The organism is Serinicoccus profundi, assembly GCF_008001015.1.
GTDB lineage: Bacteria > Actinomycetota > Actinomycetes > Actinomycetales > Dermatophilaceae > Ornithinicoccus > Ornithinicoccus profundi.
Genome location: NZ_CP042862.1, coordinates 2,556,414 through 2,612,733, shown reverse-complemented (window position 1 = coordinate 2,612,733; position 56,320 = coordinate 2,556,414). Strand labels below are relative to the sequence as shown.

Sequence of the window (56,320 nt, the reverse complement as noted above, 5' to 3'; positions counted from 1 at the left end):
GCCGACGGCATCAAGCTCTTCCTCAAGGAGGACGTCACGCCCAAGGGCGCGGACAGGCTGATGTTCTACGCCGCGCCGCTCATCGTCGCCTCGCTGGCCTTCGTGTCCTTCGCCATCATCCCCATGGGTGGCGACGTGCAGATGTTCGGGCACACCACGCCGCTGCAACTCACCGACACCCCGGTGGCCGTGCTCCTCGTGCTCGCGGTCGCCGGTGTCTCCGCCTACGGCTTCGTGCTGGCCGGCTGGTCCTCGGGCTCGACCTACCCCCTGCTCGGCGGGCTGCGCTCGACCGCGCAGGTCATCTCCTACGAGATCGCCATGGGCCTCTCGCTCGTCGCGGTCTTCCTCTACGCCGGGTCCATGTCGACCAGCCAGATCGTCGAGGCCCAGCAGCAGAGCACCGTCCTCGGCATCCCGCTGTGGTACATCGTGCCGCTGTTCTTCAGCTTCGTCGTCTACGTCATCACGATGATCGGCGAGACCAACCGGCTGCCCTTCGACCTCGCCGAGGGCGAGGGAGAGCTCGGCGGTGGCTTCCACACCGAGTACTCCTCGATGAAGTTCGGCATGTTCTTCCTCGGTGAGTACATCAACATGTTCACCGTCTCCGCGCTCGCGACCACGCTCTTCCTGGGCGGGTGGCACGCACCGTGGCCGCTCAACGTCGTCTTCGACGGGGCGCTGGACCAGGGCTGGTGGGGCCTGCTGTGGTTCACCCTCAAGATGTGGAGCTTCATCTTCTTCTACGTCTGGGTCCGCGGCTCCCTGCCCCGTGTCCGCTACGACCAGTTCATGGCGCTGGGGTGGAAGATCCTCATCCCGCTGTCGCTGGTGTGGGTCGTCGCGGTCATGCTCATCCGCTCGGCCCAGGAGGGCTACTTCGGTCAGGGCCGCTGGGTCACCGTCATCACCCTCGGCGGCATCGGCGTCTTCGTCCTCATCGGGATCCTCGTGTGGGACCGGTATGCCCAGCGCCGGGCCGCCGCACGCGAGGAGGCCCAGGAGGTCCCCGAGGAGATCGACCCGTTCGCCGACGGCTACCCCGTGCCCCCGATGCCGGGCCAGCGGCTCATCGAGCCCCGCCCGGCCGTCGAGCAGGCGCGACCGGTGACCGTCCCCGCCGGGGCCACCGCACCCACCGACAGCGACGCGTCCACCGCCAGCAGCACCGATGAGGAGAAGGAGCGCCGTGGCTGACCCGACAGAGCCTCACCCGAACGAGCCCGCCCGCACCCACACCGACCGTGCGCCCGCGCGGCGCGAGGAGGTCGACGCCACCGGGGGCAAGAAGGAGCCGGGGCTGCTCGGCCAGCTCTTCGCGCCGGTCGCCGGCTTCGGCGTGACCTTCGGCACCATGTTCCGCAAGGTCCCGACGCAGGAGTACCCCGAGGAGAAGCGGCCCACCGCCAAGCGCTTCCACGGTCGCCACCAGCTCAACCGCCACCCGGACGGGCTGGAGAAGTGCGTCGGCTGCGAGCTGTGCGCGTGGGCCTGCCCGGCGGACGCCATCTACGTCGAGGGCGCGGACAACACCGACGAGGCGCGGTTCAGCCCCGGCGAGCGCTACGGCCGCGTCTACCAGATCAACTACCTGCGCTGCATCTTCTGCGGCCTGTGCATCGAGGCCTGCCCGACCCGGGCGCTGACGATGACCAACGAGTACGAGATGGCCGACTCCGAGCGGGCGCCGCTCATCTACGAGAAGCACCAGCTGCTGGCGCCGCTGCGTCCCGACATGCTCACCCCGCCGTTCCCCATGGCCGAGGGCATGGAGGAGCGCGACTACTACCAGGGCAAGGTCACCGGTTCGACCCAGGGGCAGAGGTCCTACGTCGAGCAGCGCGACGCCGACACGGTCGACGCGGCCGCTGCCCGTGCCGAGGCGCGCCCGGAGGAGAGGTCATGACCCCCGACCGGATCGACGGCATGGAGCTCGGGCTCTTCTGGCTCCTCGCCGTGGTGGCCGTCGCGGGTGCGCTCGGCCTGCTCTTCGCGCGCAAGGCGGTGCACGCCGCCATGGCCATGGCGACGACGATGATCAGCCTCGGCGTCATCTACATCGTCCAGCGGGCCGAGTTCGTCGGCATCATCCAGGTCTTCGTCTACTCCGGCGCCGTGATGATGCTCTTCCTCTTCGTCGTCATGCTCGTCGGCGTGGACGCCTCGGACTCCACCGTGGAGACGCTGCGGGGCCAGCGGCTGTGGGCCTTCGGCCTCGGCGCGCTCTTCGTCGCCGTCTCCGTCTACGGCCTCAGCCGGGTGTCCTGGCCGCAGGCGGTCGGGCTGGAGACCGTGCAGGCCGAGGGCACCGTCACCGCCCTGGCCCGCGAGATCTTCGAGCGCCAGGTGCTCACCTTCGAGACCCTGGGGGCGCTGCTCGTCATTGCGGTCATGGGGGCCATGGTCCTCGCCCACCGCGAGCGGCTCACGCCGCGCAAGACCCAGCGCGACATCTCCCGGGAGAACCTCCGCTCGGGGAAGTGGCTCTCCGGCAAGCCGAACCCCGGCGTGTATGCCCGGCACAACGCCGCCGACACCCCTGCCCTGGCGCCGGACGGCAGCCCGGTCGAGGAGTCCGTGCCGCGGGTCCTGGTCGCGCGCGGCCAGGTCACCAACCCGGCGGAGTACCGTCTCGCCGGGGGCAGCGGCCGCACCGACGGTCAGCCGCCGGCCGACCAGTCGCCCGAGGACCTGCCCCGCGGGGTCAACGCCGCCGTCGACAACCGCGGCCACGACCTGGAGCCCGAGGACGACCTGGGCGACACCGACGGGCACGACGGCTCCGGGAGGGGTGAGCGCTGATGGGGCTCGAGGCATACATCTATCTGTCGGTGGTGCTGTTCACGCTCGGGGCGATCACGGTCCTCACCCGACGCAACACCCTCATCGTCTTCATGGGCATCGAGCTCATGCTCAACGCCTGCAACCTGGCGCTGGTCACCTTCTCCCGCCTGCACGGCTCCCTCGACGGCCAGGTCTACGCCCTGTTCGTCATGGTGGTCGCCGCGGCCGAGGTGGTCGTCGGGCTGGCGATCATCATGTCCATCTTCCGTGCACGTCGTTCGGCCTCGGTCGACGACGCCAACCTGCTGAAGCTGTAAAGGAGCGCTCGTGTCTGTGCACGACCTGAGTCACGGGCTGGCCACGGCCAGTCTCGCGCTCGCCGACCCGAGCGGGGGCAACAGCGCCGTCCGGGCGACCGAGGCAGGCGGCTTCGCGGCGCTCGGTTGGCTGCTGGTGGCGCTGCCCCTCGCGGGCGCCGCGCTGCTGCTGCTCGGCGGCCGGATGACCGACAAGTGGGGCCCCGCCCTCGCGACCGCCCTGTCGTGGGGCAGCTTCGCCGTCGGCGTCGCGATCATCGTCCAGCTGAGCGGTCTGCCCGCCGAGGAGCGGGCGTTGTCCGTCCCGCTGTGGGACTGGGTCAGCGTGGGGGAGCTGTCGCTGTCCGCGGGGCTGCTACTGGACCCGCTGTCGCTGGCCTTCGTCATGCTCATCACCTTCGTCGGCAGCCTCATCCACGTCTACTCCCTGGGCTACATGGAGCACGACCCGGACAAGCGCCGGTTCTTCGCCTACCTCAACCTCTTCGTGGCGGCGATGCTCATCCTCGTGCTCGCCGACTCCTACCTCCTGCTCTTCGTCGGCTGGGAGGGTGTCGGTCTCGCGTCATACCTGCTCATCGGCTTCTGGAACTGGAACCCCGACTACGCCGAGGCCGCCAACAAGGCCTTCGTCGTCAACCGGGTCGGTGACGTCGGGCTCATCACCGCGATGGCGATCATGCTCGCGACCTTCGGGGCGCTCGACTTCGCCACGGTGCACGGCTCGGCCGGGGGCGCGAGCGACCTGACGCTGACCCTCATCGGGCTGGCGCTGCTGCTCGGTGCCTGCGGCAAGTCGGCGCAGTTCCCGCTGCAGAGCTGGCTGGGGGACGCGATGGCCGGCCCGACGCCGGTCTCGGCGCTCATCCACGCCGCGACGATGGTCACCGCGGGTGTCTACCTCATCGCCCGCAGCCAGGCGATCTACGACCTCACCCCGGACGCCCGCTTGGTGGTGGCGGTCGTCGGAGCGGTGACCCTGCTCTACGGCGCGATCGTCGGTTGCGCCAAGGACGACATCAAGAAGGCCCTCGCGGCCTCGACGATGAGCCAGATCGGCTACATGATGCTCGCCGTCGGGCTCGGCCCGGCCGGTTACCTCTACGCCATCTTCCACCTGGTGACGCATGGCTTCTTCAAGGCCAACATGTTCCTCGGCGCCGGCTCGGTCATGCACGCCATGGACAACAAGGTCGACATGCGCCGCTTCGGTGCGCTCAGCCGCGAGGTGAAGATCACCTGGCTGACCTTCGCCGCCGGCTGGCTGGCCATCATCGGCTTCCCCTTCACCGCCGGGTGGTACTCCAAGGACTACATCATCGAGACCGCCCTGGCTGCTCCGGGCTGGCAGGGCTGGGTCTTCGGTGGCGTGGCCATGCTCGGCGCCGGGATCACCGCGTTCTACATGTCGCGGCTGTTCTTCATGACCTTCTACGGCAAGGCGCGCTGGCACGATGACGCGCACCCGCACGAGTCGCCGCTGGTGATGACCATCCCGATGATGGTGCTGGCGCTCGGCTCGCTGCTGCTGGGTGCGGTGCTCTACCCCACCGGCATCATCACCGGCTGGTTGGAGCCCGTCTTCGGCCACGCCGAGCACGGAGAGCCGCTCATCCCGGTCCTCGCCATCCAGATCACCGTCGGTGTTCTCATGGTGGTCGGCGTCGCTCTGGCCTGGCTGCGCTACGGTCGCGACGAGGTGCCGGTCACCGCTCCCGAGGGCAGCGCCCTGACCCGGGCGGCCCGTCGGGACCTCTACCAGGACGACCTCAACGACGCGCTGTTCACCGGGCCGACGATGGCGCTGTCGCGCACCGCCGTGGAGGCTGACACGACCCTCGTCGAGGGCGGCGTCACCGGCGGCACGACGAGCAGCCTGGGCAGCGTGTCCGGCCTGCTGCGCCGCGCGCAGAACGGCTTCGTCCGCTCCTATGCCCTGACGATGCTCCTGGGCGTCGTCGTGATCCTCGGTGCAGTCTGGGTGATGCAGTGATGACTTTTCCCTGGTTGACCACGCTGCTCGTGCTGCCGCTCGTCGGTGCGCTCGTGGTGTCCCTGCTGCCCAAGGGCAGCAGCCTGGTCCGTCCCGTGGCGCTCGGTGCCGCCCTCCTGACGCTGGCCGTCGGGGTCGGTTCCGCCACCCAGTTCCGCTTCTCCGGCGCCGCCGGGGGTGAGCAGTTCCAGCTCACCGAGGTCTACTCCTGGATCCCGCAGTTCGGGGTGTCCTACGCCCTCGGTGTCGACGGCATCTCGCTGTCGATGATCCTGCTGGGCCTCGTGCTCGTGCCGATCTGCATCGTCGCGGCCTGGGACGACGTGCCGGCCGTCGGTCGACGCCAGCACGGCTACTTCGCGCTCATGCTCGCCCTCACCTCGATGATGGTCGGCGTCTTCGCCGCGATCGACGTCTTCCTCTTCTACGTCTTCTTCGAGGCCATGCTCATCCCCGTCTACTTCCTCATCGGGATGTTCGGCGGGACCCGCCGGGCCAAGGCGGCCACGACCTTCCTGCTCTACTCCCTGGCCGGCGGGCTCATCATGCTCGTCGCCGTCATCGGGGTCTACCTCGCCGGTCCGCGCGGCACCGACGGCTTCCTGCTGTCCAACCTCACCGGGATGGACCTGTCGGTGGAGGCCGGTCGCTGGCTCTTCCTCGGCTTCTTCATCGCCTTCGCGATCAAGGCCCCGATGTGGCCGGTCCACACCTGGCTGCCGCTGGCCGCCGAGCAGGCCCGCCCGGCGACCTCGGTCCTGCTGGTCGGCGTGCTCGACAAGGTCGGCACCTACGGCATGATCCGCTTCTGCCTGGCGCTCTTCCCCGAGGCCAGCCAGTGGGCCACCCCGGTGATCCTCACCCTCGCGCTCATCTCGCTCTTCGTCGGGGCCTTCCTCGCGATCGGGCAGACCGACATGCTGCGGCTCATCAGCTACACCTCGATCAGCCACTTCGGGTTCATCGTGCTGGGCATCTTCGCCTTCACCACGGTGAGCCAGACCGGCGCGACGCTCTACATGGTCAACCACGGCTTCACCACCGCCGGGCTGTTCCTCGTCGCCGGGATGCTCATCGTCCGCCGCGGCTCGCGCGACCTGCGCGACTTCGGCGGCTGGCAGCGGGTCACCCCGCTGGTCGCCGGCGCTTTGCTCGTCTCGGGCCTCTCCGGACTGGCGCTGCCCGGGCTCAACTCCTTCGTCAGCGAGTTCCTCGTCATCGTCGGGACCTTCGGCCGCCACCCGTGGCTGGCGGTCATCTCGGCGCTGGGCGTCATCCTCGCGGCCGTCTACATCCTCGTGATGTACCAGAAGGTCGCCACCGGGCCCAAGCCCGTCGGGCCGGAGGTCGAGGGCATACCCGACATGACCCGGCGGGAGAAGTGGGTGGTCGCACCGATCATCGCCGCCTTCCTCGTCCTCGGCTTCTACCCCAAGCCGGTGCTCGACCTGCTCGAGCCGGCCGTGCAGCAGACGCTGCAGACGGTCGGGATCAGCGACCCGGCGCCCGCCGTCGACACCGGGCTCGCCACCACCACCTCCGACTCCGAGGGGAGTGACCACTGATGGGTGGCTCCATGTTCGTCGCGCCCGACATCAACTACGTCGCGCTGCTGCCGATGATCATCGTCTTCGTCGGTGGTCTGGTCGGTGTCATGGTGGAGGGCTTCGCCTCCCGCCGCACGCGGTATGCCGTGCAGGTGCCGCTGTCCATCGCCACCCTCGTGCTGGCGCTCGTCGCGCTCGTCCTGCTCGGTCGGGACAACGAGGGCATCACGGCGGCCGGGACGGTCGCCGTCGACGGGGTGGCCCTGGCGCTGCAGGGCCTGGTGCTCGTGCTGTCGGTCCTCGGTCTGCTCGTCATGAGCGAGCGCTTCGGCGGGGAGCAGCCGGACGCCTTCACCCAGTCCGGGGTGTCGACCCCGGGGTCGGCGGAGGAGACGCTGGCGACCAAGGTCGGGGCGACCACCACCGAGGTCTACCCGCTGACGCTGCTGTCGGTCGGCGGCATGATGCTCTTCGTCGCCGCCAACGACCTGCTGCTGCTCTTCGTGGCGCTGGAGATCCTCTCCCTGCCGCTCTACGTCCTGGCCGGGCTCGCCCGACGACGTCGGCTGCTCTCCCAGGAGGCCTCGCTCAAGTACTTCCTGCTCGGCAGCTTCTCCTCGGCGTTCTACCTCTTCGGCGCCGTGCTGCTCTACGGTTACGCCGGCTCCATGCGCTTCGCCGACATCGCGGCCGCGATCAGCACCAACGCGGGCATGGACGGACTGCTCGTGCCCGGTGTCCTGCTCGTCGCGGTCGGCCTGCTCTTCAAGGTCGGCGCGGTGCCCTTCCACGCCTGGACCCCCGACGTCTACCAGGGTGCGCCGACGCCGGTCACCGGCTTCATGGCGGCCTGCACCAAGGTGGCCGCCTTCGGCGCCATGCTGCGCGTGCTCTACGTCGCCGTCGAGGGCGCGCGGCTCGAGTGGCAGCCAGTCATCGCCGTCGTCGCGGCGCTGTCCATGGTCGTCGGGGCGCTGCTGTCGATCGTGCAGACCGACGTCAAGCGGATCCTGGCCTACTCCTCGATCGCGCACGCCGGCTTCATCCTCACCGGGGTCGTCGCCCTCGACGTCGCCGGTCTGTCGAGCACGATGTTCTACCTCGCGACCTACGGCTTCATGACGATCCCCGCCTTCGCCATCGTCGCGCTCGTGCGCAGCGCCGGCACCGAGGCGACGCTGGTCGACCAGTGGGCGGGCCTGGGCCGTCGCTCCCCGTGGATCGCGGCGAGCTTCACCTTCCTGCTCATGGCTTTCGCCGGGATCCCGCTGACCTCCGGCTTCACCGGCAAGTTCGCGGTCTTCTCGGCCGCGGTCAGCCAGGGCTGGGCCTGGCTCGCCGTCATCGGCGTCCTCGCCAGCGCCGTCACCGCCTACATCTACTTCACGCTCGTCGTGCAGATGTGGCTCGGTGAGCCCGGCGCCGCGACCGACACGGTCGTCGTCCGGCCCTCGTGGATGACCTCCCTGGCGATCCTCGTCGGGGTCGCGATCACGCTGGCGCTCGGGGTCATGCCCTCCCCGGTCCTGGACCTCGCACAGAGCACCGCGGCGTTCCTGCGGTGAGCGCCGCGAGCATCCCCGGGGCCGACGAGGAGCTGACCGCACGGGTCTCGGACGGGCTGGAGCGGGTCTCCGCGCGGCTCGAGGAGGTCGTCGACCACGACGACCCCTTCGTCGCCGAGGCCAACCTGCACCTGGCCCGGGCCGGCGGCAAGCGCTTCCGGCCCCTGCTGACGTTGCTGGCAAGCGAGGTCGGCGACGGGTGGGACGAGCGGGTCGTCGACGCCGCCGTCGGCGTCGAGCTCACCCACCTCGCCTCGCTCTACCACGACGACGTCATGGACGAGGCGGATCTGCGCCGCGGGGTGAGCAGCGCGAACGCCCGCTACGGCAACTCCACCGCCATCCTCGTCGGCGACCTGCTCTTCGGCACCGCCTCCTCGGTGGTGGCGGGCCTCGGAGCCGAGGCTGTGCGCATCCAGGCGGACACCTTCGTCCGGCTGTGCGCCGGCCAGATCCGGGACGACCGCCAGAGTGCCGCCGACCCGACCCTCGGGGCAGGGGAGGGCCACGACGCCGCGGTGGAGGCATACCTCTCGATCCTCGCGGACAAGACGGGCGCCCTCATCGCGACGGCGGCCCGCTACGGCGCGATGTTCGGCGGCTGCGACGAGCGGACCGTGCGGACCCTCACCGACTACGGCGAGACGCTCGGCGTCGTCTTCCAGCTGGCCGACGACCTGCTCGACGTCGCCTCGGAGGCCGACGCCTCGGGCAAGACCCCCGGGACCGACCTGCGGGAGGGCAAGGCGACCCTGCCGGTGCTCTACGCCCGCGGCAGCACCGACCCCGCCGACGCCCGGCTGCAGGAGCTCATCGCCGGCCCGATCCAGGACCCGGCCGAGCTCGCCGAGGCGCTGGACCTGCTGCGCGCCCACCCCGCCATGACGGAGGCCCGGGAGCGCACCCTGGCCATGGCCGGCCAGGCCCGTGCCCTGCTCGAGGAGCTGGACCCCTCACCGGCCGTCGAGGCCCTGCGGGCACTCGTCGACGGCGTCGCCGACCGCTCCAGCTGAGCCACCCCCGCCGCCCCACCCCCACCGGGAGTGCGGTCACCCTAGCCCGACCTTCATCGCTGTATACCCCGATGAAGGTCGGAGGAAGGTGACCGCAGTCCTGGTATGGCGTGGGTCAGATCAGCCCTTGCCGTTGCCCTTGGTGCGGTAGACATGGGCCACGCCGGGGCGGGGCACGCTGTCGCCGAGGTAGGGGTAGCGGCTGGGGATGTCGCCCTCACCCGGGTGCTGGACGGAGACGAGCACGGAGCGCTCGTCCCACGCCACCACGGGTCCACAACACTCCGCGCCGGTCGGGACCGAGAGGAACTGCTGCACCTTGCCCTTGTCCGGGCCGGCGGTGGGCATGAGGAACATCCCGTCGCAGGTGCCGATGGTGCCTGGCGCCCCGTCGGTGGAGATCCACAGGTGGTCGGCCTCGCTGTCGAAGGCGACGTTGTCCGGGCAGCTGATCGGGCTGACCTGGCTCTTGTCGTAGCCGTAGTAGTAGGTCTGCGGGTCCTCCGGGTTGCCGGCGAGCAGCACGATCCGCCAGGTGAACGTGGGTGAGGCGGCGTCGTTGCCCGCCTCCTCCCACTCGATGACGTGACCGAACTTGTTGTTGGCACGCGGGTTGGGCTCGTCGATCTGCCCGGGCGTCCGGCGGGTGTTGTTGGTCAGCGCGACGTAGACCCGACCGGTGTGGGGGTTGGGCTGGACGTCCTCGGGCCGGTCCATCTTGGTGGCGCCGGCGAGGTCGGCGGCCAGTCGCGTCCACGTGCAGACCTCGGCCGGTGACATCCCGGGCACCTGGGAGGCGCCGCCGACGAGGAGCGGCAACCACAGCCCGTCACCGTCCCACTCCCCGTCACCCAGGCCGTCGCCGGTGAAGCGAGCGACGTAGAGGTCGCCCTCGGAGAGCAGGCTCATGTTGTGCGCCTTGTCGCCCTCCCGATAACGGTCGCGGGAGACGAACTTGTAGATGTAGTCGAAGCGCTCGTCGTCGCCCATGTAGGCCACGGCGCGGCCGTCCGCGGCGAGCCGGATCGTCGCGCCCTCGTGCTTGAAGCGACCCAGGGCCGTGTGCTTGACCGGCGTCGAGGTCGGGTCGTCGGGGTCGATCTCGCAGATGTAGCCGAAGCGGTTGACCTCGTGGGGCTCCGTGGTGATCTGGAAGCGCTCGTCCGCCTGCTCCCAGCCGCGACCTCCGGAGGTGATGCCGTAGCGCTCCAGGCGCCCGTCGGGGTCGGGCGCCCCGTCGGCGTTGAAGTACTGGTTGAAGTTCTCCTCCCCGGAGAGCACCGTGCCCCAGGGCGTGTCGCCGCCGGCGCAGTTGTTGAGCATGCCCAGCACCTGGCGCCCCGACGGGTCGGCCGAGGTCCGCATCCAGGTGGCCCCCGCCGCCGGTCCGTCGAGCCGGAAGGGCGTGTGCGCGTGGATGCGGCGGTTGCGGTCGCCGTCGCGCTGGTAGGTCCACGGCCGGAACGGGCTCTGCCGTTGCACCTCCACGATGGTCATGCCGTGGGCGGCCATCTCGATGGCCGCCTGCTCGGCGGTGACACCGGCCTCTTCGTCGAAGTCGGGGAACATCAGCTCGGGGTTGGTGTACTCGTTGTTGAAGGCGATGAGGCCGCGGTTGGCACCCTTGCCCCGGGACCCCCCACGGCGCAACGTGAGGTAGTCCGCGTTGTAGCCGGCCTGGCGCTGCTGCGCGGCGGCGCTCTGGCTGTTGACGTCGAACTCGGGGGCACCGGCGTCGATGGGGTCCCCCCAGGAGATGACGGGTGCCCAGGCGTAGCCCTGCGGCACGACCAGGTCGTCCACGTCGGCAGGCGTCGGGGCGATGGGGGAGAAGCCGGCGAGGCCCGGCTTGCCCCGGCCCGCAGCGGTGGCGGGCTCGGCCGCGCCCCAGGCCAGCGTCAACGCCCCGGTCGCCGCGGCCCCCGCCTGCAGGACGCTGCGTCGGCGGACGGCGCCCGCGACGACGTCACCGAAGTAGGTGTTGTCCGAGGCGTTGGGCTCGGACCGGGCGCACTGGTCGCCGCAGCGGTATCGGCAGGTCGCCGGGCTGCGCCCGCCAGGGTGGGAGGTGAGCAGCGGCAGCAGGGAGCGGCGTGCGGTGAGGGGAGTCATGGTCGTGCCTTCCGTGAGGGACCGTACGGATCATCGCCAAGGACCCCCCGAACCTAGGCGACCGCATCCTCACCGTCGGCGTCATCGAGATGAACGCGCCGCATCGGTCAGGTGACTCCTTGCCGATGCTCGGGCAGCCTACGCTGGAACCCTGCGACAGGGAAGGGATGTGACCTCGTGCGACGCACGCTGACCGGCCTCTGGGCCATGCTGCCGCTGGCGGTGCTGCTGCTCGCCCTCGGCCTCCTGCCGCCGCCGGACCGCGTGCCGACGCACTGGTCGGGGCGGGTGCCCGATGGCTTCGCGAGCGGCCCGGGCTTCCTCGCCGGGGTGATCGCGACCACGGTGGTGTGCACGGTGCTGGCCGCCATCGCTTCGATCGCGCGACGCATGGTCCCGCCGAGCTGGGGGCGCTGGGTGCTCTCGGCCGTGGCCGGGGTGGCCTGGGGCGCGGCCCTGCTCTACCTCATCACCGCGTGGCGGGTGGCGGTGGACGGCGCCGACGGCGTCCGCGAGTGGTGGCCCCTGCTGGCACTGGTCGGCGCGCTGCTCGCCGGTGTCGTGGGGTATGCCGTGCACGGCCGGTGGGTGCCGACCGCGCAGCAGCTGGCCGACCTGGTGCCGGAGCGCTCCCGGGTGCAGGCGGTGCGTGGACGGGCCGTCGAGTCCGTCGAGCCGTGGACCTCCCCGGTCTCCTCGCGCACGATGCAGGTGCTGGGGTGGGGTCTGCTCGCCGTCTTCGCGGCCGTCGCCGTGGGGATCGTCGTCCTGGACCAGGGCGTGGTCCTGCTCGTCGTCGTCCTGCTGACCGGCGCCATCGCCGGTGGTCTCGCACTGCTGTGGTCGAGGGTCCTCGTCGAGGTGGACTCCGAGGGCCTGCGCATCCGGTCCCGCGTGCTCCCGGTGACGGTGGCGACGGTCCGGGCGGAGGACGTGGCGGGGGCCGACGTCCAGGACCTCGACCCCCTGCGGTGGGGCGGGATCGGGCTGCGCGCCCTCCCGGACCGCACCGCATACATCGCCGACGGCGGCGGCCCCGGCATCGTCGTCTACCAACGCGACGGGCGCCGGCTCGCGGTGCGGATCACCGAGGGTGACCACGCCGCGAGGGTCGGCGCCCGGACGCTGCTGCGCGCTGCCGGTCAGCGGCTCGGCGCGGGCTCCTCCTGAGGGGCGCCCTCGCGCTCGTCCTCGCGTCCTGCCGGAGGCGTGTCCGCCGACGCGCCGAGGCTGCGCTCCAGGCTGGAGCCCTCGACGTCGACGTCCGGCAGGATCCGGTCGAGCCAGCGGGGGAGCCACCAGGCGCGCTCGCCGAGCAGTGACATCACCGCCGGGGTGAGCGTCATACGCACGAGGAAGGCATCGACGAGGACGCCGACCGCCAGGCCCAGCCCGATCGGACGGACCATCGTCAGGTGGGCCCAGACGAAGCCTGCGAAGACCGAGACCATGATGATGGCCGCGGCCGTCACCACCCGCGCACTGTGGTTGAAACCGGTGACGACCGCCTCCCGGGCCGGACGCCCGTGGACGTGCTCCTCGCGCATCGCCGACACGAGGAAGACCTGGTAGTCCATCGCCAGGCCGAAGAGGATCCCGATGAGCAGGATCGGCAGGAACGACAGGATCGGACCGGCCTCGTTGACCCCGAAGAAGCTGGAGGCGAAGCCGAGCTGGTAGACCCCGACCACGGCGCCGAAGGCCGCCCCGATGCTCAGCAGGAAGCCGCCGGTCGCGAGGAGGGGCACGACGATGGACCGGAAGACCAGGAGTAGGAGGATGAGGGAGAGCCCGACGACCACGACGAGGTAGATCGGGAGCGCGTCGGCCAGCTGCTCGGACACGTCGATGTTGGCGACCGTCTGTCCGGTGAGGCCCAGGGTCGCGCCCTGGTCCTCACCGATCTGCTCGACGGCCGGCCCGAGCCGGTCGACCAGCTCCTCGGTGGAGGCCTCGGCCGGTCCACCCTCGGGCTGGACCCGGAAGGCCAGGACGTCCCGGTCGTCGTTCACGCCGGCGGGCAGGACCTGCACGACGCCCTCGACCGCCGCGAGATCCTCGGCCAGGTCGGCCTGGGTGGTGAAGAGCGCGGTGTCACCCTCGGCGATCGGCTCGTCGAGCTCGGCGACGACGAGGATCGGGCCGTTGGCGCCGGCGCCGAACTCCTCCCGGACGGTGTCGTAGGTGGTGTATGCCGTGGACCCGGCGGGCTCGCTGCCGCCGTCCGGCAGGCCCAGGCGCAGCTGGGCCGTGGGGACCGCGAGAGCCCCGACGACGGCGAGGACACCCACGAGAGCCAGCCACGGGTGCCGCTGGACCCGGGCGGCCCAGCCGCGACCGGTGTCGTCGTCCGGCTCCTCGTGCCCCTTCTCGTGACGGCCGTGCCGACTGCCCGCGCGCTCGCGACGGGGCAGGACGCGGTCACCCATGAGGGCGAGCATCGCGGGCGTCAACGTGATGGCCACGAGCACCGCGATGGCCACGGTCGCGGCCGCCACGAGGCCCATCACCCCGAGGAAGGGGATGCCGGTGAGGGTCAGCGCGACCAGGGCGATGATGACGGTGAGCCCGGCGAAGGTCACGGCGTTGCCGGAGGTGCCGACGGCCAGCGCGATCGAGGACGCGACCGGCATACCGTGGCGCAGTTGCTGGCGGTGGCGGTTGATGAGGAAGAGCGAGTAGTCGATGCCGACGGCCAGGCCCAGCATGAGGGCCAGGACGGGGGTGATCGACTGCATCTCGATGAAGGGGGTGAGGGCCAGTGCCCCGGTGAGCCCGACGCCGACCCCGATGAGGGCCATGAGGATCGGCAGACCCGCGGCGATGAGGCTGCCGAGCATGACGAGCAGCACGACCGCTGCGATGACCAGGCCGATGACCTCGCCCGGGCCGAGCAGGCTGGAGAGGTCGTCGGTGATCTCCTTGGAGAAGTCGACGCTCAGGCCCTCCTGCTCGAGGTCGTTGCCGATCCGCTGGATCGCCTCGGTGGTCTCCGGCGGGATGAATCCCTCGGCGTCGGCGACGGAGACCTGCGTGAGGGCGGTCGTGCCGTCGGCGTCGACGACGCGGAAGCCGTCGGTGAGCTCGGCGAGGCGCGCCGCCGCGGCGAGGTCCGTCTCGCCCTGGGCGATCTCGGCCTCGGCCTCCTCGAGCTCGGTGGCGCTCTGCTCCAGCTGCGCCTGCCCGGTGGCGATCTCCTCCTCACCGGCCTCGAGCTGCTCCACGCCCGCGTCGATCTCGGCCTGTGCTGCGTCCAGCTGCTGCCGGCCGGCGTCGATCTGCGCCTGACCGGCGGCGATCTCCGCGCGGGCCTGCTGCTCGGCGGCAGGGGGCACCTGGCCTGCGGCGACGCCCGCCTCGAGCTGCTGCAGCTGGGTGTCCAGCTCGGTCTGGGACTGCTCCAGGGTCGCGGCCTGCGCGTCGAGCTCCTCCTGACCCGCCTCGAGCTCGGCCCGCCCATCGGTCAGCTCCTGACGGGCCTGGTCGAGATCGGCGCGGCCCTGCTCGAGCTCGGCGCGGCCGTCCTCGACCTGCTGGGCTCCGTCCTCGAGCTCGGCGCGTCCGTCCGCGAGGTCCCCCTCGGTGGCGTCCAGCTGGTCCTGGGCCTCGAAGGGGTCGACGGCGGTGACGCCGTCCAGCTCCTCCCACTGCGCGACGGCGTCGGCGACGGCCCCCCGCTGGGCGTCGGTGAAGCCGTCCTCGCTGCGGAAGACCACCGTGCCGGTCGTGCCGGCCGCCTCGGGGATCTCCTCCTGCAGGGTCTCCAGGACGGCTTCGAAGCGGCTGCCGGGGATGGAGAACTCGTTGGACAGCGGCTTGGCGAAGGCGAGCATGCCGGTGATCGTCAGGGCCAGCAGCGCGGCCCACAGGCCGACGACGGTGAACCGGTGGTGGGCGCACCAGCGCCCCAGGCGGTGGAGAAGGGTAGCCACGGGAGGTCCTCTCAGGGGGTTCAGGCGGTGGTGGACCGCCAGCCCGTGGCCAGCAGGCCCAGGGCGCGGTCGAGGTGGTGGTGGAAGCTGGTGATGTCGTCGGGGGAGAGTGCTGCCGGGCGGTCCGGATCGTCGATCCACGCCTCTTCGGCGGCCTGGAAGCAGCTCATGACGGAGGAGGCGAGGGTGGCGACGAAGAGCGGGTCCGCGCCCGGCCGGAGGGTATGCAGCTGCTCGCGCAACCAGTCCGCCATGTCGGCCCACACGCTGCGCTCGAGCAGCACGCGCCCGTCGGTTGCCTGACCGTGGCAGTTGAGGGCCGCGAGCCAGCCGAGGAAGTCCGCGGGGATCCCCTCGGTCCGGACCAGCCGGCGCAGCGCGGCGACCGGGTCGTGGCTGAGCTCCTCGGCATCCAGCTGCGCGATCATCGCGGTGGCGTGACCGGCGAAGACGGCGCTGAGCACCGCGGAGATGCTGCCGAAGTAGTTGAAGAACGTGCGCCGGGAGATGCCGGCCCGCTCCGCCACCTGCTCGACCGTGATGTCCTCCGCCGGGGTCTCACCCACGAGCTCGCGCAGGGCACTGACGATCGACTCGGAGGTCCGCGCCTTGTTGAGCTCGCGGCGCCCGGGAGCGGTCGCGGCCGCAGTGGCGGCGTGGGATGCGGGGGCGACGGGAGGAACGGGGAACGCGGGAGAGTCAGGAGGAACACGGGACGTGGGCACGATCTGAGCATACAAATAGATGCACAGTGTGCAAAATTGCACGACGTGCACCCCATCACCGAGCGTCGCAGATGGTTGTGTTTCCCCTTACCGAGCGTCGCAGATGGTTGTCTCACCCGCCACCGAGCGTCGTGGATGGTTGTCATCGAGGGGCTTGGACAACCATGTGCGGCGCTCGGTGGGTCGTAGGGCGACCATCTGCGGCGCTCGGTGGGTCTTAGCAGGGGGCGGGATCCGCCAGGTCCGAGCGTTCGTCCTGCGCGTCCATCGCCCGGGCACGGCGGGCACGGCGGGAGCGGCGGACCTGCCGCACCATGTCGGCCGAGAGGACGACGAGCGCGAGCCAGACGAGGGCGAAACCCACCCAACGGGAGGCGGGGACGGTCTCGCCGAGCAGCAGCACCCCGGTCATGAGCTGCAGGAACGGCGTGAGGAACTGCAGCAGACCGATCGTCGACAGCGGGACCCGGCTCGCGGCTGCCGCGAAGAGCAGCAGCGGGACCGCGGTGGCGATGCCGGTCGACATCAGCAGCACGGTATGCAGCCCGCCGTGACCGACCCAGGTCGTCGCGTCCGACCGGTCCAGCCACCACAGGATGAGCAGCGCGAGGGGCAGCACGGTCGCGGTCTCGCCCATGAGGGAGCGCAGCGGGCTGAGCGAGACCCCCAGCCGGTTCTTGAGCAGGCTGTAGGTCGCGAACGAGCAGGCCAGGGCCAGGCTGATCCACGGCGGTGACCCGTAGTCCACGGTGAGGTAGACCGCAGCCACCGCTCCGATCGCGACGGCGATCCACTGCAGCCGCCGGAGGCGTTCACGCAGGATGACGACGCCGAGCGCGACCGTCACCAACGGGTTGAGGAAGTAGCCGAGCGCCGCCTCCGTCACGTGCCCCGTGAGCACGGCATACGTGTAGATGCCCCAGTTGGCGGCGATGAGCAGACCGGCGAGCATGACGCCGCCCAGCCGGCGGGGCGAGCGGGCCAGGTCGACCATCCAGCGCAGGTCGCGGGTGATGAGCAGGACCGCCAGGCACAGCACCAGCGTCCACACGATGCGGTGGGCCACGATCTCCCACGGCCCCGCCGGGCGGAGGGTGGCGAAGTAGAGCGGGAACGCGCCCCAGAGGAGGTAGGCGAGGAAGCCGTAGGTGGTGCCGTGCTGGCGCCTGCGCTCGGCCTCGTCCGTCACCGCCTCATCCTACGGCGTGCCCTCACCCTCGTAGACCTCCTCGCCCTCCTCGGCGAGCACCTCACCGGCGGCCGCCGTCGGTCCCGCGGTGGTCTCGCCCTCGAGCAGCTGCTCGACCTGGCCGGGTCGGGTGCCGTCGACGGTCCAGGTGTCGCGACCGCGCAGCAAACCGTCGAGGGAGGTCTCGTCGCGGGTGGTGCCGGCCGAGGCCTGATCGACCTGCGCCCGCACCCCGTCGTCGTAGGTCGGGCGGTCCACCTGGCGGAAGATGCCCATCGGGACGGTCTGCATGCTCGGGTCGTCGAGCCGCGACAGCGCGAACGCCGCCGTCGGGTCCGGCGCGGACGGGTCGTGCACCACGACGGTATGCCCCTCCGGCACCTCCTGCTCGGGCACCACCTGGAGGTGGCCGTCCGGGTCGCGGACGACGACCTTGGCCTCCGGGCTGCCCTCGGCGCCGATCCGCACCGGCTCACCGGCCCTCAGATGGGCGACCCGGCCGGTGGCCTCGTCACGGTCCTTGAGCAGCTGGAAGGCGCCGTCGTTGAAGATCGGGCAGTTCTGGTAGATCTCGACCAGCGACGTGCCGCGGTGGGCGGCCGCCGCCTTGAGCACCTCGGTGAGGTGCGCGCGGTCGGAGTCCATGGTCCGGGCCACGAAGGTGGCCTCCGAGCCCAGGGCCAGCGACACCGGGTTGAAGGGGTGGTCCACCGATCCGGCCGGGGTCGACTTGGTCACCGCGCCCACGTCGGAGGTGGGGGAGTACTGCCCCTTGGTCAGACCGTAGATCTTGTTGTTGAACAGCAGGATCGTGAGGTTGACGTTGCGCCGCATCGCGTGGATGAGGTGGTTGCCGCCGATCGACAGCGCGTCGCCGTCACCGGTGACGACCCAGACCGACAGGTCCTCCCGTGCGGTCGCCAGGCCGGTGGCGATGGCCGGCGCACGCCCGTGGATGGAGTGCATGCCGTAGGTGTCGAGGTAGTAGGGGAAGCGGCTGGAGCAGCCGATGCCCGAGACGAAGACGATGTTCTCCCGGCGCAGCCCGAGGTCGGGCAGGAAGCTCTGCACGGACGCGAGCACGGCGTAGTCACCGCACCCGGGGCACCAGCGGACCTCCTGGTCGGAGGTGAAGTCCTTCTTGGTCTGCTTCTCGCCTGCGTCGAGCGTGGGCACGCCGTCGGTGCCGAGACGGACGGGAAGACCGAGGTCGGTGCTCATCGGGTCACCTCCTGGTGCTGGACCTCCATGAGGTTCTCGTGGATCACCTGGGCCAGCTCGCCCGCGGTGAAGGGCAGCCCGCGCACCTGGGTGTGGCTGCGGACGTCGACGAGGTAGGTGCCGCGCAGCAGCAGCGCGAGCTGGCCGAGGTTCATCTCCGGCAGCACGACCCGGTCGTAGCGGCGCAGCACGTCACCGAGGTCGGCGGGGAAGGGGTTGAGGTGGCGCAGGTGGGCGCGGGCGACCTTGGCGCCGGTCGCGCGCACCAGGCGGGTCGCGGCCGCGATGGGGCCGTACGTCGAGCCCCAGCCGAGGACGAGCACGCGCGCCTCGCCGCTGGGGTCGTCCACCTCCAGCGGGGGTATGGAGTCGGCGATCGCCTCGATCTTGGCCTGGCGCAGTCGCACCATCCGGTCGTGGTTGGCGGGGTCGTAGGAGATGTTGCCGGTGACGTCGGCCTTCTCGATGCCGCCGATCCGGTGCTCGAGGCCGGGGGTGCCGGGGACCGCCCAGGGCCGCGCCAGCGTCGTCTCGTCCCTCAGGTAGGGGTGGAAGACCGGCTCGCCGGACTCATCCGTCGCGTTGGGCTCGGTGGCGTGCTCGACGGTGAGGTCGGGCAGGGTCGCGGCGGCGGGGATCTGCCATGGCTCGGAGCCGTTGCCGAGGTAGCCGTCGGAGAGCAGGATCACCGGGGTGCGGTAGGTCGTCGCGATCCGCACGGCCTCCAGCGCCGCGTCGAAGCAGTCGGTCGGGGACTGCGCCGCGACGACCGCGACCGGGGACTCGCCGTTGCGGCCGTGCAGGGCCTGCAGCAGGTCGGCCTGCTCGGTCTTCGTCGGCAGCCCCGTGGAGGGCCCGCCGCGCTGGATGTCGATGATGAGCAGCGGCAGCTCGGTGGCGACCGCGAGGCCGATTGTCTCGCTCTTGAGCGCGAGGCCAGGCCCGGAGGTGGTCGTCACGCCCAGCGACCCGCCGAAGCTGGCGCCGAGCGCCATACCGACCGCGGCGATCTCGTCCTCGGCCTGCAGCGTCGTGACCCCGTGCGCCTTGAGCGCGGACAGCTGGTGGAGCACGTCGGAGGCGGGGGTGATGGGGTAGGACCCGAGCACCAACGGCAGGCCCGTGCGGTATGCCGACGCGACGAGTCCGAGGGCCAGCGCCTGGTTGCCGGTGATGGTGCGGTAGGTCCCGGGTGTCATCGGGGCCGGTGCGACCTGGTAGCGGACCGCGAAGTCCTCCGTCGTCTCGCCGTAGGCGTGCCCGGTGCGCAGCGCGGTGAGGTTGGCCTCGAGGATCTCCGGGGCGCGGGAGAACTTCGCGCGCAGGAAGGCCTCGGTGGAGGCGGTGTCGCGGGAGTAGAGCCAGGACAGCAGGCCCAGGGCCAGCATGTTCTTGGCCCGCTCCTTCTCCTTGCGGGTGAGGCCGTCGATGTCGGCCAGCGCCTCGACCGTCATCGAGGTCAGCGGCAGCGCGTGCACGTGGTAGCCCGCGTCCGACAGCGAGTCGTCCTCCAGGGGGTTCACGGCATACCCGACCTTGGCGAGGTTGCGCTTGCTGAACTCGTCGGAGTTGACGATGACCGTGGCGCCCCGCGGGAGGTCGGGCAGGTTGGCCTTGAGCGCCGCCGGGTTCATCGCCACGAGGACGTCGGGAGCATCACCGGGGGTCGCGATGTCGTGGTCGGCGAAGTGGACCTGGAAGCTGCTGACGCCCGGCAGCGTGCCCTGGGGCGCGCGGATCTCGGCCGGGAAGTTGGGCAGGGTCGACAGGTCGTTGCCGAGCGCCGCGGTGTCGGAGGTGAAGCGGTCGCCGGTGAGCTGCATACCGTCACCGGAGTCCCCGGCGAAGCGGATGACGACGCGCTCGAGCTGGTGCAGTGGAGTGGAAGACATGTCAATAGGCAAGGTTACTCTCCCCTAAAGACGGTCGGGACACGGCGGGGGAGGCTCTCCCAGCGGGGGGCGGGCAGCATCCGCGCCCGCGGTCTCACCCGGAGGCGCGTGACCTCAGCCGTGCCGTACGCAGGTGATCGCCCACGGGCGGGCCTCCAGGCGGCCACCCGGGATCGGCTCGCCGCACACCGCGCACCGGCCGTAGCTGCCGTCCTCGATCGCGGCCAGCGCCGCCCGCACCTCGTCGAGGAGCCCCTGCAGGTTGTCGTGCGCGCTCACCGCCGTGAGCCGGTCGACCGCCATCGCGGTGCCGTCCCCGACCCGCTTGCCGAAGGAGATGCTGCCCTGGTCCTGGATGGGGCGGCTCAGCTGCTCCATCTGGGCGATGAGCTCGGCCTCCTTGGCCTCCAGCTCCGCCCGCGCCTGCTCGTGCATCGGCCCAGGATGGCACGTCCGCGGCGCGGGCGCGCTCTCAGAGGACGTCGTCGGTGCTGCCGTAGTTGCGGTAGTTGAGGTAGGACCGGCGCGCCTTGAGGGCGGCCCGCAGCGGCGCGCTCAGCGGCGACAGCGGCAGGTCGTAGGCGGGGAACCAGTAGCGCTGCGACCCGAACTTCAGCTTCATCTTCAGCACCCCGAAGGAGTGCTTGGACTCGTCCAGCAGCCGCGGGATGCCCCAGAGGTCGAGCTGGGCGTAGCCGTGCTCGTGGGCGTCCTTGATGGCGGTCCAGTAGAACGCGTCAGGGGCCTTGGCGTCCTTGCGCTTCTCACCCTCGGAGGGTGGGCGGTCGTCGCGCACCGACCCGCCGTAGAGGTAGGTCGTGGTGTCACCCAGGCCGAGGAAGAACCCGCCCGCCAGGGCCCGACCCTCGTGGCGCGACAGGATGAGGTATGCCTCGGCGCCGTCCAGGTCGGCCTCCCGCAGCAGCGTCTCGTAATAGCTGCGGGGGAAGGCCCCCAGGCTGGAGCGCTCGTTGGTCGCGGTGAAGATCTCCCAGAAGTCCTCGAAGCTGTCGTCGCGCCCCGCCTGCACGTCCATCCGCTCGGCGGTCCGCACGTTGCGGCGGGCCATCTTGTGCAGCCCCGCGAAGATCGTCTCGGGGTCCGGGCGCGTGTCGATGAGGATGGTGTGCTCGGGCTGCTCGGTCCTGGCGCGCCGGAACGGCCCGAGGCGGTCCGGGATGACCGCCTGCTCGGCCTCGAGGTCCTCCTGCTCGGGGCTGTCGCCGGCGAAGAGCGGCTCCGGCGGCTCGATCGTCAGGAAGTGGTCGCTGCGGCGGGCCACCTTCTTGACCGCCCGCGCGAAGTCCGGGAGGAGGGCGGGGTCGGCGAGGACCGGCCCGCGGGGGGCATACAACGTGCTCACGCCGGGGACCAGGGTCTTGCGCATGAGCTGCACCGCACCCACCGTGCGGCCGTCCTGCCGGACGAGGTAGCGCAACGGCTCCTGGCCGAGCTCGCGGCGGGCCTCGCCATAGCCCCATCCCTGCAGCGGACTGCTCACGGGGAGGTCGAGCAGGGCTGCCATGTAGGACGCGCGGTCAGAGGCGGTCTCCAGGGTCAGGGTCATGGCGACAGGGTAGCCGCCGGGAGGAGCCCTGCGACGACGGCCAGCCGGGTGCGCTGGCACACTCGGTGACCATGGCACGGACGAGGGCGAGAGGCGCCGGCGGAGCCCTCGGGTGGGAGCACCTGGCGGCGCCGGACCTGCGCGGGCGCACCGTCGTGGTCACCGGGGCGAGCGACGGGATCGGCCGCGAGGTGGCGCTGCACCTGGCCAGGTGGGGTGCGCGGCTCGTCCTCCCGGTCCGCAACCGCGCCAAGGCCGAGGTGGTCCGTTCCCGGCTGCTCCGGAAGACCGCCGTCGCCGGGGCCGATGCCGTGCGGCTCGTCGACCTGGACCTCGCCGACCTCGGGTCGGTGCGGCGGGCGGTGGAGGAGATCGGCGTGCTGCTCGAGGGGGACCGGGCCGACCTGGTCAGCGTCGCCGGGGTCGTGTCACCCCGCCGGCAGGAGACCGTCGACGGCTTCGAGCTGCTGCTGGGGGTCAACGCGCTCGCGCCCATGCTCCTGGTGGAGTCGCTGCTCCCCGTGGTGCACGAGCGGGTGGTGCTCGTCACCTCCCACGCGCACACGGCCGGCCGGTTCGACCCGGCGGATCCGCACTTCCGGCGGACGCGGTGGACCCTGCCCCGGGCCTGCTCCCGTGCCAAGCTCACCGCGATGCAGTGGGGGCTGGACCTCGGTGCCCGTATGCCGCCCGGCACCCAGGTGCAGCTGACGCACCCCGGGTGGGTGGTCACCAACCTGCAGAACGCCAGCGGCGACGCGCGCCTCGACCGGCTCGTGACCACGGCGAGCCGCCCGCTGGCCATGACCGCCACCGAGGGTGCCGCGGCCGTGCTCTTCTCGCTCACCCAGCCGTTGCCCCCGGGCTCCTACGTCGGCCCCGACGGGTGGCAGCACCTGCGCGGCCGACCCACGCTCATCCGGCGCTCGGCCGCGGCGCTGAACGCCGAGCAGGCGGCGCGGACCGTCGCCTGGGTGCGGCGTGAGGTGGGTCTGGACGCCGACGGACCCACGTCGGGCTGACTCACTGCCGGTCGCGCCGTCCGGGAGATCGGCGCCGGTGGCGTCGTCAGTGCCGGTCGCGCTGGGCCGCGACGACCTCGCCGACCCGGTCCTGCGCGATCGCGGCGACCAGCCCGGCCACGGCGTCCTCGATCTGGTCGTACATCGCGACGTAGGCCTCTTGCGGCATACCCCACGGGTCGGGGATGTCCCGCACGCCGTCGCCGGCGTCGGAGGCGAAGGCGCCGAGCCGCACCACGGTGGCCTGCTCGGCAGGGGTCCGGGCGAGGGAGAGGAGGTCGGCCTCGTTGCTGGAGTCCATCGCGAGCACCAGGTCGGCCCCCTCGAAGTCGGTGGCCTCGAACTGCGCCCCGCGGGTGGTGAAGGCATACCCCCGGCGCTCGCCCTCGGCCACGGACCGGGGGTGCGGGCGCTCGTCGACGTGGTAGTCGGCCGTCCCGGCCGAGCTGACGGTGACGTCCTGCAGCCCGGCCTCCTCGAGCCGGCGGAGCAGCACCGCCTCGGCGGCGGGGGAGCGGCAGATGTTGCCCAGGCAGACCGTGACGATGTGCATGCCCCCACCCTCTCACCGCGACCGGCGCCTGGGAGGGTGGCGTCATGACGCCGGAGACCGCCTTCACCAAGACCCGCGCCGACGCCCCGCCGCTGTTCTTCGACCGTGAGGCGGTGGGCCTGGGCGTGCTGGGGGCCGCGGGCGCCCGGGTGCCGCGCGTGCTCGACGTGTCGGAGGGCGGCATCACCCTCGACCGCGTGCCCGCCGGGGGCGAGCGCACCGTGTCCGGCGAGGAGGCCTTCGGGCGCGAGCTGGCCGCCCTGCACCGGGCCACGGGGGAGCGCTACGGCGCCGTCGACGGCGAGCCCACGGCATACCTCGGCGACTGCCCGATCGACCTCACCCCCTGCGGCACGCTGGCCGAGTCGTGGCTGGAGCGCCGCGTCGTGCCGCTCACCCGGGAGTGCGTGGAGCGGGGTCAGCTCGACGGCACCGCGCTCGCCGACGCCGAGGCGCTGGCTGGCAGCGACCTCGGGCCGGTCGAGCCGCCGACCCTGGTCCACGGCGACCTGTGGGCGGGCAACCGGCTGGTGGACCGGCGAGGGCGCAGCTGGCTCATCGACCCGTGCGCCCACTACGCCCATCGCGAGGTCGACCTGGCGATGATGCAGCTCTTCGGCGGGTTCAGCGGGCGCGTCTACGCCGCCTACGCCGAGGACTTCCCGCTCGCGGCGGGCTGGCGCGAGCGGGTCGCGGTCTTCCAGACCGTGCCGCTGCTCGTCCATGTCCTCCTCTTCGGCGGGGGGTATGCCGTGCAGGCGGGCGACGCGCTGCGCGCCGCCCGCGGCTGAATGTCGCCGCGGCCCGTGCTGAGATGGTTGCGAGACGAAGGGGTGTGCCATGCGGCAGGTGATCGGCGGGCTGGCCGTGGCCTCGATGCTGCTCGCCGGGTGCACGCGGGAGTACGATGACGACATGGCCACCACCACGAGCCCACCCCTCGTCGTCGAGACCGCCACGCCGGACGACGCCTCGGCCACGACCGCTCCCGCGGACGACGAGGCCGCGACGGCACCCGCCCCCGAGCCCTCCGAGGCCGTCGACCTCGCCGAGCAGCTCACCGACGACGACCTGCGCGCCCAGGTCGAGTGGGTGCTGGGCCTGCTCGAGCCCGGCGCCGAGGGCCCGACGGCCACGGACATCGCGAAGCGGTTGGCGCCCTCCTTCCTGGATCAGGTGACGCAGGTGGAGTTCGCCCGCGTCCTCACCCAGCTGCGGGAGCGCGGCCCCTACACCGTCACCGGCGCCGACCAGAGCCAGGGGGTGGGCCGGATCGCGTCCTTGGCGCTGGCCTCGAGCCAGCAGCCCGTGGTCCTCACCATCGGCCTGGACGAGGAGGGTCGCGTGCAGACCCTGCTCTTCCAGCCGGACACCTCCGGCACGCTCCCGACGCTCTCCGCGTGGGCCGACCTGGACCAGGCACTCACCGAGCTCGAGGGACAGGCGCAGGTCGTCGTGGGCGAGGTAGACGTGCCGGGCGGGAGCTGCGAGCTCGTCCACACCACGGAGGGCCTGGAGCCAGGCGGTGAGCCGGCGCCGAGTGGCTCGGTATACAAGCTGCTCGTGCTCTCCGCCGTGGTGGACGCGGTTGCGGAGGGGGAGCTGACCTGGGACCGACGGCTCACGATCACGCCGGAGGTCAAGAGCCTGCCCTCGGGGGTCCTTCAGGACCGCGAGGACGGCTCGGAAGTCACTGTGCTGGAGGCGGCCCGGTTGATGATCTCGATCAGCGACAACACCGCCACCGACCTCCTCGTCACCGCCGTCGGTCAGCCGACCCTACGCGCGGCAGCGACCGAGGCGGGCGTGGACGCCACCCGGATCATGCCGGTCGCCACGACCCGGCAGTTCTTCCAGCTCGGCTGGCAGGTCGACGCGGAGGTCCGGCGCCGGTGGGCCGAGGCGGCGGTCCCCGAGACGCGAGAGGCGATCCTTGCCGACCTCCCCGAGGAGCTCGACCTCGACCTGGCCACGATCACCGAGCCTCGGTGGGAGGCGGATATCGACTTCTCTCTCACCGGGGCCGAGGTCTGCGGCCTGCACGCGCGGCTGCAGCAGCAAGCCAGGACCGAGCCAGGGTCGCCGGTGCGCGACATCCTGTCCGCCAACCCCGGTATCGGCCCCGTGGCGGGTGTGTCCTACCAGGCTTTCAAGGGCGGGTCGGCACCCGGCGTCCTGGCGTTCTCCTTCTATGTCGAGTCGGCGGCCGACTCCGACTCGAGCCCCGACACCGGCCGGGTCCTGGTCGTCCAGGTCCGGCGCGCCGACGAGATCGACGAGATGCGCGCGTCCACCATCACCGAGGCCGGCCTCCAGCTCCTGATGGACCCCGACGACTAGGCTGACCTCGATGTCCGACTACCTCGTCGTCGCGCTGGTCAGCCTCCTGGGGGTGGCCCTGGTCGCGGTCGCCTTCGGCGCCCGCCGACTGCTCGCGCCCAGCGATCCGACACCGGCGAAGGTCACGACCTACGAGTCGGGTGTGGACCCGGTCGGGTCCGGCTGGGAGCAGGGCAGCGTGCGCTACCTCGTGTATGCCCTGCTCTACGTCGTCTTCGCCGTCGACGCGGTCTATCTCTTCCCGTGGGCGCTGGTGATCCGCTCCGACCTCGGCGCGGCCAGCCTGGTCGAGATGGCGATCTTCATCGGGGTCCTCGTCGTCGCCCTGCTGCACGTGTGGCGGCGCGGCCTGCTGCGGTGGTGGTGACATGAGCGACCAGGCGAGCGGGCGGCATACCACCAGCCTGCCGACCCCGCGCCTCGGTGCGCCGGTGGAGAAGGCTCCCCGCGCGGTCCAGGTCGTGCTCAACTGGGGCCGGAAGTACTCCCTCTGGGTCTTCAACTTCGGACTCGCCTGCTGCGCCATCGAGTTCATCAGCGCCTCGATGGCGCGGCACGACTTCATCCGGCTGGGCGTCATCCCCTTTGCGCCCGGGCCGCGGCAGAGCGACCTCATGGTCGTCTCCGGCACCGTGACCGACAAGATGGCGCCCGCGATCCGGCGGCTCTACGACCAGATGCCGGAGCCGAAGTACGTCATCTCCTTCGGCGCCTGCTCCAACTCCGGCGGCCCCTACTGGGAAAGCTACTGCGTGACCAAGGGCGTCGACCAGCTCATCCCGGTCGACGTCTACGTCCCGGGCTGCCCGCCCCGCCCGGAGGCGCTGCTCCACGGGATCATCACGCTGCAGGAGCAGATCGCGGCCGAGACGCCCGGGCGCGCCCGAGCCCGCCACGGCTCGCGGTATGCCGACCGCCCCGTCACCGCCGGTGAGGTCACCCGGGGCCTCGTGGCGCCGCCGCCCACCGACTGACTTTTTCTCCACCGAGCGCCGCAGATGGGCGCTCTCACCCCCACCGAGCGCCGCAGATGGTCGCTCTCACCCCCACCGAGCGCCGCGAATGGTCGCTCTCACCCCCACCGAGCGTCGCAGATGGTCGCTGTCACCCTCACCGAGCGCCGCGAATGGTCGTCGCCTGGACGTCGATGGCGGCGAAGCGACACCGCCGCCGGTCGGTCGAGACGCGGGACCGGTGTGCCGTGCGCGATCCACCGCCGGTTCGATCCGCGCTTCAGCGACCATCTGCGGCGCTCGGTGGGGGCAGGGGCAACCATCTGCGGCGCTCGGTGGGGGCAGGGGTGACCATCTGCGGCGCTCGGTGGGGGTGAGAGCGACCATCTGCGACGCTCGGTGGGGGTGAGAGCGACCATCTGCGGCGCTCGGTGGGGGCAGGGGCAACCATCTGCGGCGCTCGGTGGGGGCAGGGGCAACCATCTGCGACGCTCGGTGGGGGTGAGAGCGACCATCTGCGGCGCTCGGTGGGTGGGGCGGGCGCCCGGCGTAGGGTGGCGACCATGGCCGAGCACGATCCCGCACAGGCGCCCGCCGACACGGTCGAGGTCCGGACCCGACGCGTGGATCCCGCAGAGGCGCCCGTCGCGACGGTCGAGGTCCGGACCCGACGCGTGGAGCCCGAGCAGTGGCACGAGACCGTCCGGGTGGCGCGCGCGGAGGGGTATGCCTTCTTCGACTGGCTCTCCGCCGTCGACGAGACAGATTCCGGGCAGGGAGAGGCACCAGCTGTCAATGAGAGCGACCCCCAGCAGGGGCCCGAGGACGCCGAGGAGGGACTGACCCCCGGACTGGACGTCGTGTGCCATCTCATGGACGTGCGTCACGGCCGGCAGGGGATGCACCGGTTGCTCCTCACCACCCGGGTGCCCGACGGCGCGACCCTGGCCTCTCTCACCGACCTCTTCGCCGGGGCCGCCTGGCACGAACGTGAGACGCACGAGATGTTCGGCCTGGTCTTCTCCGGCTTCCAGGACGGCACCGGCCTCGGGCTGCGCCCGCTGCTCCTGCCGGAGGGCTTCGAGGGCACGCCGCTGCGCAAGGACTTCGTGCTCGCGGCCCGCGCCTCCAAACCCTGGCCCGGGGCCAAGGAGCCGGGGGAGGGCAGCGAGGCGCCCGCCGCAGGTGCTGCCCCCGCCCGGAGGCCGCGCAAGCGCCTGCTCCCGCCCGGGGTGCCGGACCCCGAGTGGGGCCCGAGGCGCGACTGAGCGCCCGCGCCGCCCGCCGACACCGCCGGACCCACGAGCCGCGCCGCCGTGGGCTCAGCTCACGTGGTCGCCCTGCTGCAGCGCGCCGAGCGCGGGATCGAAGAAGCGCCCGAGGACCTGGGTGTCCTGCACGGCATACCCCAGCCGCTCGTAGAACGCCACGGCCTCGCCGTTGCCGGTGCGGACCATGAGCTGCAGCTTGGGTATGCCGCGCGCCTGCACCCACTCCTCGGCCGCGGACATGAGCGCGCGGCCGAGGCCCCGGCGTCGGTGCCCGGGCGCGACGGCGAGGTAGTAGACCCACCCGCGGTGGCCGTCGTGGCCGACCATCACGGTGCCTATCAGGACCTCACCCTCGTGGGCGCCGAGCACCGCGGAGGAGTCGCTCGTGATCGCCCGCGTCAGGTCGGCGTGAGGGTCGTTCCAGGGGCGGGTGAGGCCGCAGTCCTGCCACAGCCGCACGACAGCCTCCCCTGACTCCTCGGTCAGCGGTGCGATCCTCATGCCGGGGCGCTCGCGGCGTGCCGGACGGTGATATCCCCCGTCCCGGTGCGCACGCTCACCTCCAGATGGGCCTGCCCCTCCTCCGGGGCGCCCAGGTGGTCGATGTCGCGGCGGACCTCACCGGTGCCGCTGGACAGGTCCAACCAGACGGGCAGGCCGCGGGGGACCGAGACCTGCACGTCCCCGGTGCCGGTGCGGGCGGAGAAGCGCCCCGACCCCGCGTGCACGACGACGTCTCCACTGCCGGTGGCGACCGTGACGTCCTGGTCGGTGCTGGCGAGCGTGACATCACCGCTGCCGCTGCGCACCTCGAGCGGCCCCGGACCGGTGGCCGTGCGGAGCTCGAGGTCCCCCGAGCCGGTCGTGAGGCTGCCCTCGGTCATCGTGCCGACCCGGACGTCGCCCGAGCCGGTGGCCGCGCGCAGCCGGCCCGTCTCCTCCAGCGACAGGTCGCCGGAGCCGGACCTCACGCGGGTCACGCCGCTGACGCCCTGCAGGACGACGTCGCCCCGCTTGGTGCTCACGTCGACGTCGGCACCGTGCGGCAGGTGCACCTCGACGTGCACCGGCACCGCGCCGGAGCCGAGGGAGAAGGAGCCGAGGGAGAAGCTGAACCCCCGACCGCCCTCGGGGTCGACCAGCGCCGGGATGTCGATGCTCACCCGCCCCCGGTGGCAGCCGGCGGTGACCGGCCCGAGGTCGAGGGGCGCCGTGCTCGAGAGGGCGACCTCCGCCGTCCCCTCGGGTGCGTCCAGCACGACGGCGACATCGCCGTGGTGGTGGCGCAGCTCCAGGGAGATGGGGTGGTCGTCGGCGAAGCCGTAGGTGTGCTGGGTGGCGGTGCTCGTGGTCATGGTGTCGTCCTCTCAGGCCCAGCCGGTGACCCGGCGGGTGCGGTGGTAGGGGGTGGTCCGGTCGGGGCCGGCGTCGGCGTGCCGGTCGGTGACGGCGCGGCGCAGGGCCTGCACGATCCAGGTGTTGAGCGACTGACCGGCGGCACCGGCCCGCCCCTCGGCCTGCTCCTTGAGCAGCTCGGGCAGCCGCAGCGAGACCCGTGCCAGCCCGCCGTCCTCGCCGGCGGTGTCGGCCTCAGGGCCCGGTCCGGTTGCGAGGGGAGCGCCGGTGCCGCTGGCGGCGGGTGCGGGCACCTGACGCACCTCCAGGACAGGGTCGCGGCCGTCCATGCGGACGGTGACCACGGCATCCTCCAGCTCGGAGGTGAGGGAGGCGGCGGCGTCGGAGAGCGCCTGGACCAGCGCCGACCGCACGGCCGTCTCCACCGAGGGCACGAGTCGACCGACGACCTCGCGCGTCGGTTCGTCGGCCAGCGCCGTGGCCCGGTCGAGGTCGTGCGCGACCTGGGTGAGGTAGGGGTGTAGATCCATGACGTCATACTGGCGTCATCTTGGCGTCACTGTCAACAGGTATGACGTCACCCTGGCGTCGTGACGGCCGACGGGACCCGTGCGGTGCGGCGTCGCGGGGATGTCGGCCTCACTCGTTAGGGTGAACGCGATGCTCGCCGAACTCCCGTGGGCCCTCGAGGCCGTGCTCAAGGCCGCTGTCGTGCTGGCGGCCTTCCTCACGCTGCCCCTGGCGCTCGGGCAGCTCGAGCACAAGCTCATGGGCCACATGCAGGGACGGCTGGGCCCGATGGAGGCCGGGCCGCACGGCATCCTCCAGCTGGTCGCGGACGGCATCAAGTTCGCGCAGAAGGAGGACATCACGCCGGCGGCGGCGGACCGCCCGGTCTTCCGGCTCGCGCCGGCGGTGGCGCTGGTGCCCTACCTCGTCGCGCTCTCGGCCATCCCGCTCGGCGCCGCGTGGGTGGCGGTGGACGTGCCCGCGAGCTTGCTGCTCGTGCTCGCCGTGACCAGCGTCGGGGTCATCGGCACGCTCATGGCCGGCTGGGGTTCGGGCAACAAGTACTCCCTCCTCGGCGGTCTGCGGGCGGGCGCGCAGCTGGTGTCCTACGAGCTGCCCCTCATCCTGGCCGCGGCCAGCGTCGCCATGGCGGCCGGCACCCTCTCCCTCACCGCCATCGTGCAGGAGTGGTCGTGGTGGTGGCTGGTCTGGCAGGCGCCCGCCGCCGCGATCTTCCTCGCGGCCAGCGTCGCGGAGCTGCAGCGCACGCCCTTCGACGCGCCCGTGGCCGACTCCGAGATCGTCTTCGGTCCGCTGACCGAGTACACCGGGCTGCGTTTCGCGTTCTTCCTGCTCGCCGAGTATGCCGGCATGGTCGTCATGGCGCTGCTGTTCACCGTGCTCTTCCTCGGGGGCTGGCGGGGGCCGTGGGCCGACGCGGGCGCCGGGATCGTGGGGGTGCTGTGGACGCTCGTCAAGGCGACCGGCGTGGGCGTGCTCTTCCTGTGGCTGCGGGTCGCCTGGCCGCGGGTGCGTGAGGACCAGCTCCAGCGCTTCGCCTGGCTGGTGCTCATCCCGCTCGCGCTCGTGCAGCTGGCGGTCACCGGCGTCGGGGTGGTGTTCCTCGGATGAGCGGCATCACCGGTCTGCTGCGCGGCCTGGGCACCACCGCCCGGACGCTCACCCGACGCGCCCACACCGCGCAGTACCCGCATACCGAGCCGGTGCTGCCCGAGCGCAGCCGCGGCGTCATCGCGTTGCTGGCGGACAACTGCACCTCGTGCATGCTGTGCGCCCGTGAGTGCCCGGACTGGTGCATCACCATCGACTCGCACAAGGAGACCTTGCCCGCCGAGACCGAGGGGGGCAGGGAGCGTTCGCACAACGTCCTCGACCGCTTCGACATCGATTTCTCGCTCTGCATGTACTGCGGCATCTGCATCGAGGTATGCCCCTTCGACGCGCTCTTCTGGGCGCCCGACTTCGCCTACGCCGAGGGTGACATCCGCAACCTGCTCCACGACAAGGAGCGCCTCGGGGGCTTCATGGCGTCCGTGCCGCAGGCGAGCCTGCCGGAGGGCTACCAGCGGCCGGTCGACACCGCTGATGACGCCGACTCCGGTGATGGTGAGGCGAGCACCGGGGACGACTCGGCGGCGGACGCCCCAGCGGCCCGGGCTCCGGAGGACGACGCGTGAGCGGCCTCGACCTCCTCTTCCTCGCCGTCGGGCTGGTGACCGCGGGCGCCGCTGCCCTGTCGGTGACCTCCCGGCAGGTCCTGCACGCCGCGCTCTGGCTCGTCGTCACTCTCGGGGGCCTGGCCGGCTGCTACCTCGTGCTCGGCGCCGAGCTCGTCGCGCTGGTGCAGCTGCTGGTCTACGTCGGCGCCGTGGTCGTGCTCGTGCTCTTCGCGCTCATGCTGACCCGGGCCGGCGGCGTGCCGGTCGTCACGAGCGTGCCGCAGCGCGTCGCGGCCGGCCTCGTCGGAGCGGGTACGACGGTGATCCTCGGCGGTGCGCTGCTCTCGGCCTTCGGGTGGGGGAGCGTGCCGATCGACGGCGGTGGCAACGCCGAGGTCGCCGCGACGATCTTCGGCACCGATGCGTGGCCGTTCGAGCTGCTCTCGGTCTTGCTGCTCATGGCGCTCGTCGCCGCGGTCGCGGTCGCCCGCGCCCCGGTGGGCGGTCAGGACGACCCGAGCCAGCGGCCGAACCCGCCCGCCGACGTCGAGGCCGTGCAGGGGGACCCGTCGTGATCCGTCCTGCCCTGCCCTATCTCCTCGCCGCGATCCTGGCGGGCCTGGGCGCCTACGGCATCCTCGCCCGGCGGCACGCCGTCCTCGTGCTCATCGGGGTCGAGCTGCTGCTCGGCGCCGCCGGTCTCCTGCTCGTCACGGTCGCGCAGACCGGTGCCGACGGCGACCCCGGGGCTGCGGTGCTCACCCTCTTCGTCATCACCATCGCCGCCGCCGAGGTGGTCCTCGCACTCGCGATCTTCCTCGCGCTGTTCCGCGCCCGGGGTCACGTCGACCTGCACGCGGCTCTCGGCGGCGACGGCGAGGGCGACGACGGTGAGGCCCGTGAGGGTGAGGAGGTGAGCGGCCGTGCCTGAGCTGCCCGACCTCGACTGGTCCGACCTGCAGCTGCCCTCGGTGCCGTTGCCGCACCTGCCGATGCCCGATCTGTGGGGCTCGCCCGCACACTGGGCCGTGCTCGCCACCCTGCTCGCCGCGCTGGCCGGCCTCGGTGTGACCGGGCGGTCCAACCGGCTGGCCGCGTGGATCGGCGTGGGCGGCTCGCTCGTCGCCTTCGTCGCCAGCCTCTGGCAGCTCTACACCCTGACCCAGATCGAGGCGGCGCAGCGCTCGATCGGCACCATCGGGGCGCTGCAGCTCGGCGAGCTCGACGTGCCGCTCGGCATGCTCGTGACCTGGCCGCTCGCCCTCGTCGCCTTCACCGTCGCGACGGTCGCGCTCGTCGTGCAGGGGTATGCCCGGTGGTACCTCTGGTACGACCCGCGCTACCGGCCGTTCGCCGCCACGGTGTCGCTGTTCTCCGCGGCGATGCTGCTCCTCGTCCTCTCCGACGACCTGCTGCTCACCCTCGTCGGGTGGGAGGTCATGGGCTGGTGCTCCTACCTCCTCATCGGTCATCAGTCCACGCGCCCGGCCGCGACCCGGGCCGCGAGCAAGGCGCTGCTCGTCACCCGCACGGCCGACATCGGCTTCGTGCTCGGCCTGGTCATCCTCGCGGCCGAGGCCGGCACGACACGGATCACCGACGTCGTGCAGCACTGGGCCGCTGCGGGGAGCTCGCCGACGCTCACGGTCGCCATGACGCTGCTCGTCGTCGGGGTCGCCGGCAAGTCCGCGCTCTTCCCTTTCCAGGACTGGCTGCCCGATGCCATGGAGGGCCCGACCCCTGCCTCCGCGCTCATCCACGCCGCGACGATGGTCGCCGCGGGCACCGTGGTGCTGGCTCAGCTCTTCGAGCTGCTGGCCCTCTCCGGACCCGCGCGCATGCTGCTGGCCGTGCTGGCGTGCACGACGATGATCGGCGCGGCGGTGCTGGCCTTCGCCCAGGGCGATCTCAAGCGGCTGCTCGCCTGGTCCACCGTGAGCCAGGTCGCCCTCATGCTGGCCGTCCTCGCCGCGGCGACGACGGCCACCGGGCCCGACGCCGCCCTGCAGCACCTCGTCGCCCACGCGTGGTTCAAGGCGCTGCTCTTCCTCACGACGGGCTGGCTGGGGGTTCTTGTCGGCGGGACCGCCATGGCTCTCGTGGCCTCGGGCACCCGCCGCTACCGCGTGCTGCGGCACCGCTTCGGCTGGGGGCTGCTGGCCCTGGCCGGTGTCCCGCCCTTCGTCGGCTTCTTCTCCAAGGAGGCCATCCTCGGCACCGCCGAGGCGGGCACGGCCGCCGGCTCCGAGGGCGGGCTCGTCTCGGTCGTGGTGCTGGCCGCGGTCGGCGCCTCGGCGCCGCTCACCGCCGCCTACTGCATGCGCGCCTGGCTCGTGCTCAGCACCCCCACCGCGGCCCAGGGGCACGCCCGGATCTACGAGCCGAGCCCGGTGGAGCGGATCGACGACTTCTTCGACGAGCCGCAGGTGATCCAGGAGGCCGAGGGGGTCGAGCGCGCCGAGGCAGCCATCAGCTCCTCTGCCCGCATGGGGACCTCCGTCCTCATGCTCATGACGCTCTTCGGCGGGATCCTCCTGCTGCTCCCGGTCTGGGGGCCGCAGGCCCACGTGGACCTCCAGCTGCTCCTGGCGACCCTGCTGCTCATGCTCGTCAGCGCCCTGCTCGTGCGTCTCGCGGCCGGCGGCGTGCGCACCCGTGACGCCGCCGCCCGCATACCGGCCCGCGTCAGCCTGGCTGCCGAGCGGGGCCTCTACGCCGACGTCGCCTACCGGGCCGTCGTCGCGACCCCGGTCCTGGCCCTCGCCCGCGCGGTCGCGTGGTTCGACGACCAGGTCCTCGACTCCTGGGTCCGTGGCGCAGGCCAGGGGGCCCGGCTCCTTGGCCGGGTCGGTGAGCTCACCAGCCCGCGCCGGGCGACCCCCGGGCTGGCCCTGGTGCTCGCCGGGATGCTCGTGCTCGCCGCGATCGGGGTGGTGACGGCGTGAACGGCCCGGTGAGCAGGATGCGCGACGACCTCCTCGCCCTGGTGCCCGACCTCGGCATCTGGTGGTATGCCCTCGCCCTCGCCCCGCTGCTGCTCGTGGCCGTCATGCTGCTCGTGATCGGGCGCTGGCCCGAGCAACCGGGCCACCGGGTCGTCCACCGCGGATCGATGGCGGCCTCAGCGATCAGTGCGCTCGGGGTGCTCGGCGTGTGCCTCGACCGGCCGGTGGTGGACGTCAGCTGGATCCCCAGCCTGGGCGTGTGGTTCAGCCTGCGTCCCGACGGGCTGTCGGTGCCCCTGCTGCTGCTCACCGCCCTGGTCGGCGTGGTCGCCACCGCCCTGCACCTGCACCCGGCGCACGAGCCGCGCCAGGTCGCGGTCGACCTCGAGGACACCGACCCGACCTCCCCGATCCCCGTGGTCCGGGGCGAGGACGTCCCCGGGCTCGCGACCTACCACGCCTGCCTGCAGCTCGTGCTCCTCGGCGCCCTCCTCGCCTTCCTCGCCGGCGACGCCATCCTCTTCTTCATCGGCTTCGAGCTCGTGCTCGTCCCGATGTGGGTGCTCGTCGCGCGCTACGGCGACCCGACCAGCGACCGGGACGGCGCGGCGCTGCGCTTCCTGCTCGTCACCGTCGTCGGCTCCTCCCTCGTGCTCCTCGGCATCCTCGCGGTCGGCACGGCCACCGGCACCACCGACCTGGCGGTCTGGGCGGCCGAGGGTGGGGCCTCGCTGGGGCGCGGCTCGCAGCTCGCGATCGCGGCGGTCCTCCTCGTGGGTCTCGGGCTCAAGATCCCCGTCTTCCCGGTGCACACCTGGTTGCCGTGGGTGCACGCCACGGCACCGACCGCAGGATCGGTGCTGCTGGCCGCGGTGCTGCTCAAGCTGGGCACCTACGGCGTGGTCCGCCTGGTCGTGCCGGTCGTCCCGGAGGGCTTCGCCGCCTGGTCGCCGCTGCTCGCCGGGCTCGGTGTGGCCGGCATCGTGTGGGCCTCCCTCGTCTGCCTGGTCGAGCCCGACCTCAAGCGGCTCATCGCCTGGTCCTCCGTCGCCCACCTGGGCTTCGTCGTGCTGGGCATCGCGAGCGGCACGCAGGCCGGTCTGCAGGCGGCGCTCTTCGGAAATGTCGCCCACGGCCTCATCTCGGCGCTGCTCTTCGTCGTCGTCGGAGGGCTCAAGCACCGGTGGGGCAGCGCTGACCTGCGGCGTCGCCGCCCGGCCGTGCGGGAGGTCGCGCCCCGCCTCGGTCTGGCGCTCGTCGTCGGTATGGCGGCGGCGAGCGGGCTGCCCGGGCTCGCCGGGTTCTGGGGTGAGATCGGGGCGATCCTCGCCGCCTGGTCACCGGCGCCGGACCGGCCGGAGGGGTGGTTCCGGGCCTTCGCCGTGGTCGCCGCGGTCGGTGGCGCCCTGGCCGTCGCCTACACCGTGCGGGTGCTGCGCGAGGTGTGGGCCGGTGACCGGGTGGAGCCGAGGATCCCCGACGCCGTGCTCACCGAGCGGACCGCGCTGCGGATGCTCGGCGTCCTCGTCCTCGTCCTCGGGCTGGTCCCGACCGTGCTCCTCGGCGTGACCGCGCCCTTCGTCGAGGGGGTCCTGGGCCGATGAGCCTCGAGCTGAGCCTGGTCTCCCTGCTGCCCGTCATCGCGCCGGTCGTGGCGGCGGTGCTCGTCCTGCTCCTGGACGCCGCCGTGCCGCAGCGCCGCGAGCCCCACCTCGTCCTCGGCGCCGCCGGCCTCGCCGCCGGTCTGCTCGGGGCGCTCCCGGGGCTCCGGCTGCCGGCCGACGACACCCGCTCCGCCCTCTGCCTCCCCGACGGCTGGTGCGCCTATCGCGCCGACCACCTCACCTCGGCGCTGCAGGTCTGCGCCCTGCTGGCCGCCCTCGTCGTGCTCGTCCTCGCCTGGCGCGACTGGTCGGCCCCCGGCCCGGGCGGCGGTGCGGAGGGCACCGGACGGGCGCCGGTCGTCGTGGCTCTCCTGCTGGCGGCGACCGCCGGTGTGGTGGCCGTGCCCGCCGCCGGTGACCTCGGGTCGCTGCTGGTCTCCCTCGAGCTCGCCACCCTGCCGACGGTCGCCCTGGTCGCACTCGTGCGCACCACGTGGGCCGCGCCCCGGCGCGCCCGTGCCGTCGACGGGGCCGTCTCGCTGCTCACCACCTCCCTGGTCTCCTTCGGGCTGCTCGCCCTCGGCGCCGCCCTGTGGGTGGCCGCGACGGGCAGCACCCGCTTCGACGGGGTGCCGCAGGTCGCCCACTCAGAGCTGCTCGTCCTCGCGGCCGTGCTGCTCGTCGCCGGGCTGGCGTTCAAGGTCTCCGCCGTCCCCTTCCACGCCTGGACCCCGATCACGTATGCCGCGGCGCCGCTCCCGGTGACGGCATACCTCGCCACCGTGTCCAAGGTGGCGGCCCTCGGCGGCCTCGTCGTGGTGATCCGCGCCCTCGGTGCCGTCGACGGCACCACGCTCGTCGCCATCGCGGTGCTGGCCGGGGCGTCGATGACGCTGGGCAACCTCGTGGCCCTGGTGCAGCAGGACACGGTGCGGCTGCTGGCGTGGTCGACTGTCGCCCAGGCCGGGTGGGTACTGCTGCCGCTGGCCTCGCTGTCCACCCGCGCGGCCCGGGCCGCGGGGTCCTACCTCCTCGTCTACGTCGCGGCGACGCTGCTCGCCTTCGTCGTCCTCGCCGCCGTCGTGGCGCTGGTCGGCGGACGGGAGGCGACCTCGCTGGAGACGCAGCGGGGGATGCTCCGCAGCCGTCCGTTGCTGGCCCTACCGCTGGGCCTGGCCCTGCTCACCCTGGCCGGTCTGCCGCCCGCCGTGGCCGGTGTCGTGGCCAAGATCGTCGCGCTGCGGCCCGTCCTCGGTGACGAGACCTGGTGGCTGGCGCTGGTCGCCGCGGTCAACATCGCCCTCGGCATCGCCGTCTACCTCCGCTGGCTCGCGGTGCTCGTGGCGCCGGGCAGCCGCCGCTCCCCGCTCGTCCCGGTCCGGGTGCCGGCGGGCGGCGACAGCGACGCACCCGACCAGATGCCCGCCGCAGCGGGGGATCGTCCCGACTCTGCCGCGGGCGTCCGGCAGCCGCGCGTGCCGGCCCGGCTGTGGGTCCTCGTCGGCCTGCTGTCGGCGGTCCTCGTGCTCGGCAGCATCGCGCCCATCGGGATCGTCTGAGACCTGGCTGCACCCGGGAACACCCGGGAACACCGCGAGGACCACCGGTCGTTGACCGGTCATGCACAGGCACTACAACGGGCTGAAGACCACGCTGCTCTTCGGCGCCATCTGGGCGATCTTCCTCGGGATGGGTGCGCTCATCGGCGGCGGCCGGTTCATCTGGCTCTTCGCGATCTTCGGGCTGGCCACGACGTTCTACAGCTACTGGAACTCCGACAAGCTGGCCATCAAGGCCATGCGTGCCGAGCCGGTGACCCCCGAGCAGCAGCCGGCGATGTACCGCATCGTCAGCGAGCTCTCCCAGCAGGCGGGCAAGCCCATGCCCCGCCTCTACGTCAGCCCGACGGCGGCGCCCAACGCCTTCGCGACCGGCCGCAACCCCGAGCACGCCGCGGTGTGCTGCACCGAGGGCATCCTGCACCTGCTCGACGAGCGCGAGCTGCGCGGGGTGCTCGGGCACGAGCTCATGCACGTCTACAACCGCGACATCCTCACCAGCTCGGTCGCCGCCGGCATCGCCGGGGTCATCACCTCGGTGGCGCAAATGGCGCTCTTCTTCGGCGGGGGCAACCGGGAGAACGGCGCCAACCCGCTCGCCCTGCTGGCGATGGCGCTGCTCGCGCCCTTCGCCGCCACGGTGGTGCAGCTCGCGATCAGCAGGACCCGGGAGTATGACGCGGACGAGGACGGCGCCCAGCTCACCGGAGACCCGCTGGCGCTGGCCTCGGCGTTGCGCAAGCTGGAGTCCGGCACCGCCCGCGCCCCGCTGGCCCCCGAGCCGCAGCTCGTCAACGCCAGTCACATGATGATCGCCAACCCGTTCCGCGCCAAGGACGTCACGAAGATGTTCGCGACCCACCCGCCGATGGCGCAGCGCATCGCCCGGCTGGAGCAGATGGCCCAGGGCAACCAGCCCGGCATCGAGCGCCTCTGATCACGACCCGCCCCAGGGCGCGGCTCTCGCTGGGCACGCCAACACTGCTCTGACGCGACCTGGGCAAGCGGAGTCGACACGCTGCAGCATGGCCATGGTGCAGCGTGGGGTCCACCCTTGCCCAGGTCGTCTCACGACCCTGCCGATGTGACCCCGGGCTGGCGCTCCTCAGCGGTCGGTCGGCTCGCCCCGGACCGCGCGGGCCGGGGGCCGGTCCCCGCGGATGCTGGCGACCATGTCGACGACCCGCCGGGTCGCCCGGACGTCGTGGGCGCGGAAGACCGCCGTGCCCAGCCACGCCGCCACCGCGGTCGCGGCGAGCGTGCCCTCCAGCCGCTCGTCGGCCTCCAGGTCGAGGGTCTCGCCGACGAAGTCCTTGCGGGAGAGGGCCTGCAGCACCGGGTGGCCGAGGGCCGCGACATCGGCGGTATGCCGCAACGTCACCAGCGAGTGCCGCGTGGTCTTGCCGAAGTCCAGGGTCGGGTCGATGAGCACCCGCTCGGGCGGGACCCCCGCCTGCACGGCGACCCGCGCCCCCCGGGCCAGGACCGTGACCACGTCACGGACGACGGCGAGCTCGTCGTTGCCCTGGGCGTCGGCATACCGGACCTGCACCGGGTCGGTGCGCGGCGGGAGCCCACCGGTGTGCGAGACGACCACGCCGGCGCCGAGGTCGGCCGCCACGCCCACCAGCTCGGGGTCGTGGCCGGCCCAGGTGTCGTTGACGAGGTCGAGCAGGCCGTCCGCCGCGCGGGCCACCTCGCTGCGCCAGGTGTCGAGGGAGAGGACGAGGTCGGGATAGGCCGCCCGGGCCGCCTCGAGGAAGGGCAGGACCCCGTCGATCTCCGCGGCGGCGTCGACGTGCTCGCTCTCCTGGCCGGCGCGCACCCCGCCGACGTCGACGATGTCCGCGCCCTCGCGCACGGCCGCGTGCAATGCCGCCATCGCGTCGTCGAGGACGGCGTGGCGGTTGCCGGCCCAGAAGGAGTCCCGGGTCCGGTTGACGATCGCCATGACGGCGGGACGAGCCGCGTCGAAGCGCTGGCCGCGCAGCACGAGCGCGGGAGGCCGGGGGAGCGGGACAGCGACGATGGCGGGTGTGGTCACACCCGCCATCGTCCCATCCGTCGGCTCACTCCCAGGTGATCCAGTCGATCGACTCATCGGCCACGGCCATGACCGGGTAGCTCATGCCGTCATCGGTGGTGAGCTCCCAGGTGGGGACCTCCATGCTGCCGGCCTGGGTGTACATCGTGGCCTGCACGAGGCGGGCGCCGGTGACCTCCTTGTCCTTGAGCAGCAGCGGGATCTGCATCCCGTCCGCGACCTCCGGGACGTCCGGGATCTTCGGCTCGATGAAGGTCAGGTCGCCGTCGCGGACCGGCGCGAGGTCCTCGAGGTCCTGAGGCAGCTGGACGCCGTACTCCATGCTGAACTCGCGCAGCCCGTAGCGCTCCACCGCCTCGACCGGGGAGATGACCGGGTAGTCGCCGATGGAGACCATCTCGCCCAGCCCCGCGTTGGCGTCGATGACACCGGAGGGGCCCACGGTGAGGCTCACGTGCTTCGGGCCGTAGGCACCTCCGGGAGGGGCGGCCTCGACGTAGACCACGGAGGAACCACGGTCGTAGTCGCTGCTCTGGAAGGTGAACCCCTCGGTCGGCACCCCGGCGAGGGTGAGGAAGTCCCGGGCGGCCTGCTCGGCCTGCTCGTCCGTGGGGCGCTCGCCGGTGATCTCGCGGCAGTCGTCCACCGTGGGCAGCGGGGTGTCCGACCCGAAGGTCGCCTCCCAGTAGTCCTGCATCGTGTCGCGCTCGCGGCCCTGCGCCATGGCGAGCTCTTCCCGGCAGTAGGGGGAGGAGAAGAAGTCGGAGTAGGAGACGTGCAGGCCGCCACCCTCGGTGCTGGCGCTGATCATCCGACCGGTCTCGGCCTCGGCCAGCCCGACATTGCCCTCCGGGAAGAAGTCCTCGTCGCTGGCCATCGGCTCGCCCTGGAGGCCGAGCGTCCGGGCCCACTCCTCGAGGAAGGCCTCGGGGTCCTCGTCGCTGCGCAGGACGCGCACCGCAGCGGTGGAGCGCTCCGAGGAGAGGGAGTCGGCCGGCACCAGCCGGACCGGGCCGGGGTCGTAGGGCTGGGGGGCGGACTCGCCGGCCGAGCTGCTCGTGGCGACCGACCCGCTGGAGAGCTCGGCGCTCAGCCCGGCGTCCATGCCGGCCCCGGCGGGGGACAGCAGGGAGTCCTGGCCGGCGACCAGCAGGGTGCCGGTGCCGCGCTGCGCACCGACGGCATACCCTCCGGCGCCGATGGCGAGCGCCGCGATGCACGCGGCCGCCACCCACGGCGCCCGGATCGCCGGGCCCCCGAGTAGGTCCTCATCGACCCGGGTCGCGCGGTCGGCGCCCTGGCTGGCGGGGGCCTTGTGCGCGATGAGCGAGCGCAGCCGGTTGAGGTCGGGGTGGGACCCGGTGGCCGGGTCGCTGGCCTGCAGGCGGTGCAGGCTCTCGTCGCTGTGGTGCTGGACCATGATCGGTCTCCTTCGAGCGGTGGTGCGTGATCGTGCGGTGGTGCCGGACTTGGTGGCCCGGGGATGAGTCAGTGGTCGTGCTCCCAGGCCTCGCGCAGCCGGGCCCGGGCCCGGGAGAGCGCCGCAGCGGCGCCTCCGCGGGTCAGGCCCAGGGCCTGCGCGAGTCCCTCCCCGTCCAGCCCCTCCCAGGCATGGAGCATGAGGATGCCGCGGTCGCGGGTGCTCAGCCGGCCGAGGGCGCGGCGCACCTCGTCGTCGGCCATGACGAGGTCGGCCGGGTCGACGCTGCGCATGTGCTGGTCGAGGCCGTCGCCGCCCTCGTGGCCGGAGTAGTCGGACAGCAGGGTCAGCGTCGGCTTGCGCCGGTGGTTGGCCAGGACGTAGGACGCGGTGCGGTAGAGCCACGGCAGTGCGAAATCGGCCGGGATCTTGTCGCGGCGTCGCCACGCGGTCGCGAAGACCTCCGCGGTGAGGTCGTCGACGTCGTTGCCGGCGGCCCGGCGGACGAAGTACCGGTGGATCTGAGTCGCGTGCTGGGCGAAGAACCCGTCGAACCACGCGGTGTCCCGGGTGCTCCCGGGTGGCCCCTGGTCGGGGTGGGTCCCAGCGAGGCGTAGGGCCATCGCTCCTCCTGCGGTGTGAGGGTCGGGCCCCGTCGGCCCGTCCACCTGCACTATGTCCGCGTCCGCCGACCTGTTGCAGTCACCACGCGGCGTGCCGCTGCGTCGGGAGGGACGGCATACCTGGTGGGGGGGGGGGGGGGGGGGGTATGACGCAGAACGGGCACCGGTCTCCCGGTGCCCGTCCGCTTCTGTGGCAGGTGCAGGATTCGAACCTGCGTAGGCATACGCCGACGGATTTACAGTCCGCTTCCATTGGCCGCTCGGACAACCTGCCAGTGCGCCAAAGCGCGGATGACATGCTAACAGTCCTATCCCGGTGCTCCGAACTCGTGCGTGAGTCACCGGCCAGTCACGACACAGGAGGTATGCCCATGGCCGACTCGTCCTTCGACATCGTTAGCAAGGTCGATCAGCAGGAGGTCGCCAACGCCGTCAACCAGGCGGCCAAGGAGATCTCGACCCGCTACGACTTCCGCAACGTCGGCGCCCGGGTGGAGCTCAACGGGGAGAGCATCTCCATGGCCGCCAACTCCGAGGAGCGGTGCAAGGCGGTGCTCGACGTCCTGCAGACCAAGCTCGTCAAGCGCGGGGTCTCGCTCAAGCACCTGGACTACACCCACGACGGGGAGCCCTACGCCTCCGGCAAGGAGTACCGCCTCGAGGCGGCGCTCAAGAGCGGCATCTCGAGCGAGAACGCCAAGAAGATCTCCAAGATCATCCGCGAGGAGGCGCCGAAGACCGTCAAGAGCCAGATCCAGGGCGATGAGCTGCGGGTCACCTCCAAGTCGCGCGACGACCTGCAGGCGGTGCAGCAGCTGCTCAAGGGCAAGGACCTCGACGTCGCGCTGCAGTTCACCAACTACCGCTGAGCGCGCGAGGTCTCACCGCTCCGCCCGGCGCAGGGTGACCCAGGCGACCAGCGCCGCCCCGGCGACGAGCACGGCCCCAGCGGTGCTCGTGACCCCGACCCCCGCGTCGAAGGCGGCGCGGGCCGACTCCAGCAGCGCCTGGTCGCCGGTCCGCTCGGCCGCCGCGACGGCGCCACCCAGGGTGTCCCGCGCCGCGGCGGCCGAGGCCTCGTCGGTGCCGGCCGGGATCGTGAGGGAGGAGCGGTAGACCGCCGTGAGGAGCCCACCGAGCACGGTGGTGCCGAGCACCGCACCGAACTCGTAGGCCGTCTCGCTCGCCGCCGACGCGGCCCCGGCCTTGGCGGCAGGCACGGCGGTGAGGATCTGGTCGTTGGAGATCGTCTCGGCCGCGCCGATCCCCAGCCCGAGCAGGACGAAGGCCAGGGTGATCTGCGGCACGGTGATGCCGGTCCCGCCCAGGGCGAGCAGGGCGTAGGCGCAGAAGGAGAAGGCCAGGCCCCCCACCACGGCCAGGCCCGGCGGGACGTGGCGCACGACCCGGACCACGAGCAGCCCGGCGGCCACCATCGCGACCACCCCCGGCACGAGCACGAGGGAGGCCTCCAGCGGGGGCATCCCCTCGACGAGCTGCAGGTGCTGGGTGACGAAGAAGAGGAAGCCGGTCAGCGCGACGATGCTCAGCAGGTTGACCGTCAGCGCGCCGGAGAAGACGGGGACGGCGAAGAGGCTGACGTCGAGCATCGGGTTGGCGGCGCGACGCATCCGGCGCACGAAGCCGACGCCCGCGAGGACGGCCACGACGAGGACCGCGACCGCGACGGCGTCGAGCCCGGCCACCGCGGTGTGCTTGATAGACCAGGCGAGGCCGCCGAGGGCCGCCATGGACAGGGCGACCCCGACGAGGTCGATGCGACCGGGGTGGGGGTCGCGGGACTCGCGGATGAGGAAGGGGCCCAGCACGAGCAGCGGCAGCAGGATGGGGACGGCGACGAGGAAGACCGAGCCCCAGTGGAAGTGCGCCAGCAGGACCCCGCCCACCACCGGGCCCACGGCCGACCCGGCGGAGAAGCCCGTGGCCCAGATCGCGACGGCCAGCCGTCGCTGGGACCGGTCGAGGAACATCGTGCGCAGCAGGGACAGCGTGGCCGGCATGAGCGTCGCGCCGAAGACCCCCAGGGCGACCCGGGCGGCGATGAGCAGCTCGGCCGTCGGGGCGAAGGCGGCCAGGGCGGAGACGCCGGCGAAGCCGGTCGCGCCGATGAGCAGGAGCCGGCGCCGACCGATGCGGTCCCCGACGGTGCCCATCGTGACGAGCAGGGTGGCCAGGACGAGCGGGTAGGCGTCGATGAGCCACAGCTGCTCGGCGGCGGTGGGGGAGAGGGCCCGCGCGATCTGCGGCAGGGCGAAGTTGAGCACCGTCGTGTCGATCGAGACGAGGAGCACCGGCAGCATGAGCACGGCGAGGCCCGCCCAGTCGCGGCGGGTGGCGCTGGGCGCCGCAGCGGTCGGCGCGAGAGGAGTCGTGGTCATCCCTCTACTATACCGTCTGGACGGTTTAGTTCGCGACGGTAGGATGGGAGCTATGTCCAAGGGTGAACAGACGCGGTCCCGCCTGCTCGACGCCTTCGAGGACCTCGTCATCGAGCACGGGGAGCGGGCGGCGACGCTGGCCGCGACGGCGGACCAGGCCGGGGTGTCCAAGGGCGGCCTGCTCTACCACTTCGGGTCCAAGGAGGCCCTCGTGCAGGGGTTGGCCGACCGGTTGGCGGTCTTCGGTGGAGCCGAGGAGCGCCGGCTGTCCTCGATGCCCGACGCGCTGGAGGTCTTCCTCCGGGAGTCGGTGGCGGCCAACCAGCCGCTGGACCGGACCTATCTCGCGCTCCTCAAGCTCGGCCAGCTCGACGAGCACCATGTGGCCCGTGCGGCGCTGCAGCAGCTCGACGAGCACTACCTCGCCGCGCTGACCGAGGCGCTGGGCGACCCCGACCTCGCCTTCCTCGTGCTGCGCGTCAGCGACGGCATCTACGTCCGCACCGCCCTGGGCGGTCGCGACGCGCTGCCGGCCGACTCGGTCGACCGGACCCTCGCCCTGCTCGCCTCCGTGCCGCGGTAGGTCCGGCGCGGCATACCATCGGTGCTTATGGCGAGCACCTCTGTGACGGCCCCGTCGCTGCCCACCCGTCCGGAGCGCATGGGTCGGCTGCCCTACACCCGGGCCCACACCCGCGTGCTGCTCGGGTCCGGGACCGGGTGGGCGCTGGATGCGATGGACGTCGGGCTCATCTCCTTCGTCGGCCTCGCCATCGCGACGCAGTGGGATCTGACCCGGACCGAGCAGTCCTGGCTGCTGTCCATCGGGTTCGTCGGGATGGCGCTCGGGGCGACCTTCGGCGGGATGCTCGCCGACCGCTACGGCCGGCGCACCGTCTTCGCCCTGACGCTGCTCGTCTACGGTCTCGCGACCGGTGCCTCCGCGCTGGTCAGCGGGCTGGCCGCGCTGCTGGTCCTGCGCTTCCTCGTGGGGATCGGGCTCGGCGCCGAGCTGCCGGTGGCCTCGACGTTGGTGAGCGAGCTGTCGCCGACGCGGATCCGCGGCCGGATGGTGGTGATCCTCGAGTCCTTCTGGGCGGTGGGGTGGCTCCTGGCCGCCCTCATCGGCTATTTCGTCGTGCCGATCAGCGACAACGGCTGGCGCTGGGCCTTCGCGGTCGGGCTGGTGCCGGCGGTGTATGCCGTCGTCATCCGGTGGGGGATGCCCGAGTCTCCGCTCTTCCTCGAGCGGCGGGGGCGGGTCGCCGAGGCCGAGGAGGTCGTCCGCGCCTTCGAGGACTCCGCCGGCCTCCCGCACGAGGAGAGCCGCCCGCTGCCGGAGGCGCCGCCCCGCACCCCTGGGACGCTCTGGTCCGCGGCCTACCGGGTGCGCACCCTCGGGATCTGGCTGGTGTGGTTCTGCGTCAACTTCTCCTACTACGGCGCGTTCATCTGGCTGCCGAGCCTGCTCTACGCGCAGGGTTTCGACCTCGTCCGCTCCTTCGGCTACACGCTGGTCATCACGCTCGCCCAGCTGCCGGGGTATGCGGTCGCCGCCGTCCTGGTCGAGGTGTGGGGTCGCCGGGTGACGCTGGCCAGCTTCCTGCTCGGGTCGGCGGTCTCTGCGGTGACCTTCGGGATGGCGGGGGAGGTGTGGCAGATCATCGCCGCCGGCTGCGCGATGAGCTTCTTCAACCTCGGTGCCTGGGGTGCGCTGTATGCCGTGACCCCGGAGATCTACCCGACCAGCGTCCGGGCGTCCGGGGCGGGCGCGGCGGCGGGCTTCGGCCGGATCGCCTCGATCGCGGCACCCCTGCTGGTGCCGGTCGTCCTCGGCGCCTGGGGCAACGCCGTCCTCTTCGCCATCTTCGGCGGCGCCTTCGTCATCGGTGCGGCGGCGGCATACCTCCTGCTGCCGGAGCACGCCGGTGACGCCCTCGAGACCAGCTGATCGAGGCGGACCGTCGCACGGGATGCATAGGTATACTGAGTCGTGCATGACTACACAGCGCGGTGTGGTCATGTCCCCGCACCCGGCCACTCCCTCCCCGCCCCGACCCCTAGGATGACGAGCATGACTGAGCTGTCCACGAACCAGGCCTTCATCGACCTCGAGGACCAGGTCGCCGCCCATAACTACAGCCCGCTGCCCGTGGTGGTGGAGCACGCCGAGGGCATCCACGTGACCGATGTCGAGGGCAACACCTACATCGACGCGCTGTCCGGCTACTCGGCGCTCAACTTCGGGCACCGCCACCCCGGGCTGGTGCAGGCCGCCAAGGACCAGCTGGACCGCTCGACCCTCACCTCCCGCGCCTTCCACAACGACCAGCTCGGCCCCTTCTGCGAGGCCCTCGCCCGGCTCGTCGGCAAGGACATGATCCTGCCGATGAACACCGGCGCCGAGGCGGTCGAGACCGCCCTCAAGATCGCCCGCAAGTGGGCCTACCAGGTCAAGGGCGTGGCCGACGGCCAGGCCGAGATCATCGTCATGGACGGCAACTTCCACGGCCGCACGACGACGATCATCTCCTTCTCCGACGACCCGGAGGCGCACGACCACTACGGTCCCTACACGCCCGGTTTCGTCGCGGTGCCCTACGGCGACCTGGCCGCCATCGAGGCCGCGATCACCGACAACACGGCGGCCGTGCTCGTCGAGCCGATCCAGGGGGAGCAGGGCGTGATGATCCCCCAGGAGGGCTTCCTGCCCGGCCTGCGCCAGCTGTGCACCGACCGCAACGTCCTCATGATCGCCGACGAGATCCAGTCCGGCCTCGGCCGCACCGGCACCTCCCTGGCCTGCGAGTACGAAGGCGTCGAGGCCGACATGTACACCCTCGGCAAGGCACTCGGCGGCGGCATCGTGCCGGTCTCGGCCGTCGCCGCGGACGCCGACGTCATGAACGTCATCACCCCGGGCACCCACGGCTCGACCTTCGGCGGCAACCCGCTCGCTGCCGCGGTCGGCAAGGCGGTCGTCGACCTGCTCCTCACCGGCGAGCACCAGGCGCACGCCAAGCAGCTGGAGGGCGTCTTCGCCGAGGAGCTCGGCAAGCTCGTCGGCCACGGGGCCGAGGCGGTGCGCGTGCGCGGTCTGTGGGCCGGCATCGACATCGACCCCGAGCTCATGACCGGCAAGGAGGCCTGCAAGGCGCTGGCCAAGAAGGGTGTCCTCGCCAAGGACACCCACGGCTCGACCATCCGCCTCGCGCCGCCGCTGACCATCACCGAGGACGAGCTGCGCCAGGTCACCGACACGCTGGCCTCCGTGCTGGCCGAGGCCCGCGGCTGAACGCCTCCCTCCCGGGGGTGCTCCTGCTCGCCGGGGGCGTCCTGGCGCTGCTGGGTCTGGTCCTGCCCGGACTGCTCCTGACGTATGCCGTCCAGCGGCTCGCGCGGGGCCGTCGCGACGGCGAGACCCGGGGCGCGCTCATCGGGGGTCCGGTGACCCTGATCGCGCCGATCGCCGGGCTGCTCCTGCTCGGGTATGCCGCCGCCCCGGCGCTCGTCGGGCTCGGCGCGGGCCTGCTCGTCCTGGCCGCCTGGCCGGGGATCGTCATGGTGGCCCTGCTGCTGGTCCGGTGGCGGTTGACCCGTCCCGGCGCCGCCTCCGGCTCCGGGGCGGTCATCGTCCTCGGCGCGCCGGTGCCCGACGGCGAGGTGGGGGAGGAGCTCGCCGCGCGCCTGCGGGGCGGGCTGGCCGCGCTCGCCTCCCTGCCGGGGCCGCTGGGCGCCGCCGGCGCCACCGGCCTCCTCGCCCCGCTCGTGCTCACCGGGGGGCGCGGCCGCAAGGGGCGTCCCGCCGAGGCCGTCGCGATGGAGCGGTGGGTCAGGCAGGCCGACCCGTCGGCCACGGTGGTGCTCGAGGACCGGGCGACGACGACCGAGGAGAACCTCCTGCTCTCCACCGACCTCCTGCGCGGGCGCGGGGCCGAACCGCCCTACGCGGTGGTGACCAGCGCCTACCACGCCGCCCGGACCCGACTCCTCGTCGCCCGCCACCGCCTGCCGCTGCGGGTGGTGGGGGTGCCGGTGCCGATGGAGCTACCGGTCGGGGCCTACCTGCGCGAGCTGCTCATCGTGCTCAAGCAGGCGCGGTGGGCCCACGTCGTGGCCGGTGCGGTCGTCATCGCCGTCGCGGTCCTCGTCGGGCTCGCGGCGCGCTGACCGCGCTCGTGCGCCTCAGCCCGGCCGGTGGAGCCGTCGGCAGACCACGTCCAGGTGCGCCACGAGCTCGGGCGGGTCGAGGACCTCGACCTGCGTGCCGAGCATGACCAGCTCGCAGGCGAGGTAGTCCAGGCTCTCCCCTCCGGTGACGAGCTCGCACCACCCGTCGGCGAGCTCGGTCACCTCCCCGGCCAGCGGTGAGACGCGGTCGCTGAGCTCCTCGACCCCCATCTGCACGCGCACCGTCGCCACCCAGCGGTAGGGGGCGCGGGTCACCGAGCGGGTGATGTAGGCCGCCGGGTCCGGCACGTCGCGCGCCGCGCCCCGCAGGGTCCCGACCGTGAGCTCCTGCACGCGGTCCAGCCGGAAGCTGCGCCAGTCGTCGCGGTCGAGGTCGAAGGCCAGGAGGTACCACCGGTGGCTCACCGCCACGAGCGTCGCCGGCTCGATCCGGCGCGTCGACTCCTCGCCGTCGCGGGCGACATACCGCAACGTCGCGCGCAGCCGGTCGCGGCAGGCGCGGGAGGCGGCCATGAGCACCTCGGGGTCGACCACCGCCCGCGCCGTGCCCACCGTGACCGTGCTGTCGTGGATGGCCGCGACCTGCTCGCGCGCCCGGGCCGGCATGACCTGGTCGAGCTTGGCGAGGATGCGGACGGCGCTGTCGGTCACCCCGGCGACGGTGCCGCCCGCCGCCAGCCGCAGGCAGACGGCGACCGCGACCGCCTCGTCCTCCGCGAGCAGGAGCGGGGGCAGCGAGCCGCCGGCCCCGAGCTGGTAGCCGCCGCCCGTGCCGCTGCTGGCGCGCACCGGGTAGCCCAGCTCGCGCAGCCGGTCGATGTCGCGGCGGATGCTGCGGGTCGTGACGCCGAGGCGGTCGGCGAGCTCCTCGGAGGTCCACAGCGCCCGCGTCTGGAAGAGCCCGAGCAGGCGCAGCACCCGCGTCGTCGGATCGGTCATGGCCCGATGCTGCCACGGACTGCGGACACGATGTGTCCGCCGGTGGTGCTGGGCTGGGCGCATGGACGAGATCACCGAGGCCCTCCTCGACCAGCTGGACTTCCACTGGAGGCACCAGGCCCGCCCACGGCTCGACGGACTGACCGACGAGGAGTACCTCTGGGAGCCGGTGCCCGGCACCTGGAGCGCGCGTCCGCGTGAGGAGCAGCCACCGCCGTCGGTGACCGCGCGGGCCGGCGGGGGGCGCTGGCAGCTCGACTGGGCCCACCCTGAGCCGACACCGGCGCCGGTCACCTCGATCGCCTGGCGACTGGGCCACGTCATCGTGGGGGTCCTGGGCAGTCGTGCCCACAGCCACTTCGGTGGGCCGCCCGCAGACATCCTCGGCTGGGACTACGCCGGCACCGCCGAGCAAGCGCTCGAGCAGCTGGACGCCGCGTATGCCGCCTGGGTCGCCGGGGTGCGGGCGCTGGACGCCGACGCCCTGCGCCGACCGGTCGGACCCGCGGAAGGTCCGTGGGCGCAGGCGCCGATGCTCACCCTGGTCCTGCACCTCAACCGGGAGACGATCCACCACCTCGCCGAGGTGGCCCTGCTGCGCGACCTGTGGGCGCACGGCTCCCGCTGAGCATCGCCCGGGGGACCGGGCGCCCCACAGGTGCGCTCAGCCCTGCGCGCCGGGGGTCCAGCGGTCGGCGGTGTCGTCCTGGAGCATCTGGGAGTTCAGCCAGGTCTCCGGGATCCCCATGCCCTCGACCAGCTCGAGCGCGTGCGGGCGCAGCTCGCCGCACAGGGAGTTGATCTGGGTGACGACGGCCTTCGCGCGCCCGGCCGACATCCGGTTGTGCGCCTGGAACCAGCCGGAGTCCGCGTCGATCGAGCTGAGGGCGTAGAGCGTGCACAGCCGCTCGAGCACGCCGCGCGCCGCCTCGTCCTCGCACCCCTCGATGCCGGCGACGAAGGCCTCCAGCACGACCCGGTCCATGTGGGTGCGTGCCGCGAGGAGCACGTGGTCCTGCGCCGAGTTGAAGGCCTCGAAGGAGTCCTGGTCGTCGGCGCGGCGCCGTAGGCGGGTCGCCAGGGTCTCCAGCACGTGGCGCTCGCGGTCGGCGAACATCGCCAGGTGCCAGCCCCGGTCGAGCAGCGTCTCGCCCTCGCCCTTGCGGGCGGCCGCCGTGCGCAGCCGCTCGACCATGGGCCGGGCCGCCGTCGCCTCGACGAACTGCCCGCCGAAGGCACGGGCCGCGAACTGCACCATCCCGCGCATGTCCAGGTCCCCCCACATCTCCTTGTAGCCCGAGAGCAGACCCTTGGCGACCAGCTGCAGCAGGACCGTGTTGTCGCCCTCGAAGGTGGCGAAGACGTCGGCGTCACCGCGCAGCACGGTGAGGCCGTTCTCGGCCAGGTAGCCCGCGCCGCCGCACGCCTCGCGGCACATCTGGACGGTGTCGTTGCCGAAGCGGGTCATCACGGCCTTGAGCCCTGCCGCGCGGGTCTCCAGCTCGCGCTGGGCCTCCTGGTCCTTGGTCGGCATCTCGTGCAGCTCCTGCAACCGCTCGACCAGCTCGTTGGTGGCGAACATGTGGGCATAGGCCGTGGCGATGGCCGGGATGAGCTTGCGCTGGTGCGCGAGGTAGTCGAGCAGGAGGACCTCGCCGTCGTGCCCGGGGGCGCTGAACTGCCGGCGGCGCAGGGCATACCTCGTGGCGATCGAGAGCGCCTTGCGGGACGCGGTGGCCGCGCCGGCCGCCACGCAGATGCGTCCGCGCACCAGGGTCCCGAGCATGGTGAAGAAGCGCTTGCCGTCGCCCTCGATGTCGGAGACGTAGCGTCCGTCGTCGTCGATGCCGCCGTAGCGGCCCAGCAGGTGGCTGCGGGGGACCCGCACCTGGTCGAAGGTGATCGTCCCGTTGTCGACGCCGGCCAGGCCACCCTTGGCGCCGTTGTCCCCGAGGGTCACACCGTCCGCCGGTCGACCGCTCGCGTCCCGGATCGGCACGAGGACGACGTGCACGCCGTGGGACTCACCCGCCACGACCAGCTGGCCGTAGACCGCGGCGATGTGCGCGTCGTGGGCGGCCGCCCCGATGTAGGTCTTGGTCGCCGACGGGGTGGGGGAGTGCACGACGATCTCGTCGGTGTCCGCGTCATAGGTATGCGTGGTCTCCAGCGACGCGACGTCGGACCCGTGCCCGAACTCGGTCATCGCGTAGCACCCGATCTGCTCCAGGGAGAGGTTGGGCGGCAGGAAGGTCTCGTGGTGCCAGTCGGTGCCGAGGGCGGTGACGGCACCGCCGTAGAGACCGAAGTGCACGCCGGACTTCACCGTGAGCGACAGGTCGCCGTGGGCCGTCATCTCGAAGTCGACACAGGAGCGGCCGACGTCGTCCAGACCGCCCTGGGCCACCGGGAAGCCGCTGCCGGCCATGCCGAGGTCCACGAGCCGGCCCAGGGCCTCGGTGGTCCACGCACGGGCCTCGCTCATCGTGAGCTCGGGGTCGCGCACCATGACGTCGGCGGGCACGGTGGCCCGGGCGAGGTCGCGGACCGGGCCGTAGCGGCCGCCGGTCGCCTGGCGCAGCGCGTGGCCGAGCTCGGTCAGCTCCTCGCCCGGGTGGGGGCGGGTGGCGTCGGGGCCGGCGCTGGCCGGCATGCTGATGTCGGTGTCGGGCTCGGGGGTGTGGGTCTGCGGTCGGGCTGAGGTGGTCATGTGCGGGGTCCTCCTGCGAGTGCGGGGCGGATGAGTTCGACGACGGCGTGTGCGGCCTCGTCGACACTGAGCTGGGTGGCGCTGGCGCCGGTGAGGAAGTGGTCTGCGCTGGCCCGGACGAGCCCGACGATGCCGTGGCCCCAGGCGTCCGCCAGGGTCTCGGCCTCCTCGGCACGGCCGGTCTGGACCAGGTGGAGGCGGATCGCGGCGGCGAGCTGCTCGCTGATCCGGTCGGTGATGCGGTGGACGGGGTCGTCCGGGTCGCCCTCGGTCGTCTCCAGGGGCCGGGTCATGACGAAGCGGTAGATCTCCGGATCGCGCTGCACGAGCGCGAGGTAGGAGCGCACCATCGCCTCGATCCGGGACACGACGTCACCGCCCTGCTGCTGGGCCGCCTGAAGATCCCCGAGCACCGTCTCGTCGACCGCCTGGACCACCGCACCGTAGAGCCCGGCCTTGTCACCGAGGTGGCGGTAGAGCACCGTCTTGCTCGTGCCCGCCTGGGCGGCGATCTCGTCCATCCCGACGCCGGCGCCGTGGTGGCGGATCGCCTTGAGCGCGGCCTCGACGAGCTGGCGTCGACGGCGGGTGCGGTGCGCCTCCCAGCGGGAGTCACGGCCGTCGCGCGCGTCGGTCACCTCGGCGCCGGGGCCTCTGGTCCGGAGGATCATGGCTCTCACAGTACCGCGTACTTGCTGTATCGGCTACAGTCGGTATCAGATAGTTCCCCAGACCTGCTCCCTGCATCCCAGGAGATCTCCATGCCCGACCAGCTCACCGATGCCGTCATCCTCGGCGGCAACCGGATCCCGTTCGGCAAGTCCGGCGGCGCCTACGCCACGGCCTCCAACCAGGCCATGCTCACGGCCGCCCTCGACGGGCTGATCGCCCGCTTCGGGATCGCCGGCGAGCGGGTCGGCGAGGTCGCCGCCGGTGCGGTGCTCAAGCACGCCCGCGACTTCAACCTGACCCGCGAGGCCGTCCTCGGGTCGGCCCTGGCCGCGACCACCCCGGCCTACGACCTCCAGCAGGCGTGCGGCACGGGGCTCGAGACGGTCATCCAGGTGGCCAACAAGATCCGGCTGGGGCAGGTCGACTCCGGCATCGCCGGTGGCGTGGACTCCGCGAGCGACGCGCCGATCGCGGTCGGCGAGGGGCTGCGCAAGGCGCTACTGGGGGCGAGCCGTGCGCGGACCCCCCTCGCCCGCGCCAAGGCGCTGGCCGCCATCCGCCCGGGCGACCTCGCGCCGGAGACCCCGCGCAACGCCGAGCCGCGCACGGGTCTGTCGATGGGGGAGCACCAGGCGCTCACCGCCAAGGAGTGGGGCATCACCCGGGAGGCGCAGGACGAGCTGGCCGCCGCCAGCCACCACCGTCTCGCAGCCGCCTGGGACGCCGGCTTCTTCGACGATCTCGCCACCGGCTTCCTGCGGCTCTCGCGTGATGAGGGTCTGCGTCCGGACACCTCCGTCGACAAGCTCGCCAAGCTCTCCCCGGTCTTCGGCAAGGGGGAGGGCGCGACCATGACGGCCGGCAACTCCACCCCGCTCTCGGACGGGGCCGCCCTCGTGCTGCTGGGCAACCAGGAGTGGGCCGCCGAGCACCGGCTGCCGGCGCTGGCGCGCTTCGTGGACGCCGAGGTCGCGGCGGTCGACTACGTCTCCGGCGACGAGGGCCTGCTCATGGCCCCGGCGTATGCCGTGCCGCGCCTGCTCGCCCGGCAGGGGCTCACCCTCGACGACATCGACCGGTTCGAGATCCACGAGGCCTTCGCCTCGACCGTCCTGGCGACCATGGCCGCGTGGGAGTCCGAGGGGTTCTGCCGAGACCGGCTCGGCCTCGATGCGCCCCTCGGTGCGGTCGACCGCAGCAGGCTCAACGTCAACGGCTCCTCGCTCGCGGCGGGTCACCCCTTCGCCGCCACCGGCGGCCGCATCGTGGCCTCGCTGGCCAAGATGCTCCACGAGCTCGGCCCGGGCTCGCGGGGGCTCATCTCGATCTGTGCCGCCGGCGGCCAGGGTGTCGTCGCGATCCTGGAAGGGTGCTGACATGGCCGACCTCATGCAGCTGTTGACCACCAACCCGCTCGCCAAGCAGCTCGGTGTCCCGCAGGCCACCCGCCTGCGCCGTGGCCGCGAGCTGCCCTCCGGCCCGGTCGCCGTCGGCACCGCTGGCGGGGGCACCCTCGCCCGGCGCGCCCTCGACCTGCTCGGGGTGCCCGTCCGTGACGCGCTGCTCGACCGGCCCGAGACCCGGGTCACCGAGACGTCCGACGACGGCCGCTCCCGCGAGGTGCCCGAGGCCTACCCCGGACGGATCGGCGCGCTGGTGCTCGACGCCACGTCCGCCACCTCCCTGGCCGACCTCGAGCACGTCCGCGGGCTGCTGCGCCCGGCGATGAAGGGGCTGGAGAGCTCGGGCCGGGTCGTCGTCCTCGGGGTGGAGCCGGAGACGGCGGGTGCGCCGACCGCGGTCGCCACCCAGCAGGCCCTCGAGGGCATCGTCCGCAGCGTCGGCAAGGAGCTGCGGGGCGGCGCCACCGCCAACCTCGTCCGGGTCGACCTGCTCACCGCGGAGCCGACCACGGCGCAGGAGCTCACCTCCACGCTCTCCTTCCTCCTCGAGGGACGCTCGGCCTACGTCTCCGGTCAGGTCCTGCACGTCGGGCACGCTGCCGAGGACCCGCAGCCGCTCTCCGACCGCCCGTACGAGGGCCGGATCGTCGTCGTCACCGGCGCCGGTCGCGGCATCGGTGCCGGGATCGCCCGCACCTTCGCCCGGGACGGCGCGCTGGTGGTCGCCGTCGACGTGCCCGCGGGCGGGCAGGGCCTGGCGGAGGTCGCCAACAGCATCGGGGGCACCGCCCTCCAGCTCGACATCACCGCTCCCGACGCGGGCGCCCGCATCGCCGGTCACGTCGCGCAGCGCTTCGGCGAGGCGGCCCGGATCCACGCGATCGTGCACAACGCCGGCATCACCCGCGACCGGCTGCTCGCCAACACCGACGAGCAGTGGTGGGGCAGCGTCCTCGACGTCAACCTCGGCGCGCAGATCAGGATCAACAGCGTGCTGCTGGAGGCGGACCGGCCCGGCGGCCTGGACGACGGGGGCCGGATCATCGGGGTCGCCTCGACGTCCGGCATCGCCGGCAACCGGGGTCAGGCCAACTACGCCGCGTCCAAGGCCGGCGTGATCGGCCTCGTCCGGGCCATGGGGGCCGACCCCCGGCTGGCCGAGCGCGGGATCACGGTCAACGCCGTGGCTCCGGGCTTCATCGAGACCGAGATGACCGGCAAGATGCCCGTGGCGACCCGCGAGGTGGCACGGCGGATCAACAGCCTCCAGCAGGGCGGCACGCCGGTCGACGTGGCGGAAGCCATCGGCTACTTCGCCGACCCGTCCAGCGCGGCCGTCACCGGCGAGGTGCTGCGCGTCTGCGGCCAGAGCCAGATCGGGGCTTGAGCATGGGCGATCTCCCCACCGCCTCCGGCGTGCCCCGCGATGTCGACGTCGAGCTGCTGAGCGAGCCACCGAGCATCGGCGCCGCCTTCGCCCGCGGGATCGCGACCGGCCTCGGTCGCCCCGGCGCGCGGGGTTCGCTGCCCGCGAGGCGGCTGGTCATGACCGGCGTGCGGCAGGACCTCGACCGCCTCTCGGACTTCTGTGCGGTGACCGGCGGACTGCTCGCCGACACCGTGCCGGCCACCTGGCTGCACGTGCTCACCTTCCCGTTGCAGGTGCGGCTCATGGCGGCCCGCGACTTCCCGTTCCCCATGCTCGGGATGGTGCACGTCAGCAACCGCATGACGGTGCACCGCCCGGTGCGGGTGGAGGAGGAGCTCACCGTCTCGACCTGGGCCGACAGCCTCGCGCCGCACCGCAAGGGCAGCACCGTGGATCTCGTGGGCGAGGTCCGGGTCGCGGACGAGGTGGTCTGGGAGGGGCGCAGCACCTACCTCGTCCGCTCCTCGACCCCACCGAGCGTCGCAGATGGTTCCTCTGACGCCGACCGCTCCTCGACCCCACCGAGCGTCGCAGATGGTTCCCCTGAGGCCGACCGCTCCTCGACCCCACCGAGCGTCGCAGATGGTTCCCCTGAGGCCGACCGAGCGACGCAGATGGTCGTGGGCGGACGGCAGGTGGCCCTCTGGCGGGTGCCGGCGGACCTGGGGCGGTCCTACGCCCGGGTCTCCGGCGACGCCAACCCCATCCACCTGTCGGCGCTGAGCGCCAAGGCCTTCGGCTTCCCCCGGGCCATCGCCCACGGTATGTGGACCCACGCCCGAGTGCTCGCGGCCGTCCAGCCGCGGCTCCCGGAGAGCTATGACGTCTCGGCCAGCTT

The 56,320-nt window shown here is 72.4% G+C and carries 51 protein-coding genes and 1 tRNA gene (2 of these 52 only partly in view); 32 read left to right on the top strand and 20 right to left on the bottom strand.

Annotated elements, in window-relative coordinates:
* The 8 genes in view from nuoH to FA582_RS12090 are tightly spaced (at most 16 nt apart) and all read left to right on the top strand, a layout consistent with a single transcriptional unit that may run on beyond the window.
* Positions 1-1,200, top strand: the 3' portion of a protein-coding gene (nuoH, locus tag FA582_RS12125) for an NADH-quinone oxidoreductase subunit NuoH (RefSeq protein ID WP_010146298.1). It extends 243 nt beyond the left edge of the window; only the last 1,200 of its 1,443 coding nucleotides appear in the window; its start codon lies off the left edge, out of view; the stop codon is at positions 1,198-1,200.
* Positions 1,193-1,909: an NADH-quinone oxidoreductase subunit NuoI gene (gene nuoI / locus FA582_RS12120; RefSeq protein ID WP_010146299.1), complete on the top strand. Its 717-nt coding sequence runs from the start codon at positions 1,193-1,195 to the stop codon at positions 1,907-1,909. The genes nuoH and nuoI overlap by 8 nt, the downstream gene beginning before the upstream one ends.
* On the top strand, positions 1,906-2,805 hold the full coding sequence (locus tag FA582_RS12115) for an NADH-quinone oxidoreductase subunit J (protein WP_010146300.1): 900 nt from the start codon (positions 1,906-1,908) through the stop codon (positions 2,803-2,805). The genes nuoI and FA582_RS12115 overlap by 4 nt, the downstream gene beginning before the upstream one ends.
* Positions 2,805-3,104, top strand: a complete 300-nt coding sequence (nuoK, locus tag FA582_RS12110) for an NADH-quinone oxidoreductase subunit NuoK (protein WP_010146301.1) — start codon at positions 2,805-2,807, stop codon at positions 3,102-3,104. The genes FA582_RS12115 and nuoK (FA582_RS12110) overlap by 1 nt, the downstream gene beginning before the upstream one ends.
* 16 nt (positions 3,105-3,120) lie before the next feature.
* On the top strand, positions 3,121-5,097 hold the full coding sequence (nuoL, locus tag FA582_RS12105) for an NADH-quinone oxidoreductase subunit L (protein ID WP_010146303.1): 1,977 nt from the start codon (positions 3,121-3,123) through the stop codon (positions 5,095-5,097).
* Positions 5,097-6,662 carry an NADH-quinone oxidoreductase subunit M gene (locus FA582_RS12100; RefSeq protein ID WP_033228488.1) on the top strand — a complete coding sequence of 522 codons (1,566 nt, stop codon included), beginning with the start codon at positions 5,097-5,099 and terminating at the stop codon, positions 6,660-6,662. The genes nuoL and FA582_RS12100 overlap by 1 nt, the downstream gene beginning before the upstream one ends.
* Before the next feature lie 11 nt (positions 6,663-6,673).
* Complete coding sequence (gene nuoN / locus FA582_RS12095; protein WP_238705439.1) at positions 6,674-8,209, top strand: NADH-quinone oxidoreductase subunit NuoN; 1,536 nt, start codon at positions 6,674-6,676, stop codon at positions 8,207-8,209.
* Positions 8,206-9,222: a polyprenyl synthetase family protein gene (locus tag FA582_RS12090; RefSeq protein WP_010146306.1), complete on the top strand. Its 1,017-nt coding sequence runs from the start codon at positions 8,206-8,208 to the stop codon at positions 9,220-9,222. Before nuoN ends, FA582_RS12090 begins: the two co-directional genes overlap by 4 nt.
* A gap of 120 nt (positions 9,223-9,342) precedes the next feature.
* On the opposite strand, the gene FA582_RS12085 is transcribed toward FA582_RS12090, so the two are convergent.
* Positions 9,343-11,334 carry a PhoX family protein gene (locus tag FA582_RS12085; protein WP_010146307.1) on the bottom strand — a complete coding sequence of 664 codons (1,992 nt, stop codon included), beginning with the start codon at positions 11,332-11,334 and terminating at the stop codon, positions 9,343-9,345.
* Between the two features lie 177 nt (positions 11,335-11,511).
* Here FA582_RS12085 and FA582_RS12080 point away from each other — a divergent pair, with 177 nt between their 5' ends.
* On the top strand, positions 11,512-12,504 hold the full coding sequence (locus FA582_RS12080) for a hypothetical protein (RefSeq protein WP_010146308.1): 993 nt from the start codon (positions 11,512-11,514) through the stop codon (positions 12,502-12,504).
* Here FA582_RS12080 and FA582_RS12075 read toward each other — a convergent pair.
* The 7 genes from FA582_RS12075 to FA582_RS12045 all read right to left on the bottom strand — a co-directional run bounded on the left by FA582_RS12075 (position 12,477) and on the right by FA582_RS12045 (position 21,860).
* Positions 12,477-15,266, bottom strand: a complete 2,790-nt coding sequence (locus FA582_RS12075) for an MMPL family transporter (protein WP_010146309.1) — start codon at positions 15,264-15,266, stop codon at positions 12,477-12,479. The two genes, FA582_RS12080 and FA582_RS12075, sit on opposite strands and share 28 nt — an antisense overlap.
* A gap of 20 nt (positions 15,267-15,286) precedes the next feature.
* The gene (locus tag FA582_RS12070) at positions 15,287-15,991 is read right to left on the bottom strand and encodes a TetR/AcrR family transcriptional regulator (protein ID WP_158640872.1); all 705 of its coding nucleotides are present in this window, start codon (positions 15,989-15,991) and stop codon (positions 15,287-15,289) included.
* 217 nt (positions 15,992-16,208) lie between these two features.
* Positions 16,209-17,180, bottom strand: coding sequence for an EamA family transporter RarD (gene rarD / locus FA582_RS12065; protein WP_147899827.1), 972 nt, complete (start codon positions 17,178-17,180; stop codon positions 16,209-16,211).
* Positions 17,181-17,189: 9 nt separating this feature from the next.
* Entirely contained in the window at positions 17,190-18,401 is a 1,212-nt protein-coding gene (locus FA582_RS12060; protein ID WP_010146327.1) for a 2-oxoacid:ferredoxin oxidoreductase subunit beta, read from the bottom strand.
* On the bottom strand, positions 18,398-20,293 hold the full coding sequence (locus FA582_RS12055) for a 2-oxoacid:acceptor oxidoreductase subunit alpha (RefSeq protein WP_010146329.1): 1,896 nt from the start codon (positions 20,291-20,293) through the stop codon (positions 18,398-18,400). Before FA582_RS12055 ends, FA582_RS12060 begins: the two co-directional genes overlap by 4 nt.
* Before the next feature lie 114 nt (positions 20,294-20,407).
* A complete protein-coding gene (locus tag FA582_RS12050; RefSeq protein ID WP_010146331.1) occupies positions 20,408-20,728 on the bottom strand; it encodes a TraR/DksA family transcriptional regulator in 321 nt (106 codons plus the stop codon).
* A 37-nt stretch (positions 20,729-20,765) separates the two neighbouring features.
* Positions 20,766-21,860, bottom strand: a complete 1,095-nt coding sequence (locus FA582_RS12045) for a lipid II:glycine glycyltransferase FemX (RefSeq protein ID WP_010146332.1) — start codon at positions 21,858-21,860, stop codon at positions 20,766-20,768.
* Between the two features lie 71 nt (positions 21,861-21,931).
* Here FA582_RS12045 and FA582_RS12040 point away from each other — a divergent pair, with 71 nt between their 5' ends.
* Entirely contained in the window at positions 21,932-22,882 is a 951-nt protein-coding gene (locus FA582_RS12040; RefSeq protein WP_010146333.1) for an SDR family NAD(P)-dependent oxidoreductase, read from the top strand.
* 46 nt (positions 22,883-22,928) lie between these two features.
* On the opposite strand, the gene FA582_RS12035 is transcribed toward FA582_RS12040, so the two are convergent.
* Entirely contained in the window at positions 22,929-23,435 is a 507-nt protein-coding gene (locus tag FA582_RS12035) for a low molecular weight protein-tyrosine-phosphatase (protein ID WP_010146334.1), read from the bottom strand.
* A 44-nt stretch (positions 23,436-23,479) separates the two neighbouring features.
* Between FA582_RS12035 and FA582_RS12030 the strand changes: the two genes are divergently transcribed.
* From FA582_RS12030 to FA582_RS12010, 5 genes are all read left to right on the top strand, one after another.
* Entirely contained in the window at positions 23,480-24,226 is a 747-nt protein-coding gene (locus FA582_RS12030) for a fructosamine kinase family protein (RefSeq protein WP_010146335.1), read from the top strand.
* A 49-nt stretch (positions 24,227-24,275) separates the two neighbouring features.
* On the top strand, positions 24,276-25,775 hold the full coding sequence (locus FA582_RS12025) for a serine hydrolase (protein WP_010146336.1): 1,500 nt from the start codon (positions 24,276-24,278) through the stop codon (positions 25,773-25,775).
* Positions 25,776-25,785: 10 nt separating this feature from the next.
* Positions 25,786-26,142, top strand: coding sequence for an NADH-quinone oxidoreductase subunit A (locus FA582_RS12020; RefSeq protein WP_010146337.1), 357 nt, complete (start codon positions 25,786-25,788; stop codon positions 26,140-26,142).
* A 1-nt stretch (position 26,143) separates the two neighbouring features.
* Positions 26,144-26,749 carry an NADH-quinone oxidoreductase subunit B gene (locus FA582_RS12015; protein WP_010146338.1) on the top strand — a complete coding sequence of 202 codons (606 nt, stop codon included), beginning with the start codon at positions 26,144-26,146 and terminating at the stop codon, positions 26,747-26,749.
* A 542-nt stretch (positions 26,750-27,291) separates the two neighbouring features.
* The gene (locus FA582_RS12010; RefSeq protein ID WP_010148750.1) at positions 27,292-27,996 is read left to right on the top strand and encodes an NADH-quinone oxidoreductase subunit C; all 705 of its coding nucleotides are present in this window, start codon (positions 27,292-27,294) and stop codon (positions 27,994-27,996) included.
* A 54-nt stretch (positions 27,997-28,050) separates the two neighbouring features.
* On the opposite strand, the gene FA582_RS12005 is transcribed toward FA582_RS12010, so the two are convergent.
* The 3 genes from FA582_RS12005 to FA582_RS11995 are packed head-to-tail and all read right to left on the bottom strand — an operon-like array spanning position 28,051 to position 29,885.
* The gene (locus tag FA582_RS12005) at positions 28,051-28,500 is read right to left on the bottom strand and encodes a GNAT family acetyltransferase (RefSeq protein ID WP_051125217.1); all 450 of its coding nucleotides are present in this window, start codon (positions 28,498-28,500) and stop codon (positions 28,051-28,053) included.
* The gene (locus tag FA582_RS12000) at positions 28,497-29,354 is read right to left on the bottom strand and encodes a DUF4097 family beta strand repeat-containing protein (protein ID WP_010148748.1); all 858 of its coding nucleotides are present in this window, start codon (positions 29,352-29,354) and stop codon (positions 28,497-28,499) included. The genes FA582_RS12005 and FA582_RS12000 overlap by 4 nt, the downstream gene beginning before the upstream one ends.
* Before the next feature lie 12 nt (positions 29,355-29,366).
* A complete protein-coding gene (locus tag FA582_RS11995; RefSeq protein WP_010148747.1) occupies positions 29,367-29,885 on the bottom strand; it encodes a toxin-antitoxin system HicB family antitoxin in 519 nt (172 codons plus the stop codon).
* A 130-nt stretch (positions 29,886-30,015) separates the two neighbouring features.
* Here FA582_RS11995 and FA582_RS11990 point away from each other — a divergent pair, with 130 nt between their 5' ends.
* The 8 genes from FA582_RS11990 (at position 30,016) to htpX (ending at position 38,589) form a co-directional block, all read left to right on the top strand.
* Positions 30,016-30,996, top strand: coding sequence for a complex I subunit 1/NuoH family protein (locus FA582_RS11990; RefSeq protein WP_147899826.1), 981 nt, complete (start codon positions 30,016-30,018; stop codon positions 30,994-30,996).
* Positions 30,993-31,562 (top strand): NuoI/complex I 23 kDa subunit family protein, encoded by a 570-nt coding sequence (locus FA582_RS11985; RefSeq protein WP_010148744.1) that lies wholly within the window; start codon positions 30,993-30,995, stop codon positions 31,560-31,562. Before FA582_RS11990 ends, FA582_RS11985 begins: the two co-directional genes overlap by 4 nt.
* The gene (locus FA582_RS11980; protein WP_010148743.1) at positions 31,559-32,119 is read left to right on the top strand and encodes an NADH-quinone oxidoreductase subunit J family protein; all 561 of its coding nucleotides are present in this window, start codon (positions 31,559-31,561) and stop codon (positions 32,117-32,119) included. The genes FA582_RS11985 and FA582_RS11980 overlap by 4 nt, the downstream gene beginning before the upstream one ends.
* Complete coding sequence (gene nuoK, locus FA582_RS11975; RefSeq protein ID WP_010148742.1) at positions 32,116-32,475, top strand: NADH-quinone oxidoreductase subunit NuoK; 360 nt, start codon at positions 32,116-32,118, stop codon at positions 32,473-32,475. The genes FA582_RS11980 and nuoK (FA582_RS11975) overlap by 4 nt, the downstream gene beginning before the upstream one ends.
* Positions 32,468-34,489, top strand: coding sequence for an NADH-quinone oxidoreductase subunit 5 family protein (locus FA582_RS11970; RefSeq protein WP_010148741.1), 2,022 nt, complete (start codon positions 32,468-32,470; stop codon positions 34,487-34,489). Before nuoK (FA582_RS11975) ends, FA582_RS11970 begins: the two co-directional genes overlap by 8 nt.
* Positions 34,486-36,093: a complex I subunit 4 family protein gene (locus tag FA582_RS11965; RefSeq protein WP_237707548.1), complete on the top strand. Its 1,608-nt coding sequence runs from the start codon at positions 34,486-34,488 to the stop codon at positions 36,091-36,093. Before FA582_RS11970 ends, FA582_RS11965 begins: the two co-directional genes overlap by 4 nt.
* On the top strand, positions 36,090-37,652 hold the full coding sequence (locus tag FA582_RS11960; protein WP_010148737.1) for an NADH-quinone oxidoreductase subunit N: 1,563 nt from the start codon (positions 36,090-36,092) through the stop codon (positions 37,650-37,652). The genes FA582_RS11965 and FA582_RS11960 overlap by 4 nt, the downstream gene beginning before the upstream one ends.
* Positions 37,653-37,713: 61 nt before the next feature.
* A complete protein-coding gene (gene htpX / locus FA582_RS11955) occupies positions 37,714-38,589 on the top strand; it encodes a zinc metalloprotease HtpX (RefSeq protein WP_010148736.1) in 876 nt (291 codons plus the stop codon).
* A gap of 168 nt (positions 38,590-38,757) precedes the next feature.
* Here the strand turns inward: htpX and folP are convergent, their stop codons facing one another.
* From folP to FA582_RS11935, 4 genes are all read right to left on the bottom strand, one after another.
* The gene (folP, locus tag FA582_RS11950) at positions 38,758-39,705 is read right to left on the bottom strand and encodes a dihydropteroate synthase (protein ID WP_033229277.1); all 948 of its coding nucleotides are present in this window, start codon (positions 39,703-39,705) and stop codon (positions 38,758-38,760) included.
* A 16-nt stretch (positions 39,706-39,721) separates the two neighbouring features.
* Positions 39,722-41,116 carry a hypothetical protein gene (locus tag FA582_RS11945; RefSeq protein ID WP_010148734.1) on the bottom strand — a complete coding sequence of 465 codons (1,395 nt, stop codon included), beginning with the start codon at positions 41,114-41,116 and terminating at the stop codon, positions 39,722-39,724.
* Between the two features lie 68 nt (positions 41,117-41,184).
* Positions 41,185-41,739 carry an RNA polymerase sigma factor gene (locus tag FA582_RS11940; RefSeq protein WP_010148733.1) on the bottom strand — a complete coding sequence of 185 codons (555 nt, stop codon included), beginning with the start codon at positions 41,737-41,739 and terminating at the stop codon, positions 41,185-41,187.
* Between the two features lie 191 nt (positions 41,740-41,930).
* Positions 41,931-42,013: transfer RNA gene (locus FA582_RS11935), tRNA-Tyr, on the bottom strand.
* Positions 42,014-42,110: 97 nt separating this feature from the next.
* On the opposite strand from FA582_RS11935, the gene FA582_RS11930 reads away from it, so the two are divergent.
* Entirely contained in the window at positions 42,111-42,608 is a 498-nt protein-coding gene (locus FA582_RS11930; RefSeq protein WP_010148732.1) for a YajQ family cyclic di-GMP-binding protein, read from the top strand.
* Between the two features lie 12 nt (positions 42,609-42,620).
* On the opposite strand, the gene FA582_RS11925 is transcribed toward FA582_RS11930, so the two are convergent.
* Positions 42,621-44,138, bottom strand: coding sequence for an MFS transporter (locus FA582_RS11925; RefSeq protein WP_010148731.1), 1,518 nt, complete (start codon positions 44,136-44,138; stop codon positions 42,621-42,623).
* A 52-nt stretch (positions 44,139-44,190) separates the two neighbouring features.
* Between FA582_RS11925 and FA582_RS11920 the strand changes: the two genes are divergently transcribed.
* The 4 genes from FA582_RS11920 to FA582_RS11905 all read left to right on the top strand — a co-directional run bounded on the left by FA582_RS11920 (position 44,191) and on the right by FA582_RS11905 (position 48,308).
* Entirely contained in the window at positions 44,191-44,721 is a 531-nt protein-coding gene (locus tag FA582_RS11920) for a TetR/AcrR family transcriptional regulator (protein WP_010148729.1), read from the top strand.
* A gap of 27 nt (positions 44,722-44,748) precedes the next feature.
* On the top strand, positions 44,749-46,089 hold the full coding sequence (locus FA582_RS11915; RefSeq protein ID WP_010148728.1) for an MFS transporter: 1,341 nt from the start codon (positions 44,749-44,751) through the stop codon (positions 46,087-46,089).
* 123 nt (positions 46,090-46,212) lie between these two features.
* A complete protein-coding gene (gene rocD / locus FA582_RS11910) occupies positions 46,213-47,433 on the top strand; it encodes an ornithine--oxo-acid transaminase (protein ID WP_147899825.1) in 1,221 nt (406 codons plus the stop codon).
* A 17-nt stretch (positions 47,434-47,450) separates the two neighbouring features.
* Positions 47,451-48,308 carry a YdcF family protein gene (locus FA582_RS11905; RefSeq protein WP_010148726.1) on the top strand — a complete coding sequence of 286 codons (858 nt, stop codon included), beginning with the start codon at positions 47,451-47,453 and terminating at the stop codon, positions 48,306-48,308.
* A 15-nt stretch (positions 48,309-48,323) separates the two neighbouring features.
* On the opposite strand, the gene FA582_RS11900 is transcribed toward FA582_RS11905, so the two are convergent.
* A complete protein-coding gene (locus FA582_RS11900; RefSeq protein ID WP_010148725.1) occupies positions 48,324-49,268 on the bottom strand; it encodes a helix-turn-helix transcriptional regulator in 945 nt (314 codons plus the stop codon).
* Between the two features lie 61 nt (positions 49,269-49,329).
* Between FA582_RS11900 and FA582_RS11895 the strand changes: the two genes are divergently transcribed.
* Positions 49,330-49,896, top strand: coding sequence for a DinB family protein (locus FA582_RS11895; protein ID WP_010148724.1), 567 nt, complete (start codon positions 49,330-49,332; stop codon positions 49,894-49,896).
* 36 nt (positions 49,897-49,932) lie between these two features.
* Here FA582_RS11895 and FA582_RS11890 read toward each other — a convergent pair whose 3' ends face one another.
* Together FA582_RS11890 and FA582_RS11885 are read right to left on the bottom strand one after the other, a co-directional pair.
* Positions 49,933-51,978, bottom strand: coding sequence for an acyl-CoA dehydrogenase family protein (locus FA582_RS11890; RefSeq protein ID WP_010148723.1), 2,046 nt, complete (start codon positions 51,976-51,978; stop codon positions 49,933-49,935).
* On the bottom strand, positions 51,975-52,649 hold the full coding sequence (locus FA582_RS11885; protein WP_010148722.1) for a TetR/AcrR family transcriptional regulator: 675 nt from the start codon (positions 52,647-52,649) through the stop codon (positions 51,975-51,977). Before FA582_RS11885 ends, FA582_RS11890 begins: the two co-directional genes overlap by 4 nt.
* A gap of 90 nt (positions 52,650-52,739) precedes the next feature.
* Here FA582_RS11885 and FA582_RS11880 point away from each other — a divergent pair, with 90 nt between their 5' ends.
* The 3 genes in view from FA582_RS11880 to FA582_RS11870 are tightly spaced (at most 2 nt apart) and all read left to right on the top strand, a layout consistent with a single transcriptional unit that may run on beyond the window.
* The gene (locus FA582_RS11880; RefSeq protein WP_010148721.1) at positions 52,740-54,026 is read left to right on the top strand and encodes an acetyl-CoA C-acetyltransferase; all 1,287 of its coding nucleotides are present in this window, start codon (positions 52,740-52,742) and stop codon (positions 54,024-54,026) included.
* Position 54,027: 1 nt separating this feature from the next.
* Positions 54,028-55,440 carry a 3-oxoacyl-ACP reductase gene (locus tag FA582_RS11875; protein ID WP_010148720.1) on the top strand — a complete coding sequence of 471 codons (1,413 nt, stop codon included), beginning with the start codon at positions 54,028-54,030 and terminating at the stop codon, positions 55,438-55,440.
* Positions 55,441-55,442: 2 nt separating this feature from the next.
* Positions 55,443-56,320 carry the 5' portion of a MaoC/PaaZ C-terminal domain-containing protein gene (locus tag FA582_RS11870; protein WP_238705438.1) on the top strand. 130 nt of this gene lie beyond the right edge of the window, so only the first 878 of its 1,008 coding nucleotides appear in the window; its start codon is at positions 55,443-55,445; the stop codon falls past the right edge of the window.

Coding starts and splice junctions, on each gene's coding strand:
- FA582_RS12115 (WP_010146300.1), top strand. CDS start 1,906: ATGACCCCCGACCGGATCGACGGCATGGAGCTCGGGCTCTTCTGGCTC.
- nuoK (WP_010146301.1), top strand. CDS start 2,805: ATGGGGCTCGAGGCATACATCTATCTGTCGGTGGTGCTGTTCACGCTC.
- FA582_RS12100 (WP_033228488.1), top strand. CDS start 5,097: ATGACTTTTCCCTGGTTGACCACGCTGCTCGTGCTGCCGCTCGTCGGT.
- nuoN (WP_238705439.1), top strand. CDS start 6,674: ATGTTCGTCGCGCCCGACATCAACTACGTCGCGCTGCTGCCGATGATC.
- FA582_RS12085 (WP_010146307.1), bottom strand. CDS start 11,334: ATGACTCCCCTCACCGCACGCCGCTCCCTGCTGCCGCTGCTCACCTCC.
- FA582_RS12060 (WP_010146327.1), bottom strand. CDS start 18,401: ATGAGCACCGACCTCGGTCTTCCCGTCCGTCTCGGCACCGACGGCGTG.
- FA582_RS12055 (WP_010146329.1), bottom strand. CDS start 20,293: ATGTCTTCCACTCCACTGCACCAGCTCGAGCGCGTCGTCATCCGCTTC.
- FA582_RS12050 (WP_010146331.1), bottom strand. CDS start 20,728: ATGCACGAGCAGGCGCGGGCGGAGCTGGAGGCCAAGGAGGCCGAGCTC.
- FA582_RS12045 (WP_010146332.1), bottom strand. CDS start 21,860: ATGACCCTGACCCTGGAGACCGCCTCTGACCGCGCGTCCTACATGGCA.
- FA582_RS12040 (WP_010146333.1), top strand. CDS start 21,932: ATGGCACGGACGAGGGCGAGAGGCGCCGGCGGAGCCCTCGGGTGGGAG.
- FA582_RS12035 (WP_010146334.1), bottom strand. CDS start 23,435: ATGCACATCGTCACGGTCTGCCTGGGCAACATCTGCCGCTCCCCCGCC.
- FA582_RS12030 (WP_010146335.1), top strand. CDS start 23,480: ATGACGCCGGAGACCGCCTTCACCAAGACCCGCGCCGACGCCCCGCCG.
- FA582_RS12025 (WP_010146336.1), top strand. CDS start 24,276: ATGCGGCAGGTGATCGGCGGGCTGGCCGTGGCCTCGATGCTGCTCGCC.
- FA582_RS12020 (WP_010146337.1), top strand. CDS start 25,786: ATGTCCGACTACCTCGTCGTCGCGCTGGTCAGCCTCCTGGGGGTGGCC.
- FA582_RS12015 (WP_010146338.1), top strand. CDS start 26,144: ATGAGCGACCAGGCGAGCGGGCGGCATACCACCAGCCTGCCGACCCCG.
- FA582_RS12010 (WP_010148750.1), top strand. CDS start 27,292: ATGGCCGAGCACGATCCCGCACAGGCGCCCGCCGACACGGTCGAGGTC.
- FA582_RS12005 (WP_051125217.1), bottom strand. CDS start 28,500: ATGAGGATCGCACCGCTGACCGAGGAGTCAGGGGAGGCTGTCGTGCGG.
- FA582_RS12000 (WP_010148748.1), bottom strand. CDS start 29,354: ATGACCACGAGCACCGCCACCCAGCACACCTACGGCTTCGCCGACGAC.
- FA582_RS11995 (WP_010148747.1), bottom strand. CDS start 29,885: ATGGATCTACACCCCTACCTCACCCAGGTCGCGCACGACCTCGACCGG.
- FA582_RS11990 (WP_147899826.1), top strand. CDS start 30,016: ATGCTCGCCGAACTCCCGTGGGCCCTCGAGGCCGTGCTCAAGGCCGCT.
- FA582_RS11985 (WP_010148744.1), top strand. CDS start 30,993: ATGAGCGGCATCACCGGTCTGCTGCGCGGCCTGGGCACCACCGCCCGG.
- FA582_RS11960 (WP_010148737.1), top strand. CDS start 36,090: ATGAGCCTCGAGCTGAGCCTGGTCTCCCTGCTGCCCGTCATCGCGCCG.
- htpX (WP_010148736.1), top strand. CDS start 37,714: ATGCACAGGCACTACAACGGGCTGAAGACCACGCTGCTCTTCGGCGCC.
- folP (WP_033229277.1), bottom strand. CDS start 39,705: ATGGCGGGTGTGACCACACCCGCCATCGTCGCTGTCCCGCTCCCCCGG.
- FA582_RS11945 (WP_010148734.1), bottom strand. CDS start 41,116: ATGGTCCAGCACCACAGCGACGAGAGCCTGCACCGCCTGCAGGCCAGC.
- FA582_RS11940 (WP_010148733.1), bottom strand. CDS start 41,739: ATGGCCCTACGCCTCGCTGGGACCCACCCCGACCAGGGGCCACCCGGG.
- FA582_RS11930 (WP_010148732.1), top strand. CDS start 42,111: ATGGCCGACTCGTCCTTCGACATCGTTAGCAAGGTCGATCAGCAGGAG.
- FA582_RS11925 (WP_010148731.1), bottom strand. CDS start 44,138: ATGACCACGACTCCTCTCGCGCCGACCGCTGCGGCGCCCAGCGCCACC.
- FA582_RS11920 (WP_010148729.1), top strand. CDS start 44,191: ATGTCCAAGGGTGAACAGACGCGGTCCCGCCTGCTCGACGCCTTCGAG.
- FA582_RS11915 (WP_010148728.1), top strand. CDS start 44,749: ATGGCGAGCACCTCTGTGACGGCCCCGTCGCTGCCCACCCGTCCGGAG.
- rocD (WP_147899825.1), top strand. CDS start 46,213: ATGACTGAGCTGTCCACGAACCAGGCCTTCATCGACCTCGAGGACCAG.
- FA582_RS11900 (WP_010148725.1), bottom strand. CDS start 49,268: ATGACCGATCCGACGACGCGGGTGCTGCGCCTGCTCGGGCTCTTCCAG.
- FA582_RS11895 (WP_010148724.1), top strand. CDS start 49,330: ATGGACGAGATCACCGAGGCCCTCCTCGACCAGCTGGACTTCCACTGG.
- FA582_RS11890 (WP_010148723.1), bottom strand. CDS start 51,978: ATGACCACCTCAGCCCGACCGCAGACCCACACCCCCGAGCCCGACACC.
- FA582_RS11885 (WP_010148722.1), bottom strand. CDS start 52,649: ATGATCCTCCGGACCAGAGGCCCCGGCGCCGAGGTGACCGACGCGCGC.
- FA582_RS11880 (WP_010148721.1), top strand. CDS start 52,740: ATGCCCGACCAGCTCACCGATGCCGTCATCCTCGGCGGCAACCGGATC.
- FA582_RS11875 (WP_010148720.1), top strand. CDS start 54,028: ATGGCCGACCTCATGCAGCTGTTGACCACCAACCCGCTCGCCAAGCAG.